Source organism: Microbacterium helvum (genome assembly GCF_014779795.1).
GTDB lineage: Bacteria > Actinomycetota > Actinomycetes > Actinomycetales > Microbacteriaceae > Microbacterium > Microbacterium helvum.
This window is the reverse complement of the sequence record NZ_JACXZS010000012.1, coordinates 57,672-114,835: the sequence shown is the minus strand read 5'-3', so window position 1 is coordinate 114,835 and position 57,164 is coordinate 57,672. Positions and strand designations below refer to the sequence as shown.

The 57,164-nt window shown below is 70.9% G+C and carries 53 protein-coding genes, 1 tRNA gene and 1 riboswitch (2 of these 55 cut by a window edge); of the genes, 20 read left to right on the top strand and 34 right to left on the bottom strand.

Features of this window, described 5'->3' with window-relative positions:
* The 5 genes from atpB to prmC all read right to left on the bottom strand — a co-directional run.
* Positions 1-669: the 5' portion of a F0F1 ATP synthase subunit A gene (atpB, locus tag IF188_RS16870; RefSeq protein WP_318152916.1), read on the bottom strand. 93 nt of this gene lie to the left of the window's left edge; only the first 669 of its 762 coding nucleotides appear in the window; it begins with the start codon at positions 667-669; its stop codon lies beyond the left edge, outside the window.
* A 243-nt stretch (positions 670-912) separates the two neighbouring features.
* Complete coding sequence (locus IF188_RS16865; protein WP_191172968.1) at positions 913-1,398, bottom strand: hypothetical protein; 486 nt, start codon at positions 1,396-1,398, stop codon at positions 913-915.
* Positions 1,395-2,615: an MraY family glycosyltransferase gene (locus IF188_RS16860; protein WP_191172967.1), complete on the bottom strand. Its 1,221-nt coding sequence runs from the start codon at positions 2,613-2,615 to the stop codon at positions 1,395-1,397. The genes IF188_RS16865 and IF188_RS16860 overlap by 4 nt, the downstream gene beginning before the upstream one ends.
* Positions 2,612-3,337, bottom strand: a complete 726-nt coding sequence (locus tag IF188_RS16855; RefSeq protein WP_191172966.1) for an L-threonylcarbamoyladenylate synthase — start codon at positions 3,335-3,337, stop codon at positions 2,612-2,614. The genes IF188_RS16860 and IF188_RS16855 overlap by 4 nt, the downstream gene beginning before the upstream one ends.
* Positions 3,338-3,393: 56 nt before the next feature.
* Positions 3,394-4,272 carry a peptide chain release factor N(5)-glutamine methyltransferase gene (gene prmC, locus IF188_RS16850; protein WP_191172965.1) on the bottom strand — a complete coding sequence of 293 codons (879 nt, stop codon included), beginning with the start codon at positions 4,270-4,272 and terminating at the stop codon, positions 3,394-3,396.
* A gap of 103 nt (positions 4,273-4,375) precedes the next feature.
* On the opposite strand from prmC, the gene cysK (IF188_RS16845) reads away from it, so the two are divergent.
* The 3 genes from cysK (IF188_RS16845) (at position 4,376) to epsC (ending at position 6,956) form a co-directional block, all read left to right on the top strand.
* On the top strand, positions 4,376-5,314 hold the full coding sequence (gene cysK, locus IF188_RS16845; protein ID WP_191172964.1) for a cysteine synthase A: 939 nt from the start codon (positions 4,376-4,378) through the stop codon (positions 5,312-5,314).
* A 107-nt stretch (positions 5,315-5,421) separates the two neighbouring features.
* Positions 5,422-6,375 carry a cysteine synthase A gene (gene cysK, locus IF188_RS16840; protein ID WP_191172963.1) on the top strand — a complete coding sequence of 318 codons (954 nt, stop codon included), beginning with the start codon at positions 5,422-5,424 and terminating at the stop codon, positions 6,373-6,375.
* A complete protein-coding gene (epsC, locus tag IF188_RS16835; RefSeq protein WP_191172962.1) occupies positions 6,372-6,956 on the top strand; it encodes a serine O-acetyltransferase EpsC in 585 nt (194 codons plus the stop codon). The genes cysK (IF188_RS16840) and epsC overlap by 4 nt, the downstream gene beginning before the upstream one ends.
* A gap of 126 nt (positions 6,957-7,082) precedes the next feature.
* Here epsC and IF188_RS16830 read toward each other — a convergent pair whose 3' ends face one another.
* From IF188_RS16830 to IF188_RS16775, 12 genes are all read right to left on the bottom strand, one after another.
* A complete protein-coding gene (locus IF188_RS16830; RefSeq protein WP_191172961.1) occupies positions 7,083-9,902 on the bottom strand; it encodes a helix-turn-helix transcriptional regulator in 2,820 nt (939 codons plus the stop codon).
* A gap of 53 nt (positions 9,903-9,955) precedes the next feature.
* Positions 9,956-10,354, bottom strand: coding sequence for a phage holin family protein (locus tag IF188_RS16825; protein WP_191172960.1), 399 nt, complete (start codon positions 10,352-10,354; stop codon positions 9,956-9,958).
* 215 nt (positions 10,355-10,569) lie between these two features.
* Complete coding sequence (locus tag IF188_RS16820) at positions 10,570-11,523, bottom strand: endonuclease domain-containing protein (protein WP_191172959.1); 954 nt, start codon at positions 11,521-11,523, stop codon at positions 10,570-10,572.
* A gap of 278 nt (positions 11,524-11,801) precedes the next feature.
* The gene (gene prfA, locus IF188_RS16815; RefSeq protein ID WP_191172958.1) at positions 11,802-12,881 is read right to left on the bottom strand and encodes a peptide chain release factor 1; all 1,080 of its coding nucleotides are present in this window, start codon (positions 12,879-12,881) and stop codon (positions 11,802-11,804) included.
* 6 nt (positions 12,882-12,887) lie between these two features.
* Positions 12,888-15,035: a transcription termination factor Rho gene (gene rho / locus IF188_RS16810; protein ID WP_191172957.1), complete on the bottom strand. Its 2,148-nt coding sequence runs from the start codon at positions 15,033-15,035 to the stop codon at positions 12,888-12,890.
* Between the two features lie 193 nt (positions 15,036-15,228).
* Entirely contained in the window at positions 15,229-16,176 is a 948-nt protein-coding gene (thrB, locus tag IF188_RS16805) for a homoserine kinase (protein ID WP_191172956.1), read from the bottom strand.
* Positions 16,173-17,261, bottom strand: coding sequence for a threonine synthase (gene thrC / locus IF188_RS16800; RefSeq protein ID WP_191172955.1), 1,089 nt, complete (start codon positions 17,259-17,261; stop codon positions 16,173-16,175). Before thrC ends, thrB begins: the two co-directional genes overlap by 4 nt.
* 36 nt (positions 17,262-17,297) lie before the next feature.
* A complete protein-coding gene (locus tag IF188_RS16795) occupies positions 17,298-18,611 on the bottom strand; it encodes a homoserine dehydrogenase (RefSeq protein WP_191172954.1) in 1,314 nt (437 codons plus the stop codon).
* Positions 18,608-20,056 carry a diaminopimelate decarboxylase gene (gene lysA, locus IF188_RS16790; RefSeq protein WP_191172953.1) on the bottom strand — a complete coding sequence of 483 codons (1,449 nt, stop codon included), beginning with the start codon at positions 20,054-20,056 and terminating at the stop codon, positions 18,608-18,610. Before lysA ends, IF188_RS16795 begins: the two co-directional genes overlap by 4 nt.
* A 183-nt stretch (positions 20,057-20,239) precedes the next feature.
* Complete coding sequence (locus tag IF188_RS16785; RefSeq protein ID WP_191172952.1) at positions 20,240-21,067, bottom strand: LmeA family phospholipid-binding protein; 828 nt, start codon at positions 21,065-21,067, stop codon at positions 20,240-20,242.
* 2 nt (positions 21,068-21,069) lie between these two features.
* Positions 21,070-22,737, bottom strand: coding sequence for an arginine--tRNA ligase (locus IF188_RS16780; protein WP_191172951.1), 1,668 nt, complete (start codon positions 22,735-22,737; stop codon positions 21,070-21,072).
* A 66-nt stretch (positions 22,738-22,803) separates the two neighbouring features.
* Positions 22,804-23,667, bottom strand: coding sequence for a transglutaminase-like domain-containing protein (locus IF188_RS16775; RefSeq protein WP_191172950.1), 864 nt, complete (start codon positions 23,665-23,667; stop codon positions 22,804-22,806).
* Between the two features lie 161 nt (positions 23,668-23,828).
* On the opposite strand from IF188_RS16775, the gene IF188_RS16770 reads away from it, so the two are divergent.
* Entirely contained in the window at positions 23,829-24,629 is an 801-nt protein-coding gene (locus IF188_RS16770; protein WP_224752034.1) for an SGNH/GDSL hydrolase family protein, read from the top strand.
* 44 nt (positions 24,630-24,673) lie between these two features.
* A tRNA-Arg gene (locus IF188_RS16765) sits at positions 24,674-24,749 on the top strand.
* 58 nt (positions 24,750-24,807) lie between these two features.
* On the opposite strand, the gene IF188_RS16760 is transcribed toward IF188_RS16765, so the two are convergent.
* The 9 genes from IF188_RS16760 to IF188_RS16720 form a co-directional block, all read right to left on the bottom strand.
* A complete protein-coding gene (locus IF188_RS16760) occupies positions 24,808-26,679 on the bottom strand; it encodes an alkyl/aryl-sulfatase (RefSeq protein WP_191172948.1) in 1,872 nt (623 codons plus the stop codon).
* 38 nt (positions 26,680-26,717) lie between these two features.
* On the bottom strand, positions 26,718-28,376 hold the full coding sequence (locus IF188_RS16755) for a SulP family inorganic anion transporter (RefSeq protein ID WP_191172947.1): 1,659 nt from the start codon (positions 28,374-28,376) through the stop codon (positions 26,718-26,720).
* Positions 28,377-28,474: 98 nt separating this feature from the next.
* Entirely contained in the window at positions 28,475-29,311 is an 837-nt protein-coding gene (locus IF188_RS16750; protein ID WP_191172946.1) for a mechanosensitive ion channel family protein, read from the bottom strand.
* Positions 29,312-29,375: 64 nt separating this feature from the next.
* Positions 29,376-30,650: an ion channel protein gene (locus IF188_RS16745; protein WP_191172945.1), complete on the bottom strand. Its 1,275-nt coding sequence runs from the start codon at positions 30,648-30,650 to the stop codon at positions 29,376-29,378.
* 125 nt (positions 30,651-30,775) lie between these two features.
* The gene (locus IF188_RS16740) at positions 30,776-31,096 is read right to left on the bottom strand and encodes a DMT family transporter (RefSeq protein ID WP_191172944.1); all 321 of its coding nucleotides are present in this window, start codon (positions 31,094-31,096) and stop codon (positions 30,776-30,778) included.
* 10 nt (positions 31,097-31,106) lie between these two features.
* Positions 31,107-31,171, bottom strand: a riboswitch (guanidine-III (ykkC-III) riboswitch).
* A 45-nt stretch (positions 31,172-31,216) separates the two neighbouring features.
* Positions 31,217-32,188, bottom strand: coding sequence for a CPBP family intramembrane glutamic endopeptidase (locus tag IF188_RS16735; protein ID WP_318152915.1), 972 nt, complete (start codon positions 32,186-32,188; stop codon positions 31,217-31,219).
* Positions 32,189-32,205: 17 nt separating this feature from the next.
* Positions 32,206-33,567: an MFS transporter gene (locus tag IF188_RS16730; protein ID WP_224752033.1), complete on the bottom strand. Its 1,362-nt coding sequence runs from the start codon at positions 33,565-33,567 to the stop codon at positions 32,206-32,208.
* Positions 33,564-34,310 (bottom strand): tRNA (guanosine(46)-N7)-methyltransferase TrmB, encoded by a 747-nt coding sequence (trmB, locus tag IF188_RS16725; protein WP_191172943.1) that lies wholly within the window; start codon positions 34,308-34,310, stop codon positions 33,564-33,566. Before trmB ends, IF188_RS16730 begins: the two co-directional genes overlap by 4 nt.
* Before the next feature lie 77 nt (positions 34,311-34,387).
* Complete coding sequence (locus tag IF188_RS16720) at positions 34,388-35,230, bottom strand: DUF3097 family protein (RefSeq protein WP_191172942.1); 843 nt, start codon at positions 35,228-35,230, stop codon at positions 34,388-34,390.
* Between the two features lie 269 nt (positions 35,231-35,499).
* Between IF188_RS16720 and IF188_RS20430 the strand changes: the two genes are divergently transcribed.
* From IF188_RS20430 to IF188_RS16700, 4 genes are all read left to right on the top strand, one after another.
* On the top strand, positions 35,500-37,530 hold the full coding sequence (locus tag IF188_RS20430; protein ID WP_191172941.1) for a TPM domain-containing protein: 2,031 nt from the start codon (positions 35,500-35,502) through the stop codon (positions 37,528-37,530).
* Between the two features lie 86 nt (positions 37,531-37,616).
* Positions 37,617-38,357, top strand: coding sequence for a PspA/IM30 family protein (locus tag IF188_RS16710; protein WP_191172940.1), 741 nt, complete (start codon positions 37,617-37,619; stop codon positions 38,355-38,357).
* A gap of 125 nt (positions 38,358-38,482) precedes the next feature.
* On the top strand, positions 38,483-39,319 hold the full coding sequence (locus IF188_RS16705) for an arginase family protein (RefSeq protein ID WP_191172939.1): 837 nt from the start codon (positions 38,483-38,485) through the stop codon (positions 39,317-39,319).
* A 31-nt stretch (positions 39,320-39,350) separates the two neighbouring features.
* Positions 39,351-39,809, top strand: coding sequence for a Fe-S oxidoreductase (locus tag IF188_RS16700; protein WP_191172938.1), 459 nt, complete (start codon positions 39,351-39,353; stop codon positions 39,807-39,809).
* Position 39,810: 1 nt separating this feature from the next.
* On the opposite strand, the gene IF188_RS16695 is transcribed toward IF188_RS16700, so the two are convergent.
* The 4 genes from IF188_RS16695 to IF188_RS16680 all read right to left on the bottom strand — a co-directional run bounded on the left by IF188_RS16695 (position 39,811) and on the right by IF188_RS16680 (position 42,314).
* Positions 39,811-40,365 carry a hypothetical protein gene (locus tag IF188_RS16695; RefSeq protein WP_191172937.1) on the bottom strand — a complete coding sequence of 185 codons (555 nt, stop codon included), beginning with the start codon at positions 40,363-40,365 and terminating at the stop codon, positions 39,811-39,813.
* 150 nt (positions 40,366-40,515) lie between these two features.
* On the bottom strand, positions 40,516-40,992 hold the full coding sequence (locus IF188_RS16690) for an SIP domain-containing protein (protein WP_191172936.1): 477 nt from the start codon (positions 40,990-40,992) through the stop codon (positions 40,516-40,518).
* 78 nt (positions 40,993-41,070) lie between these two features.
* Complete coding sequence (locus IF188_RS16685) at positions 41,071-41,808, bottom strand: tyrosine-protein phosphatase (protein ID WP_191172935.1); 738 nt, start codon at positions 41,806-41,808, stop codon at positions 41,071-41,073.
* Positions 41,805-42,314, bottom strand: a complete 510-nt coding sequence (locus IF188_RS16680) for a carboxymuconolactone decarboxylase family protein (RefSeq protein ID WP_191172934.1) — start codon at positions 42,312-42,314, stop codon at positions 41,805-41,807. The genes IF188_RS16685 and IF188_RS16680 overlap by 4 nt, the downstream gene beginning before the upstream one ends.
* Before the next feature lie 67 nt (positions 42,315-42,381).
* On the opposite strand from IF188_RS16680, the gene IF188_RS16675 reads away from it, so the two are divergent.
* The 8 genes from IF188_RS16675 to IF188_RS16640 all read left to right on the top strand — a co-directional run bounded on the left by IF188_RS16675 (position 42,382) and on the right by IF188_RS16640 (position 50,066).
* Positions 42,382-43,341 (top strand): alpha/beta fold hydrolase, encoded by a 960-nt coding sequence (locus IF188_RS16675; RefSeq protein WP_318152914.1) that lies wholly within the window; start codon positions 42,382-42,384, stop codon positions 43,339-43,341.
* Positions 43,342-43,493: 152 nt separating this feature from the next.
* Positions 43,494-45,044: an ABC transporter substrate-binding protein gene (locus IF188_RS16670; protein ID WP_191172932.1), complete on the top strand. Its 1,551-nt coding sequence runs from the start codon at positions 43,494-43,496 to the stop codon at positions 45,042-45,044.
* Positions 45,041-45,991, top strand: a complete 951-nt coding sequence (locus IF188_RS16665) for an ABC transporter permease (RefSeq protein WP_191172931.1) — start codon at positions 45,041-45,043, stop codon at positions 45,989-45,991. Before IF188_RS16670 ends, IF188_RS16665 begins: the two co-directional genes overlap by 4 nt.
* Positions 45,992-46,023: 32 nt before the next feature.
* A complete protein-coding gene (locus IF188_RS16660) occupies positions 46,024-46,950 on the top strand; it encodes an ABC transporter permease (protein WP_191173010.1) in 927 nt (308 codons plus the stop codon).
* Positions 46,947-47,735 (top strand): ATP-binding cassette domain-containing protein, encoded by a 789-nt coding sequence (locus IF188_RS16655; RefSeq protein WP_191172930.1) that lies wholly within the window; start codon positions 46,947-46,949, stop codon positions 47,733-47,735. Before IF188_RS16660 ends, IF188_RS16655 begins: the two co-directional genes overlap by 4 nt.
* Positions 47,732-48,535, top strand: coding sequence for an ATP-binding cassette domain-containing protein (locus IF188_RS16650; RefSeq protein ID WP_191172929.1), 804 nt, complete (start codon positions 47,732-47,734; stop codon positions 48,533-48,535). The genes IF188_RS16655 and IF188_RS16650 overlap by 4 nt, the downstream gene beginning before the upstream one ends.
* 54 nt (positions 48,536-48,589) lie before the next feature.
* Positions 48,590-49,660, top strand: a complete 1,071-nt coding sequence (locus tag IF188_RS16645) for a M4 family metallopeptidase (RefSeq protein WP_191173009.1) — start codon at positions 48,590-48,592, stop codon at positions 49,658-49,660.
* Positions 49,638-50,066: a hypothetical protein gene (locus tag IF188_RS16640; protein WP_191172928.1), complete on the top strand. Its 429-nt coding sequence runs from the start codon at positions 49,638-49,640 to the stop codon at positions 50,064-50,066. Before IF188_RS16645 ends, IF188_RS16640 begins: the two co-directional genes overlap by 23 nt.
* A gap of 14 nt (positions 50,067-50,080) precedes the next feature.
* Here IF188_RS16640 and IF188_RS16635 read toward each other — a convergent pair whose 3' ends face one another.
* From IF188_RS16635 to IF188_RS16625, 3 genes are read right to left on the bottom strand one after another with little or no spacing between them, the layout of a single operon-like run.
* Positions 50,081-50,704 (bottom strand): GNAT family N-acetyltransferase, encoded by a 624-nt coding sequence (locus IF188_RS16635; RefSeq protein WP_191172927.1) that lies wholly within the window; start codon positions 50,702-50,704, stop codon positions 50,081-50,083.
* A 16-nt stretch (positions 50,705-50,720) separates the two neighbouring features.
* Positions 50,721-51,437 (bottom strand): uracil-DNA glycosylase, encoded by a 717-nt coding sequence (locus IF188_RS16630; RefSeq protein ID WP_191172926.1) that lies wholly within the window; start codon positions 51,435-51,437, stop codon positions 50,721-50,723.
* Between the two features lie 3 nt (positions 51,438-51,440).
* Entirely contained in the window at positions 51,441-52,226 is a 786-nt protein-coding gene (locus tag IF188_RS16625; protein ID WP_191172925.1) for an SDR family oxidoreductase, read from the bottom strand.
* A 163-nt stretch (positions 52,227-52,389) separates the two neighbouring features.
* Here IF188_RS16625 and IF188_RS16620 point away from each other — a divergent pair, with 163 nt between their 5' ends.
* From IF188_RS16620 to IF188_RS16610, 3 genes are all read left to right on the top strand, one after another.
* Positions 52,390-53,712, top strand: coding sequence for a bifunctional o-acetylhomoserine/o-acetylserine sulfhydrylase (locus IF188_RS16620; protein ID WP_191172924.1), 1,323 nt, complete (start codon positions 52,390-52,392; stop codon positions 53,710-53,712).
* Positions 53,713-53,835: 123 nt separating this feature from the next.
* Positions 53,836-55,041, top strand: coding sequence for a homoserine O-acetyltransferase MetX (gene metX, locus IF188_RS16615; protein WP_191172923.1), 1,206 nt, complete (start codon positions 53,836-53,838; stop codon positions 55,039-55,041).
* Positions 55,042-55,101: 60 nt separating this feature from the next.
* Entirely contained in the window at positions 55,102-56,799 is a 1,698-nt protein-coding gene (locus tag IF188_RS16610) for a peroxidase family protein (RefSeq protein ID WP_191172922.1), read from the top strand.
* Here the strand turns inward: IF188_RS16610 and IF188_RS16605 are convergent.
* A protein-coding gene (locus IF188_RS16605; protein WP_224752032.1) for an NUDIX hydrolase crosses the window boundary here: on the bottom strand, positions 56,786-57,164 show its final stretch. Its footprint extends 431 nt past the window's final position; 379 of the gene's 810 nt are visible here — the last part of the coding sequence; its start codon lies off the right edge, out of view; it ends in the stop codon at positions 56,786-56,788. The two genes, IF188_RS16610 and IF188_RS16605, sit on opposite strands and share 14 nt — an antisense overlap.

Here is a 57,164-nt window from a genome sequence, read left to right as displayed (position 1 = left end):
GGTGAAGGCGAGGCCGAAGGCCAGGCTGCCGGCGGCGAGCACCGACCACCAGCCGCCCATCGTGATGAGGAAGAACTGCGTCGCCGAGAAGAACAGGACGAGCATGAGGTGCCCGACCATCATGTTCATCAGGAGTCGCAGGGTCAGCGTGATCGGCCGGATGATGAAGGTCGAGATGAACTCGAGCGGCGTCACGATGATGTAGAGGAACGGCGGGACCCCCGAGGGGAACAGCGAGTTCTTGAAGAAGTTCTTCGGGCTCTTCTTGACGCCCGCGTAGATGAACGTCACGTAGCTGACCACCGCGAGCAGCAGCGGGACCGCGATGATCGCGGTGCCGGCGAGGTTCAGGAACGGGATGATGCCCGTCAGGTTCATGAACAGGATCATGAAGAACATCGTCGTGAGGATCGGCAGGAAGCGGGCGCCGTCCTTCTTGCCCAGCAGGTCCTCGGCGATGTTGACCCGCACGAAGTCGAGGCCCATCTCGGTGAGGCTCTGGAAGCGGCCCGGCACGACCTTCATCCGGCGCGTGCCGATCCAGAACACCAGGACGACGGCGATCACCGCGACGAACTGGATCAGGTGCACGCGGGTGACCGGGATGACCCCGAACGCGTCGAACAGGACCGGAGGGAAGAACTCGTCGATCGACGGGCCGTGGAACACGGGCGGTTCATCCGTGGCAAAGGGGGCGATCAGGGTCGCAGCATGAATAGACAGCGCTGGCTCCAGCTTCGGGGCACCGGTGAGAACCGTTGCGACGATGGTCGGTGAGCGTCACTCCGCCGCCACCACTCGCCATCCGTTTCAGGCAGGAGAGGGGCACGCGGGCGGGCGCGTGTTCAGCCTATCAAACTTGAGAGCTCGCTGAATCCGTTCCGCCCCTTTTACGCCTGCATCCGTCAGACGTCAAGCACCCGCGCCGGAATCGTCGGTGCGCTCCCCCGCATCCGGGTCGCTCGGGAGCTCCACATCGACCACCGGCACCCGCATCCGCACCAGCGCGATCACGTCGATCGCCAGCGAGGCCAGCACGCTCACGACGAGCGCGACGAAGAAGACCGGCGGTTCGATCCAGGGCTGACCGCGCAGCACGAACAGCGCGATCAGGAACACCACGAACTTGAGGATCCAGCCCCCGAGCACGATCCCGAAGAAGATCGGGACGTACAGCGCGTCGCCGAACCACCGGTTGGCGATGAGGATGCTGGCGGCCGTGATGCCGAGGAACAGCGCCGCGATGAGCACGCCGGCCAGGGCGCTCCACAACCCGTCGACGCCGGCGACCAGGAAGCCGACGACGGCGCCGACGACCGCCAGGATCGCGGTGACCGAACCCGACCACACCAGGACGGTGCGCAGGATCGGGGTGCTGGAGACGGGACTGGCGTTCATCGGGCGGCCTCCTCGGTCGCGGGAACGGGCGGGATCGGGTGGTCGGGCGTCGCGTCGGGGGCGGGTCCGGGATCGGATGCCGCGGCCACCGGCCGCCGGCGCGACGGCGTGAAGGTCACCACGAGGCAGGCGGCGATGCCGAGCACGCCGTAGAGGACGCCGAAGAGGTAGTCGCCGGGCCATTCGAGGGTGGTGCCGATGTACATCAGCAGGACCGACAGGCTCACCAGCGCCGTCCACGCGTAGAAGATCAGCACGGCGTCGCGGTCGGAGTGCCCCATGTCGAGCATGCGATGGTGCAGGTGCTTGCGATCCGGCGAGAACGGCGACTTGCCCTTGCTCATGCGCCGCACGACGGCGAGCCCGAAGTCCAGCAGCGGCAGCAGCACGACGACCACCGGCAGCAGGATCGGGATGAAGGCACCCAGCAGCTGCGAGCGTCCGAACTCGTCGTTGTCGCCCACCATGGCGGGCGTGAAGTTCCCTGTCAGGGCGATGGCGGAGCAGGCCATGAGCAGCCCGAGCATGAGAGCCCCGGCATCCCCCATGAACAGCTTCGCGGGACTCCAGTTCAGCGGCAGGAAGCCGATGCACGCACCCACCAGCACGGCGGCGATGAACGACGCGAGGTTGAAGAACGTGCTGGCGCCGGTGTCGCGCACGACCATGTACGAATACGCGAAGAACACGCCGTTGGCGATCAGGCAGACGCCCGCGACCAGCCCGTCCAGGCCGTCGATGAAGTTGACGGCGTTCATCACCACGACGATCGAGAACACCGTGAGCGTGAAGCTCACCCAGCTCGACCCGATGGCCAGTCCCCCGATGGGCAGCGAGTAGATCTGCAGCTGGCCGAACCACGCGATGACTCCGGCGGCGAGGAACTGCGCGCCGAGCTTGATCATCCAGTCCAGGTCCCACAGGTCGTCGGCGACGCCCACGATCACGATCAGCGCCGTCGCGCCCAGCAGCGCGTAGATCTGCTGCGGCTGCGCCCACACGATGGCGAAGAAGGGATGCTGCGACGACACCGCGAAGGCAGCCAGGACACCCAGGAACATGGCGATGCCGCCCAGGCGCGGCGTCGGGGTCTTGTGGACGTCGCGCTCGCGGATGCCGGGATAGAGCTTGTACTTGAGGCTGAGCCGCCACACGGCCCACGACAGGATGAAGGTGACGGCGGCCGTCAGGATGATCGTGAAGACGTACTGTTTCACGAGCCGTCGGGCTCCGGCTGCGCGTCGGGGTCGGCCTCGAGCAGGTCGCCCAGCACGCCGCGCAGCTGGGCGCGGCTGACCGCGCCTTCCCGCAGCACGGTGACGCGCGGTCCGGCGCCCGCCTGCGCGTCGTCGGCCGCCGCAGCCGAGCCGACGAGGCGAGTGGCGTCGATGATCGTCGAGGGGATGCCGTCCTTGGACGGCCCGTCGCCGAGATACACCGCGACGGCGTCCTTCAGCATGTCGCGGGAGTCCTCTGCCGTGATGCCGGCGGCCATGCCGGTCAGGTTCGCGCTGGAAACCGCGAGCGGGCCGGTCTCTTCGAGCAGCTCGAGGGCGATCCGGTGCGCCGGCATCCGCACCGCGACGGTGCCGCGCGTCTCACCCAGGTCCCACGACAGCGACGGCTGCGCCGGCAGCACGATCGTGAGGCCGCCCGGCCAGAACTCCTCGACGAGACGCTCGATGGGCTCGGGCACCTCGGCGACGAGCGCACGCAGCGTCGCTACGCCGGCGACGAGCACCGGCGGCGGTGACTGGCGTCCGCGCCCCTTCGCCGCGAGCAGTCGCGCGACCGCCTGATGGTCGAAGGCGTCGGCGGCGACGCCGTAGACGGTGTCGGTGGGGATGACGACGAGCTCGCCGCGGCCGATGGCCTGGCGGGCCTGGCGCATGCCCGAAAGCAGCTGCGCCTCATCACGGCAGTCGAAGATGGGGGACATATCGCCGGATAGTTTAGCCGCGCGAGGTCAGGAACCCCTCGCAACGACGTCGGCCCTCACGGATGCAGTGCCGTGGTGGCGCGGTCGCGCATCGTGAGGTCGGGATGGGTCGCCGCGGCCCACCATCCATCGGCCTCGAGGATGCCGCGGACGGCCTCCCCCTGCCACTCGCCGTGCTCGATGACGATCACGCCGCCCGGATGCGCGAGCCGAAGGCCCACGCCGCTCAGCACGCGCACGACGTCGAGCCCGTCCTCGCCGCCGTACAGCGCGGCGGCCGGGTCGAAGAACCGCACTTCGGGATCGCGCGGAATGGCGGCGTCCGGGACGTAGGGCGGGTTGGACGCCACGACCGAGACGGTGCCGTCCAGCTCCGGGAAGGCGTGCGCCAGATCGATGAACGCGAGGTGTGCGTTGTCGGCGCCCACGGCCGCGAAGTTCTGCGTGGTCCAGACGAACGCGTCGACGGAGTTCTCGGCCGCGTACACCTCCGCGTGCGGCACTTCGGTGGCCATCGCGAGGGCGATCGCGCCGGATCCGGTGCCGAGATCCACCGCGATCGGAGAGGGGGATGCCGCCGCCCGCAGTGCATCGATCGCCAGCTGTGCGACGACCTCGGTCTCCGGCCGGGGCACGAACACGCCCGGCCCCACCTGCAGCTCGAGATGGCGGAAGGGCGCCACGCCGGTCAGGTGCTGCAGCGGCTCACGCGTCGCGCGGCGCGTGACGAGCTCGTCGAGCCGCTCGATATCGGCGGGCGGGAGCATGTCGCCGCGGATCGCGGCCGCCTGCACTCCCCCGCGCCCGGTGCCGAGCACGAACGCGACGAGCAGCTCGGCGTCGACGGCCGGATCGGGCACCCCGGCGGCAGCGAGACGGTCGACGGCACGGCGGACGGCCTCAGCGAGAGGCGTGGCGGGGGTGGCGGAAGTCATGACCGATCCACTCTATTTCGCACACCCGTCATACAAGGACTCACATCCGACGCCTGGTCCTAGGCTGGGTCCGATCTGCCGTGAACCCTGCGAAAGGCCCGACATGCCCGGCATCCACTCCGATATCACCGCTGCTTTCGGCAACACCCCGCTGGTCCGCCTCAACCGCGTGACCGACGGCGCCGGCGCCGAGGTCTACGCGAAGCTCGAGTACTACAACCCGGGCTCGAGCGTGAAGGACCGCCTCGGCATCGCCATCGTCGACGCCGCCGAGGCGTCCGGCGCACTGCAGCCGGGCGGCACCATCGTCGAAGGCACCAGCGGCAACACCGGCATCGCCCTCGCCCTGGTCGGCGCCGCGCGCGGCTACAAGGTCATCCTGACGATGCCGTCCTCGATGTCGGTCGAGCGTCGGCAGCTGCTCAAGCGCTTCGGCGCGGAACTCGTGCTGACCGACCCGGCCGGCGGCATGAAGCTCGCTGTCGCCGAGGCCGAGCGGATCGCCGCCGAGACGCCGGGCGCGATCCTCGCCAAGCAGTTCGAGAACGAGGCGAACCGCGAGATCCACCGCAAGACCACCGCCGAGGAGATCTGGCGCGACACCGACGGCGAGGTCGACATCTTCGTCGCCGGCGTCGGCACCGGCGGCACGATCACCGGCGTCGGCCAGGTGCTCAAGGAGCGCAAGCCCGAGGTCAAGGTCGTGGCGGTCGAGCCCACGGCGTCGCCGCTGCTGTCGACCGGCACGCCCGGCCCCGCCAAGATCCAGGGCATCGGCCCGAACTTCGTGCCGCCGATCCTCGACACCGCGGTGTTCGACGAGGTCGTCACCGTCGAGTTCGACGACGCCATCTCGACCTCGCGCGACCTCGCGGCGAAGGAGGGCATCCTCGCCGGGATCTCCAGCGGCGCCGCCGTGTGGGCGGCGATCCAGGTCGCTCAGCGCCCGGAGAACGCCGGCAAGAAGATCGTCGTGGTCACCCCTGACACCGGCGAGCGCTACCTGTCGACCGCGCTCTTCGAGGATCTGCGCGAAGATTGACCCGTCACGACGACGGCGCGACAGCGTGACCGGCCTCGGCCGCGCACCGTCGCGCCGTCGTCGCCTTTTCATCTGAGCTGCGCTCACCTCGAGAACTGGGAGCACCCGTGCCCGGCATCCATTCCGACATCACGTCAGCGTTCGGCGACACGCCGCTGGTGCGTCTGAACGCTCTCACCGAGGGCCTCGATGCCGAGGTGCTGGTCAAGCTCGAGTTCTACAACCCGGGTTCGTCGGTGAAGGACCGCCTGGGCTACGCGCTCATCGAGGCGGCCGAGCAGTCGGGCGAGCTGCGGCCGGGCGGCACGATCGTCGAGTCGACGAGCGGCAACACCGGTATCGCCCTCGCCCTGATCGGCGCGGCGCGCGGCTACAAGGTCGTGCTGACGATGCCCGCGTCGATGTCGAAGGAGCGTCGCACGCTGCTGAAGGCGTACGGCGCTGAACTCGTCCTCACCGACCCGTACAAGGGCATGACCGAGGCCGTCGAGACGGCGCAGCGCATCGCGGCAGAACGCCCCGGCGCCGTGCTCGCGCGCCAGTTCGAGCACGAGGCGAACGCCGCCATCCACCGCAGAACGACCGCCGAGGAGATCTGGCGCGACACCGACGGACACGTCGACGTGTTCGTGGCCGGCTCGGGCACCGGCGGCACCGTCACCGGTGTCGGACAGGTGCTCAAGCAGCGCAACCCGGACGTCAAGATCGTGCTCGTCGAGCCCAAGGACTCCCCCGTGCTCACCGAAGGCCGCGCGGGCGGTCACCGCATCCAGGGCATCGGCCCCAACTTCGTGCCCGACGTGCTGGACCGCTCGGTGGTCGACGAGGTGTTCGACGCCGAGTTCGACGACGCCATCCGCGTCGCCCGCGACCTCGCCACCCGCGAGGGCATCCTCGCCGGGATGTCAGCCGGTGCCGCCGTCGCGGCGGCGCTGCAGATCGCCGCACGGCCGGAGTCGGCCGGCAAGCGGTTCGTCGTGATCGTGCCGGATTCGGGCGAGCGCTATCTGTCGACCGCGCTGTACGACCACCTGCGCGATCCTGAGGCGGGTGCGAAGTGACCCAGGTCCGTCTCGGATTCTTCGCGCGCGTTCGCGAAGACGTCGCCGCGGCCAAGCTCCGCGACCCCGCCGCCCGCTCCGGCGTCGAGATCGCCGTCCTCTACCCCGGGCTCCACGCCATCTGGGCGCATCGCGTGTGGCACGCGCTGTGGGTGCGCGACCTCCGGTTCGTCGCGCGCGCCGGTTCGCAGGTGACACGCTGGCTGACCGGCATCGAGATCCACCCCGGCGCGACGATCGGTCGCCGCTTCTTCATCGACCACGGCATGGGCGTCGTGATCGGCGAGACCGCCGAGGTCGGCGACGACGTCATGCTGTACCACGGCGTCACTCTCGGCGGCCGTCAGCGTGAGGGCGGCAAGCGCCACCCCACGATCGAGGACGGCGTGGCCATCGGCGCCGGCGCGAAAGTGCTGGGCCCGATCACCATCGGAGAGGGCTCCGTGATCGGCGCCAACGCGGTCGTGACGAAGGACGCCCCGGCCGACAGTGTGCTGGTGGGGGTGCCAGCCAAGCCCCGCGCGCGCCGCATCGGCGATGACACGCGAGCCCTGCTGACGACCCCCGAGTACTTCATCTGACCTGACGCGCGGTGGTCAATGCGACGAAGGAGCGTTGACGCGAACCGGGTCAAGGTTGAGCGAGCGAAGCGAGTCGAAACCCACCCTCGCCGACTCGTCGGCTGAGGGCGGACGAGGGATGCCGCGTCACGCCGCCCCGCGGCGGTACGCCGCGGCGGCGGCCGTGCGCGACGGCACGTCGAGCTTGCGCAGCACCGCAGAGACGTGCACCGAAACGGTCTTGGCGCTGATGTAGAGGCGTGCGGCGATCTCGCCGTTGCTGAGGCCCTCCGCGACCAGCTCGAGCACCTGTTCTTCTCGGGAGGTCAGCACGGAGGCGGACGGAGTGCCGCTGAGCCCGGCATCCGTCATCCGCTCCCGTGCTCGCTCGGCGAGTCCTTCCGCGCCCAGTTCGTCCGCGTACACGGCGGCGCCGGCGAACGCGTCGCGAGCCGCCGCGCGGTCACCCGCCGCAAGCAGCTCTTCGGCGTAGCGCACCCGCGCGTAGGCACGGACGTACGCCGGGCCGACGCCGGAGGTCGCCGCACCCCAGGAGCCCTCGCCGAGCTCGGCGGCGAACACCGCCGCCCACAGCGGCGTGATCTCCCATCCGCGCCAGCGTTCCACGAGCTCGCGGTACGGCTCGATGTCGACGTCGTCACCGCGCTCGCGCAGCACCGCAGCCGCGCGGGCCGCGATCGCCGCCAGCGGCAGGGCGAGCGCCGCCGAGCCGGCGGTCTTCAGCGCTGCCGACGCGTGCTCGAGAGCACGGTGCGGGTCGCCGTGCTCCAGTGCGAGCAGCCCGAGGTCGTACGCCATGCCGAGGCGGGTCTGGAACTCGTACGCGCCGAATGCGCCGAGCTCCTCGCGCGCGCCGCTCAGGGCCTCTTCGGCCTCGTCGAGCCGACCGCACCACAGAGCCAGGCACAGCAGGCGCTCACGCAGGAACGCGGAGTACAGGCTGGCTTCGATGAGCGGCAGCAGACCCGCGCCACGCTCGGCGGCGGCCGTCAGGCGCCCCGCGTACATGAGCGCCTCGATCGCATTCGCCTCGACCATCACCTGCGCCCCGCGGTCGGACCGGTGGGTCCGCGCGTAGTCCATGCCCTCGCGCGCGACGGCCACGGCGTCGTCGTAGCGGCCGACCAGCATGAGCGAGTTGGAGTAGTTGATGAAGTAGCGCATCATCGCGCGCACGAAGCCCTCGGCGTACGGACGTGCCTTCTCGAAGTCCTCGACAGCGCGGGGATCGCCGCCGCTCGTGCCGCAGGTGGCCGCGATGAGCATGGCGTGCGCGACGAGCTCGGCCGCGACCGGATCGCCGTCCGCGGCGGCGGACTCGGCGGTCGCCAGGGCAACGAGGGCGATCTCTCGCCCCACGCGCTGATCGCCGCTCATCATCTGCACCCGCGCGGACGTCACCAGCAGGCCTGCGCGCTGCACGTCGTGCCGCGGATCGTCGCCCAGCAGGTCCAGCGCCCTCGCGATGCTGGACATGCCGTCCGACGCGCCCGACTGGAACTCGGTCGTCGCCAGCTCGCCCAGCATCGCCGCCTTGCCGATCGGATCGTCGGCGGGCCACATGTCGACGGCGTCGCGCGCGAACTCGACGGCACGCTCCAGACGGTTCGCCGACACCAGCGCCGCGGCCGTGCGGCGCAGCACCTCGGCCCGCGGCACCCCGCTCACCTGCTCGGGATCGGGAACGACATCCCACAGCTCCAGCGCGCGCTCCCCCGTCTCGGCGGCGGTCGTCCACGCCGACGCGCCGCTCGCCGCAGCCTGCGCGGCGACGGCCGCGGCCAGGGCACGACCCGGCACATGCGCGGCGCGCCAGTGATGCGCGATGTCTGCGAGCACGCGGGGTGTCGGAGGCAGGGCCTCGAGCGCCACCGCGTAGGCGGTGTGCAGACGCGTGCGCTCCGTCGGCAGCAGCTCGTCGTACACCGCCTCTTGCATGAGCGCGTGCCGGAATGCGTAGGCGTCGTCGCGGATCACCACGATCTGCGCGTCCACCGCGGCGCGCACCGCCGACTCGAGGGAGTCCTCATCGCCGTCGAACACCGCGCGCAGCACGGGATGGGCGACCTCGACCCCGCCCGTGGCGAGGATGCGGGTGAAACGGCGGGTGGCAGCATCCATCCGCTCGTATCGCAGCAGCAGCACGTCGCGCAGCGACGTCGGCAGTCTCTCGTCCGAGAAGCTCGCGAGCTCTTCGACATAGAACGGGATGCCGTCGCTGCGCGCCGCGATATCGTGCAGCACCCCTGCGGCCAGCGTCTCACCGGAGACGGCGTTGGCCAGCGCGCCCACCTCGACCGGGCTGAGGCGGGCGAGCGGTCGGTGCGCGAGCAGCCGCGACCGCTCGAGCTCCGCGAGCACGGGACGAAGCGGATGCCGTCGTCCGACGTCGTCGGTGCGATAGGTGAGCAGCACGAACAGGGGCAGTGCGGCCGTGCGGCGCACGAGTCTCGACACGATCTCGCACGTGGTGCCGTCGGCCCAGTGCAGGTCTTCGACGATGATGACGAGCTGCCGCGTGCGCGCGAGCTCCGAGAAGAGCTCGACGACCACGTCGGCGAGCCGCTCGCTGTCGGCCGTGCCGTCGGCGAGAGTCGGCACGAGCACGCCCAGCGCGTCCGCGCCCGGCCCGGCGGCCGCGCGCACGGCATCGGCACCGATGGCATCGACGAGCCCGCGAACGAGATCCGTGACGGCCGTCAGCGGCGCGGGACCCGATCCGGAGTCCACGCACGCGCCGCGCAGCACGACGGGAGCCCGCGGCGAATCACGCGCCTGCAGCTCGGCGGCGAAGTCGCGCAGCAGCCGCGTCTTGCCCATGCCGGCGTCGCCGGACACGACCACGGCACGACCCGTCTCGGCGACGGCGGCGACCTCTCCTCGCAGGGCGTCGAGGTCCGCCTGACGACCGACGAGCGGAACCCTGCCGACCTGCATACGATCCATCATTCCATCCGGTTCCGACACCGGCGCGCGGTGCCGAGCCGGTACGACGCGGGTCAGCTGCGGCGCTTCTGCGCCTGGTCCTTGATGAACAGCGGCGGCAGCAGCCATGTGGCCAGCGCGGTGACGAGCCACACGATCAGCGTGCCGATGATCCAGGCGACGGCCCCGTCGATTCCGATGCCCGCGGCCGGGATCAGCACGGCGATCAGCAAGGCCACGAACGTCGAGAGCAGGCCGACGCCGCCGATCAGGGCGTTCGCGTGACGGCGCGTGATCTTCAGCAGCCAGGGCGCCAGGATGCTCTGGAGCACCGCGAAGATCACGACGGCCAGCAGGATCCCCCACCAGTCGTTCCAGTGCAAGTAGAAGCCCGGAAGGATCAGGTCGGCCGCGATGAGGCCGAGCGCCGCCGACACGAGGAAGATCAGGGCGCGGATGAGGAACGTGAGCACGCTCGAAGCCTAGTGCCGAGGCATCCCCCGCCCACCGCATGAGGCGCCGTGTGTCCGCCCCCGCCGCCGCCCCCGCCGCCGCCGCCGCGTCGCGCGCCGTGAATCGGTTCACTTGCGCTGTTCGTACGCCTCAGGGCGAATCTGGCGTACATACAGCGCAAGTGAACAGCGTTGAACAGACGTGCGGGCGTGCGGCGGAGAGGTGAGGCGAGGTGTCAGGACCGGGTACGGAGCGCTTCGCGCACGCGTCCGATGAGAACACCGGGGTGGTTGAACACCTCGTCCTTGGTCACTCGGACGACCCGCCACCCGAGCGCAGCCAACTGGTCGTGCTTCTCGATATCGCGGCGCCACTGCGCTGCGCTCACGCGATGGTGGTCGCCTTCGTACTCGATCGCGATCTTCTGCGCGACGTAGGCGAGATCCACGCAGCCGACGAAGTCGCCGTGCTCGTCGTACACCTCGACGTCGAGAAGAGGCTCGGGCAGTCCCGCATCGACGATCGTCAGGCGCGTCCACGTCTCGCCACGCGATACGGCTCCCGGACGCGTTCGCCGCTGCGCCTCCTCGAGCGCACGGATCCCGACCCGCCTCCCCCGCCGCAGCTCGGCGGCGAGTTCTTCGACGGTGGCATGGGCCTCGCGCAGGACTCGTCCACGCGGGCCGGGGATGCGGGGCCGGAGGACGATCGCGTCCGCAATCGCCACGAGATCGTATGGATGCCGCACCACGCCGCCCAGCTGAGCCCAGGTCGAGGCCGGCGATGTGATCTCGAACCCCTCATCGTGGGCGACGGTGCTGACCTGCTTGGTCGCCAGCTGATGGCCGCGCACGCCGCGTCCGGACGGGGCACGGTGCGGAGCGCGCACCGACACATCGATGCGGTCCAGATCGACGGAGGGCAGCGGAAGCTGCCATAGCAGCGCGGCCGTCACGTGCGAGAAGAACTCGTGCGCATGCATATGCACGACGAACTGTCGTGCTGCGCGGCAATGCGCGTCACGCTCCCGCTCCAGGGGATGCCGGTCGTCATCGGCGCTGTCGGCCACGCGCTCCGCGCGGAGGCCGGTGAACGGACGATCCAGATCCGCACTGTCGACCGCACGCCGTGGCGTTCCCGCACGCAGCGCATCGGCGACGCGGAAGGCGGGCTTGTCGTCGAGAGGCACGCGGGCACTCTGCCATGTTCGGCGGCGGCGCCGTTGAAACTATCCACAGCTGCCCCTGCGCCCCGTGCTTTCAGATGGTCGAGAGAACGTTTCACTTGCGCTGTTCGTACGCCAGAACAGCGTTCTCGCGTACGAACAGCGCAAGTGAAACGATCCAAAAGGCGGGCGGGGCGCGGTGGCGCGGGCGCGAGGCGAGGCGTGGCGGCGGGGGCGCGGGGCGTGGTGGCGCGGTGGCGCGGGCGAGCGTAGGCGGGCGGGAGTGCGGGGAGGGCGAGCTGTCAGGACTCGGTGCCGAGGGCGGCCAGGCGCGCCTCTTCGTCGGCCTGGATCGCCGATTCGATGATCGGATCCAGAGCGCCGTCCATGACCTGGTCGAGGTTGTACGCCTTGTAGCCGGTGCGGTGGTCGGCGATGCGGTTCTCGGGGAAGTTGTAGGTGCGGATGCGCTCGGAGCGGTCCATGCCGCGGATCTGCGACCGACGGGCGTCGGAGGCCGCGGCATCCAGCTCCTCCTGCTGCTTCGCGAGCAGGCGCGCACGCAGCACGCGCATGCCGGCCTCGCGGTTCTGCAGCTGGGACTTCTCGTTCTGCATCGACACCACGATCCCTGTCGGAACGTGCGTGATACGCACCGCGGAGTCGGTCGTGTTGACCGACTGCCCGCCGGGACCCGACGAGCGGAAGACGTCGATCTTCAGGTCGTTCGGGTCGATGTGGATCTCCTCGGGCTCGTCGACCTCGGGGAACACCAGCACACCGGTCGTCGAGGTATGGATGCGCCCCTGCGACTCGGTCGCCGGCACGCGCTGCACGCGGTGCACACCGCCCTCGTACTTGAGGTGCGCCCACACGCCCTGCGCCGGATCCGACGAAGAGCCCTTGATCGCGACCTGGACGTCCTTGTAGCCGCCGAGGTCGGACTCGTTGCGCTCGAGCAGCTCGGTCTTCCACCCCTTCGACGCGGCGTACTGCAGGTACATCCGCAGCAGGTCGGCGGCGAACAGCGCCGACTCGGCGCCGCCCTCGCCCTGCTTGATCTCCATGATCACGTCGCGCGCGTCGTCGGGGTCGCGCGGGATCAGCAGACGCCGCAGCTTCTCCTGCGCCTCCGAGAGCCCGGCCTCGAGGGCCGGGATCTCGGCGGCGAATGCGTCGTCCTCGCGTGCGAGCTCGCGAGCGGCGTCGAGATCATCGGATGCCGCCACCCAGTCCTCGTGGGCCTTCACGATCCGCGAGAGCTCGGCGTAGCGCCGGTTCACCCGCTTGGCGCGTGCCGCGTCGGCGTGCACCGCGGGGTCGGAGAGCTCCTCCTGGACCGCGCGGTGCTCGTCGATCAGCCCCTTGACTGACTCGAACATCGAGGGTCAGCGGATGCTGTTGTCGTGCGCGTGGCTGTGACCGCCGCCGTGGCTGTCACGGGCCGGCGCCGGGATCGACTTCTGCATCTGCACCAGGAACTCGACGTTCGAGCTGGTCTCCTTGAGCTTGCCGAGCACGACCTCGAGGGCCTGCTGGGGCTCGAGGCCGGCGAGCGCGCGGCGGAGCTTCCAGGTGATCTTGACCTCGTCGGGCGACAGCAGCATCTCTTCGCGGCGCGTGGACGACGCGTTGACGTCGACCGCCGGGAAGATGCGCTTGTCGGCGAGCTGGCGGTTCAGGCGCAGTTCGCTGTTGCCGGTGCCCTTGAACTCCTCGAAGATGACGTCGTCCATCTTGGAGCCGGTCTCGACGAGAGCCGTCGCGAGGATCGTGAGCGATCCGCCGTTCTCGATGTTGCGCGCGGCGCCGAAGAAGCGCTTGGGCGGGTACAGCGCGGACGCGTCGACGCCGCCGGTGAGCACGCGGCCCGAGGTGGGGGCCGAGATGTTGTAGGCACGGCCGAGGCGCGTGATCGAGTCGAGCAGCACGACGACGTCGCGGCCGAGCTCGACCAGGCGCTTGGCACGCTCGATGGCGAGCTCGGCGACCGTGGTGTGGTCCTCGGCGGGGCGGTCGAAGGTCGAGGCGATGACCTCGCCCTTCACGGTGCGCTGCATGTCGGTGACCTCTTCGGGGCGCTCGTCGACGAGCACGACCATGAGGTGCACCTCGGGGTTGTTGATCGCGATCGCGTTGGCAATCTGCTGCAGCACGATCGTCTTGCCCGCCTTCGGGGGCGCGACGATGAGACCGCGCTGACCCTTGCCGATCGGGGCGACGAGGTCGATGATGCGCTGCGTCAGCTTCTCGGGCGCGGTCTCCAGGCGCAGGCGCTCCTGCGGGTACAGCGGCGTCAGCTTGCCGAACTCGACACGCGTCGCGGCGTCCTCGACCGACAGGCCGTTGATCGCGTCGACCTTGACCAGCGCGTTGTACTTCTGACGGCTGGACTGCTCGCCCTCGCGCGGCTGCTTGATGGCGCCGACGACGGCGTCGCCCTTGCGCAGGTTGTACTTCTTGACCTGGCCGAGCGAGACGTAGACGTCGCTCGTGCCGGGCAGGTAGCCCGAGGTGCGCACGAACGCGTAGTTGTCGAGAACGTCGAGGATGCCTGCGATCGGGATGAGGACGTCGTCCTCGCCGATCTCGGTCTCGAACTCGTCGCCGACCGCCTGCGTGCCGCGGCGCTTGTTGCGCTGACGGCCGCGGCCGTTGCCCTGGCCCTGCTGCTCGTCCGCGGCGTCGGTCTTGGAAGGCTCCGTCTTGGCAGGCTCGGCTGCAGGCGCCTCAGCGGCCGCGTTCTGGGCCTGGTTGTTCTGGGCCTGGCCGTTCTGCGCGTTCTGGTTGCGGTTGCGGCTGCGGCTGCGGCTGCGGCTCCGGCTGCGCGACGGCGTCTCGCTCTCGCCCTCGGCGGGCGCGACGGCGCCTGCGGCCTCGGCGGCTTCACCTTCGGCGGGCGCGTCGGTGACGGCTGCGTCGGCGGCGGGTGCGTCGGTGGATGCCTCATCCGCGACCTCGACGGCTGCAGCGGCGTCGTCGGCAGCCGGCGCCGACTCCTCGGCGGGTGCGACTGCCTCATCGGCGGGCGCAGCCTCGGCGGGAGCAGCGTCGGCGGTGGGGGCCTCTGCGGCAGGTGCCTCCTCAGCCGGCGCCGCCTCGGCGGCGGTGCTCTTGGCGCGACGGGGCGCACGCTTGCGCGGCGCCTTGACCGGCGGCGCGGGCTCGACCGGGGCTTCGGCCGGCGCCTCGGCGACGGCCTCTTCGGCCACGACGGCCTCTTCGGCCACAGTCTCGGCCACGACGGCCTCGACGACCGCCTCTTCGGCCACAGCCTCGGCCACGACGGCCTCGACGACGGCCTCTTCTGCCGCCTCTTCCGCCTGCGCGGTGGGGTCGGCCTCAGCCTCGGCGACGGCCTCTTCGGCCACGACCTCGGCGACCTCGGCCTCGACGACAGCCGCCTCGGCGACGACGTCAGCTGCCTCCGCCTGGGCGACGAGGTCGCCGGCGGTGTCGACGTTCTCGACGCCTTCGGGCGCCTCGGCGCGCTCGTCGGCCGGAACGTCGGTGTGGATCTCGGAGATGGACTCCACGAGTTCTCCCTTGTGAAAAACGAACGGTTGTGCACGATCGCACGGCGCTGCATAGGGCAGCTGTCCAGCCATTCGGCAGGACTCAGTCCCGGCCGACGGGGTGAGGAACCGCGAGGGGTCTCAGCGGACGTCGGCAGGTCAGAATGCCGTGCGGTGGTTTCGCAGATTTGCGACGGAGGCCAGATTCACGGGTTTACGTGGAACCCTCCGCGTACTCCCTCACTGTACCACCCTTGAAGTCGACGGCGAGCATAAGCGACTCCCACGGGGTGTCGGTCGCCGCCGTCGCCAGCGCCGCCGCCTCGAGGCGACGCCCCGGCCCGTCGGCGAGCACGAGCACGCTCGGTCCCGCCCCCGACACCACGGCGGCGAACCCCGCGCTGCGCAGCGCGCGCACCAGCTTGTCGGTCTCGGGCATGGCACTGGCCCGGTAACTCTGGTGCAGCTTGTCTTCCGTCGCCGCTTGCAGCAGCTCGGGGCTCTGCGTGAGCGCCGCGATGAGCAGCGCCGACCGCGACACGTTGAAGACGGCGTCCTCGCGCGGCACCTGCGTGGGCTGCAGACTGCGCGCGAGCGCGGTCGACATCGTGAACTCCGGCACGAAGACCAGCGGCGACACGCCGCGATGCACCAGCAGCTTCTTGTGCTGAGGTCCGTCCTCGTCGACCCACGCGATCGTCAGCCCGCCGAACAGCGCGGGAGCGACATTGTCGGGATGCCCCTCCAGCTCGGTCGCGAGGCGCAGCAGCGCATCGGGGCCGAACTCCACATCGCCCTCGAGGAGCCCCTTCGCGGCGAGCAGTCCCGATACCACCGCAGCGCCCGACGAGCCGAGGCCGCGCCCGTGCGGGATCACGTTCTTCGCGACGAGCCTGAGGCCCGGCATCCGTCGTCCCACCGATTCGTACGCGTACGCGATCGAGCGCACCACGAGGTGCGACGCGTCGCGCGGCACGTCGGCCGCGCCGGCGCCCTCGACCTCGATCTCGAGCTCGCCCTCGGGCAGCGCCGTGACGTCGAGCTCGTCGTACACGCTCAGCGCGAGGCCGAGCGTGTCGAAGCCGGGCCCGAGGTTCGCGCTCGTCGCCGGAACCCGGACCAGGACGCGGCGCCCCGGTGCCGGGACGACGGGTGCGTTCACGCGGAGGCCGCCGCGGGAGCGAGCTCGAGGACGGATGCCACTTCGGACGTGGTCGCGTCGACCACCGTGGGCTCGACCTGCGAGCCGTCGGCGTTGCGCAGCGCCCAGTGCGGGTCCTTGAGTCCGTGACCGGTGACCGTCAGCACGACGCGCGCGCCCTGCGGCACGACACCGGCCTCGACGCGGTCGAGCAGGCCGGCGACGCTGATCGCCGACGCCGGCTCGACGAAGATGCCGACCTCGCTCGACAGCAGCTTCTGCGCCGCGAGGATGCGGTCGTCGTCGATGGCGCCGAAGTAGCCGTCGGTCGCTGCGCGCGCGTCGATCGCGAGGTCCCACGAGGCGGGGTTGCCGATGCGGATCGCGCTGGCGACCGTGTCGGGGTTCTTCACGACCTCGCCGCGCACGAGCGGCGCCGACCCCTCGGCCTGGAAGCCGAACATGCGCGGGACGCGGGTCGAGACGCCCGCCTGCGCCTCTTCGGTGTAGCCGCGGGTGTACGCGGTGTAGTTGCCCGCGTTGCCGACCGGGATGAAGTGGAAGTCCGGGGCGTCGCCCAGCTGCTCGACGATCTCGTACGCCGCGGTCTTCTGACCGTCGATGCGGTCGGGATTGACCGAGTTGACGAGGTGCACCGGGTAGTTGTCGGCGAGCTCGCGCGCGATCTCGAGGCAGTCGTCGAAGTTGCCGCGGATCTGGATGAGGCGACCGTTGTGCGCGACCGCCTGGCTGAGCTTGCCCATCGCGATCTTGCCCTCGGGCACGAGCACGGCGGCGGTGATGCCGGCGTGCGCGGCGTACGCGGCGGCCGAGGCCGAGGTGTTGCCGGTGGAGGCGCAGATGACCGCCTTCGCGCCGTGCTCGATCGCTCGCGAGACGGCGACGGTCATGCCGCGGTCCTTGAACGACCCGGTCGGGTTCATGCCCTCGAACTTCACCCACACGTCGGTGCCGGTGCGGCGCGACAGCGCCGGCGCCGGCAGCAGCGGGGTGCCGCCCTCGCCGAGCGTGACCACGGTCGAGGTGTCGGTGACACCCAGTCGATCTGCGTACTCGCGGAGGACTCCGCGCCAAACATGAGCCATGTCGCTCTCCTTCACACCCTCATCTGCCAGAGAAGTTCAATCGCCTTCGACCCGGAGCACCGAGACGACGCGTTCCACGACGCCGCTGGCGGCAAGGCGCGCCACGGTGTCGCTGAGATCCTGTTCGACCGCCTTGTGCGTGCCGATGACGAGCCGGGCCACGCCCGGCTCGCCGTTCCCGTCCGAGACGACGGTCTGCTCGACGGTCGCGATCGAGACGCGGCCGTCGCTCAGGGTGCCCGCGACCGTCGCGAGCACGCCGGGCTGGTCGTCGACCTCGAGCGTGATCTGGTAGCGGGTCGTGACGCGGCCGATCGGGACGATGGGCAGGTTCGCGAGCGTCGACTCGCCCACGCCCACGCCGCCGGCGATGTGGCGGCGCGCGGCCGACACGACATCGCCCAGCACGGCCGACGCCGTCTGCACGCCGCCGGCGCCCGCGCCGTAGAACATCAGGTTGCCGGCGGCCTCGGCCTGGACGAACACGGCGTTGTTGGCGCCGTGGACGCTCGCGAGCGGATGCTTGCGATCCACGAGCGCCGGGTAGACCCGCACCGAGATGGACTCGCCGGATGCCTCGACCAGACGCTCGCACACCGCCAGCAGCTTGATGACGTAGCCCGCGTGGCGTGCGGCATCCATCATCGACTTGTCGATCGAGGTGATGCCCTCGCGGTGGACGGCGTCCAGCGGCACCGTGGTGTGGAATGCGAGGCTCGCGAGGATCGCGGCCTTCTGCGCGGCGTCGTAGCCTTCGACGTCGGCCGTCGGGTCGGCTTCGGCGTACCCCAGGCGCTGCGCGTCGGCGAGCACGTCGGCGAACTCGGCGCCCTCGGTGTCCATACGGTCGAGGATGTAGTTCGTCGTGCCGTTGACGATGCCCATGATGCGCTGCACGCGGTCGCCGGCGAGCGAGTCGCGCAGCGGGCGGATGATGGGGATCGCGCCGGCGGCGGCGGCCTCATAGTAGACCTCCGCGCCGACCTGGTCGGCGGCGTCGAAGATCTCGGGGCCGTGCGTGGCCAGCAGCGCCTTGTTGGCGGTCACGATGTCGGCGCCGGAGTTGATCGCGTGCAGCAGGTAGGCCCGTGCCGGCTCGATGCCGCCCATGAGCTCGATCACGATGTCCGAGCCCACGATGAGCGACTCGGCATCGGTCGTGAACAGCTCGCGCGGAAGGTCGACGTCGCGCTTGGCGCCGACGTCGCGCACCGCGATGCCGGCCAGCTCCAGCCGTGCGCCCGCCCGGTCGGCGAGCTCGTCGGCGTGCCGGAGCAGCAGCGAGGCCACCTGGGAGCCCACGGCTCCGGCTCCCAGCAGTGCGACGCGGAGGCGGCGGTAGTCGGTCATGCAGTCCCTTCCGTCGGTGCGGCGGCGAACTCGCGCCCTTCGCGCACGGTGGCGAGGCCCGCATCGCGGGCGAGCAGATCGTCGATCGTCTCGCCGCGCACGATGACACGCGCCTCTCCCCCGCGCAGCGCCACGACCGGCGGGCGGGGGACGTAGTTGTAGTTGCTCGAGAGCGAGAAGCAGTAGGCGCCGGTCGCCGGCACGGCGAGCAGGTCACCGGGCGCGACATCGCCGGGGAGGTACTCCGCGTCCACGACGATGTCGCCGGACTCGCAGTGCTTGCCGACCACGCGTGCGAGCGCGGGGTCGGCGTCGCTCGTGCGCGAGGCGATGCGGGCCGAGAACTCCGCACCGTACAGGGCGGGACGCGCGTTGTCGCTCATGCCGCCGTCGACGCTCACGTACAGGCGCGTGTCGCCGCTGTCGAGCTCCACGGGCTTGATCGTGCCCACCTCGTACAGCGTCACGCCGGCGCGGCCGACGATGGCGCGCCCGGGTTCGAACGCCAGGTTCGGCATCGGGATGCCGCGCACCTCGCACTGCCGCGCCACGGCATCGGCGATGCCGAGCGCGAGCGCCTCGATGGGCGTCGGATCGTCGACCGACGTGTAGGCGATGCCGAAACCGCCGCCGAGGTTCAGAACCGGCAGCTCACCGCCTTCGCGCAGCTCGGCGTGGAGCTCGACGAGACGGGCGGCCGACTCCTCGAAGCCCGCGGTGCCGAAGATCTGCGAGCCGATGTGGCAGTGTAGCCCGACGAACTCCAGTCCGGGCAGCTCGCGGATCCGCGCCACGGCAGCCGGGGCATCCTGCAGCGTGAAGCCGAACTTCTGGTCCTCGTGCGCCGTCGCGAGGAAGTCGTGCGTCTCGGCGTGCACGCCGCTGTTGACGCGCAGCAGCACCGCCTGCGTCACGCCGCGTCGCTCCACGATGGCCGCGAGCCGCTCGATCTCGATCAGGCTGTCGATGACGATCGAGCCGATCCCCACCTCGACGGCCCGTTCGAGCTCGGCGACGGACTTGTTGTTGCCGTGGAAGCCCAGGCGCGCGGGGTCGGCACCGGCGGCGAGAGCGACCGCCAGCTCTCCCCCGCTGCACACGTCGACGGCGAGCCCCTCTTCGGTCACCCAGCGCACGATCTCGGTGCTGAGGAACGCCTTGCCGGCGTAGTAGACGCGCGCCTGCGCGCCGTGCAGAGCGGCCGCCGCACGGAACGCCTCGAGCGTGCGACGGGCGGTGCGGCGCACCTCGTCCTCGTCGACCACGTACAGCGGCGTTCCGAACCGCGCACGCAGCGCGGTGGCAGGGATGCCGCCGAGCTCGACCACTCCGTCCGCGTCGCGCCGCGCCGTCTCAGGCCAGACGGCCGGGGCGAGCCCGTTCGCCTCGGCGGGTCGCTGCAGCCATGCCGGAGCGAGGGAACGGGAATGCGGGTCGGCGGACACGGTGGACCAATCAGTGGGAGCTTCGACGCTTGCAGATCCGACGCTTCGGTCGGGCGAGGGGTGTCTGCGTGTGCTGCGGCCGGACGTTCACGAGTGTGCGGTGACATCGGCCCCGGGCAGTGCTAGAAGTCTAGGGCACGCGGCATCCCGCCCCCGCGCCGTGTGACGTCGGGCGGCACGCGCTCAGGTGCACGTGCCGTTCTGCTGCAGCGCGCGGTCCGTCACGATGGCGCCGTCGACGGCGAAGTCCGCGACGAGGCGGCTGCCGTCCACCGCGACGTCGGTGAGCGTGGCACCCGCGGGCAGCTGGTCGGCGATGCAGATGTCCCAGTCGCGCGTCACGGCGTCGGCGAGGCTGCCGAACCGCTTCTGCAGGGCGTCGGCGGTGACGACGGCCGAGCCGAGGGTGAGGGATGCCGGCGTCAGTACGATGTCGCCGTTCGAGGCCGACGGTGTCAGGGCGACGCCGATCGGCACCTTCGCGCCGAAGAAGGTCAGTTCGGTCGACATCGTCAGATCGGGGGCGGCCAGACCCACGGTGTCGGCCGGGAACCCGTCGACGGACGAGAGCAGCGTCCTCAGCTCGGCCTCGTCCAGCGACACCGTCGCCGTCGCTCCCCCCAGCCCCGCTTCGCCGCGGACCGGGATGTCGGTCGCGACGACGGACACGTCGCCGGACACACCGCTGTCGCCCAGCGGCACGTCATCGGACGCGACTGTCAGCTGTCCGATCGTGCCGCCGATGAGCTGCGGCAGCACGGATCCCGCCACCTCGACGTCGATCGGGTGGTCGTCCGGCAGCGACAGCTGCGTGCGGACCTCGTCCTGGACGACGCCGCTGATCACCTGGCGGGCGATCGCCTCGGCCGTGAACCACGCCGCGACGGCGAGCACCGCGACGATCGCGAAGCCGACGATCCACGGCCACACCCGACGGCGGGCCGGCTCGGGCGCAACCGGCACCGTGTCGTCCGGAAGGGGCAGCGTCGGCTGCGTGTCGGCGCTGCTCATGACTACATCCGTTCCGGCGCGGCGACGCCCAGCAGATCGAGGCCGTTGCGCAGCACCTGGCCGGTGGCGTCGTTGAGCCACAGACGCGTGCGGTGCACCGACTCGACAGGCTCGTCGCCCAGCGGGATCACGCGGCAGTTGTCGTACCAGCGGTGATACAGGCCGGCGAGCTCCTCGAGGTAGCGCGCGACACGATGCGGCTCGCGCACCTCGGCGGCGAAGGCCACGATCCGCGGGAACTCCTGCAGCGCTCCCAGGAGCGCCGACTCGGTCTCGTGCGTCAGCAGCTCGGGGGCGAACTCGGAGCGGTCCACGCCCGAGGCGGCCGCGTTGCGCGCGACGTTGTGGGTGCGCGCGTGCGCGTACTGCACGTAGAACACCGGGTTGTCGTTGGTGCGCTTGCGCAGGATCTCGGGGTCGAGCGTCAGCGGCGAGTCGGCGGGGTACCGCGCCAGCGAATAGCGCAGCGCGTCGGTGCCGAGCCACTCGCGCAGGTCGTCGAGCTCGATGATGTTGCCCGCGCGCTTGGACAGCCGCGCGCCGTTGACCGACACCAGCTGCCCGATGAGCACCTCGATGTCCTTCTCCGGGTCGTCGCCGGCGGCCCCCGCGAGCGCCTTCAGCCGGTGCACGTAGCCGTGGTGGTCGGCACCGAGCAGATAGACCTTGTGCGCGAAGCCGCGATCGCCCTTGTTGAGGTAGTAGGCCGCATCCGCGGCGAAGTAGGTGTATTCGCCGTTCGAGCGCCGGATCACCCGGTCTTTGTCGTCGCCGAAGTCGGTGGTGCGTACCCACACCGCGCCCTCGTCGTCGAACACGTGACCCTGCTGGCGCAGGCGGTCGACGGCCTCGTCGACGAGGCTCGGCTCGCCGTTCGAGCCCTTGGCGTGCAGCGTGCGCTCGCTGAAGAAGACGTCGAAATGGACGTTGAACTTCTCCAGCGAGGCCTGCAGGTCGCCGAGCTGGAACGCGTACGCCCGGTCGCGCGCGACGACGATCTGCTCGTCGGCCGGCAACGACAGCAGATCCGGCTGTACCGCCAGCACGCGCTGCGCGAGGTCGTCGATGTACGAACCCGGGTAGCCGTCTTCGGGAGTCGGTTCGCCCTTGGCCGCCGCGAGCACCGAGCGTCCGAAGCGCTCCATCTGCGCGCCGGCGTCGTTGACGTAGAACTCGCGCACGAGCGTCGCGCCGCTGGCGAGCAGCAGGCGCGCCATCGAGTCGCCGAGGGCCGCCCAGCGGGTGTGGCCGATGTGCATCGGCCCGGTCGGGTTGGCGCTGACGAACTCCAGGTTGATCGTGTTGCCGCGCTGCGACTCGTTCGTGCCGAACGCGGCGCCGGCCTCGACGATCGTCCGGGCGAGAGCGCCGGCGGCGGCGGCGTCCAGCCGGATGTTGATGAACCCGGGCCCCGCGACCTCGACGTCGGCGATACCGTCTACCTGCGACAGGCCCGCGGCGATCTCGGCGGCGAACTCCCGCGGGTTCGCCCCGACCGCCTTCGCGAGCTTCAGCGCGGCGTTGGACGCCCAGTCGCCGTGGTCGCGGTTCTTCGGCCGGTCGAGCACGAAGTCGGAGGCGGAGAGTCCCTCGGCCGCACCGGGTCGTCGCGCCTCGGCGAGCGGGGCGACGACGGCGAGCAGAGCGGCGGAGAGGGCTTCAGGATTCATAGACGCACCAGTCTAGTTCGCAGGCCTCTGCGTTTCGTCTCGCTTCGCTCGCTCGACGACCGGTGCTCAGGCGATCTGGACGAGGGCGCCGAAGTCGTCGAGCGACGCGTCCGCAGCCGGCGACAGCGCATCCTCCGTCAGCCCGGGCAGCATCTCCAGGCCCTCCGTGACGGCATCCGGCACCACCCACGCGTCCACGCGCAGGCGCTTCAGGCCGACATAGCCGCCGTAGTAGCTGAGGAAGGCGCAGTCGGCGGCATCCCTCCCCGTCGCGATGCGCACGAGGCCGCTGCGGTTTGCCAGGCGCGTGGCGTCGATGACGTACCAGGCGCCGTCGAGGTACGCCTCGGCCACCGCGTGGAAGTCCATCGGGTTGAGGCCGGGCGCATAGCACGCGGCGTAGCGCGCGGGCATGTCCATCGCGCGCAGCAGGGCGATCACGACGTGCGCGTAGTCGCGGCACACGCCCTGTCCGGTCATCAGCGTCGTCACGGCACTGTCGGTGCCGTGGCTGAGTCCTGGGGTGTAGGTCGTGCTGGTCGAGACGAACTCGGACACCGCCGCGATGAGGTCGTGGCCGGACAGCCCCTTGAACTGGCGGCGCGCCTGCTGGAACACCTCGTCGGACTGCGCGTAGCGGCTCGGACGCAGATAGGTGATCGCTTCGAGGTCGCTGGTGCGGCCCGTCGCAGCCCGCCCGTCGACGGTCGCCTCGTAGCGGATCTCGAGGCGGCCGGGCTCGCCGGTGAGGCGGTGCAGACGGCTCCCCTGCTGGTCGACGATCTCGGTCGGCGTGTACACGCGATCGCCCTGTGTGAACGTCAGCGACTCGTGCGAGACGGGCACTCCCTGAGCCGCCGCCAGCTGCAGGATGAGGTCGACGGAAGCCCCTAGTTCGAGGTCCATCTGAGCGGTCACGACGCGTTGCACCGAAGTATCCTCGCATGCCGCCGAGGTGCCTCCGTGCGGGGCCGCCGGAGGTCCGCCGTGAGTCTCCCGCACGGCACGCGGAGCGTCCGCGCCGACCAGGTCTTTTCTGCGGTTCACGAGCCGATGCGAACGTTCGCGGAGTCTTGACGTACCCTCTGTGCATGCACGCGCCCGATCGCTCCCGAGCCCGACGACTGTGGCTGCCCCTCGCGGGCGCCGCGCTGGCCGTCGCCGCGGTGTGCACGGTGGCGCTCGTGCGTCCGTGGGGCATGGCCGAACCGGCGGCTCCGGCGACCGCGGCCGACGACCACACGGCGGTGGCGGCATCCATTCCTCCCACGCCTCTGGCGATCGAGGACGGCGCCCGTGTGCTCGTGTTCGGGGACTCGTGGGTGTACGGATCGGCGGCGAGCGACCCGAGCCTGGGATTCGCCTATCTGCTGGCCGACGAGCTCGGCGTCGAGACCGTGGTCGACGGCGTCCGCGGCAGCGGCTACCTCAAGCCCGGCATCGACGGCCCCGCGTACGGCGAACGCATCGCAGCCCTCGATCCGGCGCTCGACCCCGACGTCATCATCGTCGAAGGGTCCATCAACGACCGCAATCTCTATCCGAGCGGATACCGGGATGCCGTCACGTCGGCGTGGGACGCCCTGCAGACGCGCTACCCCGACGCTGCGATCGTGATCCTCGGACCGGCGCCTCAGGTGCTGCCGGTGCAGAAGCCGACCGCGGCCATCGACGCGGATCTGGCGGAGCTCGCCGCCGCCCGCGGCTGGTGGTACGTGTCGCCGATCGCCGAGGGGTGGATCACCGAGGCGAACTATCTCGACGCCATCGACACGGGGCCGGTAGGCCGGAACCACCCGTCGACCGCTGGTCACGCCTACCTCGCCGGTCGCCTCGCCGACGACCTCGAGCGACTGGAGCAGCAGCCCGCCGTCGCCGCCGACGCCCCCTGACCTGGCGGGAGCGACCGCGCCGGGATGGTAACCTCGATCGGCACGCCTCCGTAGCTCAGGGGATAGAGCGTTGGTTTCCGGTACCAAAGGTCGCAGGTTCGATTCCTGTCGGGGGCACCAGACGCGAGAAGGCCGTCCGCAAGGACCGGCCTTCTCTGATGTGTGCGGCTGATCAGACCTACGGGGTGACGATGTTGAAGTTCGGATCGCCCGGGTCGAGAACCGACAGTAGCTGCTTCAGCACCGCGATGTCGCCCCGGACCTCGATGCCCTCGGACTCGGTGTCACCGCCGGCCAGCCGGATGAGGCGCGGCTTGGTCAGGGTCAGGGCGAGCGGTGTGGACTCGTCGGGCTCGCGCTCGACGTAGACCAGCACGCCGTTGCCGAGCGACACGTGGAAGCTGCGGCCGAGATCCGACAGCGTGACGTCGATCGCGAGCGACAGGTCCCACGCCTTCGGGCCGTCGACCTGGATCGCCACCGCGTCGAACAGCTGCTCGGGCGTCAGCTGAGCAAGGATCAGCGGGGCGTTCGTCGTGGTCGGCGTGCCGAAGCTGCCCTCGCGCAGCTCGGTCGCGCCCGACAGGAAGAAGTTGCGCCACGTGCCGTTCTCGGCGCCGTAGGCGAGCTGCTCCAGGGTGTCGGCGTAGAGCGCACGGGCGGCGGCGTGGTCCTCGTCGGCGAACACCGCATGGTCGAGCAGCGTGGCCGCCCACCGGTAGTCGCCGCCGTCGAAGGCCTCCTGTGCGAGTTCGACGACCCGGTCGACACCGCCGATCGCGGCGACGTACCTCTCGGCGAGGGGCTTCGGCGGGTGCGGCCACAGCCGGGCCGGGTTACCGTCGAACCAGCCCATGTAGCGTTGATAGATCGCCTTGACGTTGTGGCTGACCGAACCGTAATAGCCGTGCGTGCTCCACGACGCCTCCAGCGCCGGCGGCATCTGGATCATCTCGGCGATCTCGGCGCCGGTGTACCCCTTGTTCAGCAGACGCAGCGTCTGGTCATGCAGGTACCCGTACAGATCGCGCTGGATCCCCAGGAACTTCCGGATCTCGGCGTTGCCCCACGTCGGCCAGTGATGCGAGGTGAAGACGACCTCGGCCTCGCCGCCGAAGCGCTCCAGTGCCTCGGTGAGATAGTGCGACCACACATGCGGGTCTCGCACGACCGCACCGCGCAGGGTGAGCAGGTTGTGCAGCGTGTGCGTGGCGTTCTCGGCCATGCACAGCGCCCGGTAGCGCGGAATGTAGAAGTGCATCTCGGACGGCGCCTCGGTGCCCGGCGCCATCTGGAACTCGAACTCGACGCCGTCGACCGTGTGCTTCTCGCCGGTGGTGGTGATCTCGCGCGACGGCGGCAGGATCGTCGCCTCGCCCGTCGACGTGGTCTGACCGAGACCCGCGCCCACCGCGCCCTGCGGCCCTCGGGCGAGCGCTGCGCCGTACATGTAGCCTGCGCGACGGCCCATCGCGACGCCCGCGTAGACGTTCTCGGCCACCGAGTGCTCCAGGAACCCCTCCGGCGCGAGGATCTGCACGCGGCCCGACGTCACGTCGTCGGCGCTCACCAGGCCCAGCACCCCGCCGAAGTGGTCGATGTGGCTGTGGGTGAAGATCACGGCGACGACGGGGCGATCGCCGCGATGCTTGCGATAGAGGGCCAACGCCGCCGCTCCGGTCTCTTTCGAGATCAGCGGGTCGATGACGATGATGCCCGTGTCGCCCTCGACGATCGACATGACCGCCAGGTCGAGCCCTCGCACCTGGTACAGGCCTTCGACGACCTCGAACAGGCCGTGCTTGGCCACGAGCTTCGACTGCCGCCACAGGCTGGGGTTGACCGAGTCGGGCGCATCGCCCCGGATGAAGTCGTAGGTCGAGGCATCCCACACCACCTCTCCGTCGGCACCCAGGATCTTCGGGTCGTCGAGCGTCCCGATGAATCCTCGGTCCGCGGCGGCGAAATCGTCGACATCGTCGAACGGCAGCGACGCCAGGAGCTTGGCCTGCGCCTCCCGGATCGATGCCTCGGGTTCACGCTGCTGCATGTCGGTCTTCCTTTCGTGGCGGGACGCGATCGCGTCCGTCAGTCATCCGTCGCCGGGGCCGGCCCGGTGAGCGCGGTCACGGCCGCGCGGTTGGTGTCGAAGAATCTCTGGTCCGTGACGAGCCCGAGCTTCTGCAGGCGCGCCCTCGTGCGGGGGCGCGCGCGGCTGAACGCCAGGCTCACTCCCTCGCCCGCCAGCCATTCCTCCAGCGACGCGAACGCCTCGGCCCCCGTCACGTCCACGTCGGTGACCGCCTCGAGGTCGATCACGACGTGGTGGACGGGATCGGATGCCTCGGTCACAGCTTTCTTGACCGCCGAGGCGAACACGGCGCCATTGGCGAAGAAGAGCGGGGCGGCGAGGCGCACGACCACGACGCCCGGTGCCGTGCTCTCGCCGGTCGTCGCCTCTTCCAGGAGCGACTGCTTCGGGTCGCCGTCGGACTCCAGCACGTCGATGGCCGGGTTGGCGGCCCGCTTCGCGAGGTTGATGAGCGCGAGGACGAACGCGACGAGGATGCCGGGGATCGCACCCACGAACAGTGTGACGAGGAAGCACACGGCGCCGACGGCGAACTCGAAGCGGTCCTGCTTCCAGAGCTCGCGGAACTCCTTGATCCCCAGCAGCGGCAGGACGGCCACGCCGACGACCGCCCCGATCGCGGGCGAAGGGATGTCGGCGAGGAGCGCCGTCCCGAACAGCAGGAGCAGCAGCGTGCCGACGGCGAGCACGATCGACGGCAGCTGCGTCCGCGAGCCGGCGGAGTCCATGGCCGCCGTGCGCGACGTCGACGAGCCCATCGCGAAGCTCCCCTGCACGCCCGCGGCGATGTTGCCCAGACCGAAGGCGAACAGATCACGGTTGGCGTGGAACGGGTACCGGTGCTTCTCGCCGTACGAACGCGAAACGAGCAGGCCCTCGGCAGTTGTCACGAGGGTGAGCGCCATCGCGGACGGGATCAGCGCGAGCCACATCGACCAGTCGATGATCGGCCACGTCAGCGCAGGCGCCCCGGCGGGCACCTCTCCGAGGACGTCGACGCCCTGCTCGTCGAGCGCGGTCAGCACGACCACGACGGTCGAGATGATGAGCACGATGAGCGCCCACGGCACGGCCTTCAGGAGGCGTGCGCCGACCATGAGTACCGCGACGGATCCCGCCGAGATCAGCAGCGACCAGCCGTTGAGCGTCCCGATCCCGCTCACCAGGTCGCCGACCTTCTCGACGAACTCGCCGCCGGAGTTGATCTTGACCCCGAGCATCTTCGCGATCTGACTGACGAGGATGTCGAGCGCGAGGCCGCCGACGAAGCCGACCAGGATGGGCTTGGAGAGGAAGTTCGCGAGGAAGCCGAGCTTGAACACCGACATCAGCAGGAACATCACGCCGCAGATGATCGCCTGCGCGAGGGCCAGCGTGGAGTAGTCGGCGCTGCCGGCCGTCGCCAGACCGCCGAGCGACGACCCGACGAGCGCGGCGGCCGCGGCATCCGGAGACACCACCAGCTGGCGCGACGACACGACCAGCGCGTACACGAGCGTCGGCACGATGAGCGCGTAGAGCCCTGCCGTCGCGGGCAGCCCGGCGATCTGCGCGTAGCCGATGTTGAGCGGGATCGCGATCGCGAGGAGCGTGACGCCCGCGGTCAGCTCCCGGACGAGGTTCTTCGCGGTCAGACCCGCAAGCGGTCGCTGCATTCCGGCTCCTGTGATGACGACGTGCGGATTCGCGAGACGGCGAATCTCCTCCACCCTGGCACGGGTGCCGACCGGCGCGCACGCAGGCGCGGCGCGTGTCAGACCGGGTCGGCCGGCGTCAGCGGCGCCGCGGGGACGTCGCTCGAGACCACCGAGGCGCCGTGCCGCTCGGCGAGCACATCGGCGACGGCGCGCACGACCGCCGAGGTGACCGTGACGCCCTCGGCCGGCGAGTGCCAGAACTGCACGCTCGCGACGATGCGCTCGGGTGAGACGCCGGTCACCACGACGCCGACCACGGGGATCTCGTGGACGCCGTCGACGGCGGTGGCGGCATCCACCAACGTCTTCGCGACCTCGTCGACACTCGCGCCGGCACGCTGCACCCGCACCTGCACCACGCTGCGCCGCGCGCCGTGGCGCGAGTCGTTGACGAGCGTGTCGCCCAGCAGCTTCGCGTTCGGAACATGGACGGTGCGCCCGTCCGCGGTGAGCAGCACGACGCTGCGCGAGTTCAGCTCGCTCACCGTGCCCGAGAGAAGCTCGCCGTCAGGGCCCTCGACGGTGATCAGCTCGCCGACGACGATCGGCCGTCGCGTGGCGATGAGCACGCTGGCGGCGAAGTTGTCGGCGACGCCGCGCAGCACGAGGAAGCCCACGATCGCGACGATGATCACCACCGCCAGCAGCGGCTGGATGTTCGCACCGAGGAAGGCGAGCCCCACGCCGATGCCGAACAGCAGCAGCGTGTACTGCGCGAACCGCGCCGCGAACCGCGTCATCGCCGGTGTGGCGTTGGGCACCCGTGCCATGATCGCGGCCACGCCCCTCTTGGCGTAGCGCGATGAGATCCAGCCGGCGACGACCGCGATCACCGCGAGCAGCAGCTCCCACCACGTGATCGACGACGTGCTCAGGAACTGGCTGAAATCCACGGCGCCAGACTACGAGGGGATGCCGCCGCAAGGCCGCGCCTCGCCGGTCCGAGGCCGACGCGCCTCAGGGTGCGGCGGCCGCAGCGGCCGGCTTCTTGACGACGAGCTCAGGCGCCTTCGTGACGATCAGCCACACCGGCAGCACGATGATGCACAGCATCGGCAGCACGATCGGGTCGCCGACCAGGGCAGCGCCGACGAACATCGCCATCCAGCCGTCCCGGGTCGCGACGAGCACGATGCCCAGGGCTCCGCACGCGACGGCGAGCGAGACCGGGATGCCGGGCAGCAGCGCGTGCGCGAGCAGCCCGATCGCCACGCCCACGAAGACGGCGGGAAAGATCCGTCCGCCGCGGAATCCCGCCGCAGCGGCGATCACGAGGGCGAGGACCTTGACGCCCGCCCACAGCGCGAGCTGCCCGGCCGTGTAGTCCTCGGGGTTGTTGATCAGCTCTCCGGTCTGCTCCAGGCCCTTGAAGAGGGTCATCGGGCCGCCCAGCATGCCCAGCAGGCCCAGCACGACACCGCCCGCGAGGCTGATGAGCAGCGGGTTGCGCAGACTGTGGAACAGCCGGTGCGCGTGCGGCAGCGCCCAGGCCGCGAAGATCCCGGCGGCGGCCGAGACGGCGGCCACGAGCAGCCCCTCCAGCAGCATCAGCCCGTCGGCCTGGCCGATGGGCGTCATGTGGAAGGCGAGCGAGCTGCCCCCCAGGAGGTGCATGGTCACCGCGCCGGCGCCGGCGGCCGCGACCGGCAGGTAGAGCTTGTCCCACAGCGCTCCCCCGCCCTTCACCGCCGCGACGGCCCCCGTGAAAAGGAGCGCGGCGGCCACCGGGGTCCCGAACAGAGCGCCGATCGTCGCCGACGTCGCGAGCGTCATCACCGCCGTCGGCGGCACCGCCTTGGCGAACCGGGCCATCGCGGCGACGGCGATCGCGCCGTTCACCGCGATGATCGGGTTCTCGGGGCCGAGGCTCACCCCGCCGGCCAGGCCGATGACGACGGCGAGCAGGATGCTCGGCAGGGCGCCGAGCGGCGGCGGGGTCTCCGCCAGCTCCGTCGTGGCGGAGTCCGGCCCGCCGTGCCCGGGCACGAGCCACACGACGAGGCCGACCATCGCACCGGTGAGCGTCAGCACCGTGAAGATCCACCACGGCGTCGCCTCGGTCGCGCCGAACCAGCCGGGCATGGTCGTCCACAGCAGGTCCTGCAGCAGACCTGACGCCTCGTCGAGCAGCCACAGCACGATGGCCGACACGGCGCCGATCAGCAGCGCCGGCACCGACATGATGAGAAGGCTCTTCACGCTGGGCGACGGCGCGGCGCTGGTCTCAGGCATCCCGGTTCCTCTCTCAGGGCGCTCCCATCATGGCGCACCGCCGCACGCGAGGACGCTTGCGGCGCGCAGGCGCGGCCCGCCACCGGCGCGGGAGGGATGCCGCACGCCCGCGCGCGGCGGCGGCCTCACTCGTGGCCGACGAGCTTGAGGCCGACGACGCAGCCGACGAGGCCCAGGATCAGCAGCAGCTTGACGATCGAGAACGGCTCGGCGCCCGTGATCATCGCGTACGCGACGGTCAGCGCCGCCCCGATGCCGACCCACACCGCGTAGGCGGTGCCGGTGGAGATGTCGCGCATCGCCCACGCGAGACCGCCCATGCTCGCCACGAGCGCGACGCCGAAGACGACGCTCGGCCAGAGCTTCGTGAAGCCCTCGGACTTGCCCAGCGCGGTCGCCCACACGGCTTCGAGGACGCCCGAGAGGATGAGGATGACCCACGACATGACTGTGCCTCCTGGCCAGTCTTGTCGCTCACCGGGTACTGATCCGTCGTCCGGGGATCCTGTCGGGGATCCGCGTGCCAGCCTAGCCGACGGGCCTGGGCAGGGCCTGGGCAGTCCCGCTCACACGAGGAACAGCCGGTCGAGCAGACCGGGGTTGTGCGCGTGCACGAGCACCAGGAACACCACCGCGTCGAACAGCAGGTGCACCGTCACGACGTAGGCGAGCGAGCGCGTCTTCATGAAGATGAACCCCTGCAGCAGCGCGAACGGGATCGTGAGCAGCGGACCCCACGCCTGGTAGCCGAGCTCCCACAGGAACGACACGAACACGACCGCCTGCAGCACGTTGGCCTGCCAGAACGGGAAGTGCCGCCGCAGCAGCGCGAAGCACGTGCAGATGAAGAACAGCTCGTCCCAGATGCCGACCGCCCCGACGCCCACGAACAGCCGCGCGATCAGCTCGGGCGTGTCGACGACGGGCCAGTTGAGGTACACGCCGGAGGTGATGAAGTAGAACGGCAGGATCAGCCAGCCGAGCACCAGCACCGCCGCCAGCCACACCCACTGGAAGGTCGTCCACCGGCCGCCGCCGCGCCAGGGGAACCGGATCGCGCGGTCTCGGTACACCCACCGCGTCAGCACGTACGGCACGGCCACCGCGCCCCCGAGGGCGAGCGCGAAGCGAACCATCGCGAGATCGTCGAGCTCGGCCTTCAGCGAGATCGCGCTCACCACGAGGAGTCCCGCCGCGATCAGCGACAGGTCGCGGGTGAGGGAGGGCGATCGGATGCCGGCGGCCGGGCCGGTCGCGATCCCCGGGTCGAGACCGCGCGACAGCACCGAGGAACGGACGCGGGCGGTGCTGTCGTGCGGTGTCGCAGGCGCTGCCGACGGGAGCGGGTGGCCGGCGGCATCCCCTCGCTCCATCAGCCAGGCGATGACGAGGCCGACGGCCAGCAGCGACCAGCCGAGCCACGGCAGGCGCGCCACGAAGAACGCCGGGGCGGCCAGGCACACCACGAGAGCCGGGGCCAGGCGCCACGACCACGCCGTCGGGGCGGCGACGGATGCGGCGTCAGGGTGTGCGGGCACGTGCGGCTCCTGCGGCGTCAGTGGTCGAGGGGGTGGGCGAGTTCGTCCTGGTGCATGCGCGCCACGAGGTACGCGATCGTGCCGAGGATCAGCGGGATGACGCCCGCCGCGACGAAGATCGCCTCGACCGGCACGACGGCCGCCAGCGGCCCCGCGAGCGCCATCGACAGCGGCATCAGTGCCAGCGATACGAAGAAGTCGAGGCTCGAGATGCGCCCGAGCATGTGGCGCGGCACGCGGCGCTGCAGCAGCGTGCCCCAGATGACGTTGCCGTAGCTGAAGGCGAAGCCGACGAGGAACAGGCACACGGCCATCAGCCAGTACTCGTGCGTGATCCCCACGACCGCGAACGGCAGCGTGCCCACGCCCCAGACGCCCATCATCACCGTGAGGTACCGGCGCGGCAGCTTCAGCGACGACACCACGATCGAGCCCAGCACGCCGCCGACGCCGTAGATCGCGAGCAGGAAGCCGAACAGGCGCGGATCCTCGCCGACGCGCTCGCGGGTCACGAACGGCAGCAGGACCTCTTCGGGTCCGAGGAACACCAGCACCCAACCGGTCGCGAACAGCAGCGTCCACAGCAGCCAGGGCGTGCGGACCGTGAACCCGACCGCCTCGCGCAGGTCGTGCAGCACACCACGCACGCCCTCCGGCGCCTCGCGCGCCTCACCGGGGTCCGCGGCCGGCTCCGGCCGCACGAACAGCAGCAGCACGAGGGCGAGCGCGTGCGCGGCGACGACACCCCACGCTGCATGGGCCGGCGCGAGCACCGCAGCGACCACGACACCCGCCGCGGCGGGCCCGGCCGCCTGCTGGAGCGCGGGACGGATCGCACCTTCGAGGCCGTTGGCGGCCAGCAGCTGCGCGGGCGGCAGGATGCGCGGCAGGATCGCGCTGTACGCGGGAAAGAAGAAGCCCGCGCCCGCGCCCAGCACGAATGCCACGATCGTCAGGTGCGGGACGGTCACCGCGCCGAACACGCCGGCGACGGCGACCGAGGTGATGGCGAGCAGGTTCAGCAGCTCGACGACGCGCAGGATGAGTCGGCGCGGGATGCGGTCGGCCGCGATGCCGCCGGGGATGGCGCACGCGAGCAGCCCCACAGCGTTCGCCGCGGCGACGACGGACAGTTCGATCGGCCCGCCGCCCGCGCCGATCACGGTGTAGACCATGACGACCGCCCACATGCCGGCGCCGAAGATCGACAGCACGACCGCTCCGAACAGCATGCGGAAGTCGCGGTGCGACAGCGGACGCACGAAGCGCCACGGGTCGCGCCGGTGCGACGCCTGGTCCGGCCCGGTCTGCGACTGCGATCCTGCCCCGGGCTGCGGCAGCGGAACCGGTCCCGTCACCGGTCCGGGCGCGCCGGTCATGTCCGTGCGCGGCGACGGTACGAGAGGTCGCGGATGTCGCGGCCCTTCGCCGCGCCCTTGCGCTCGAACGCCGTGAGCACGCGCCCGTCGAACCGCGGCGCCCACTCCCCCTCGAACGTCGCCGAGAAGTCTGGCGCAGCCGACATGACCTCGCGCATCTGCAGGGCGTAGTCCTCCCAGTCGGTCGCGAGCCGCAGCACGCCGTCGTCCTTGAGTGCGGCGGCCGCGAGCGCCGCGAACTCGGGGGTCACCAGCCGGCGCTTGTTGTGCTTGGTCTTGTGCCACGGGTCAGGGAAGAAGACCCACAGTTCGTCGATGGATGCCGCCGGCAGCAGGTGCTGGAGCACCTCGGGCGCGTTCGCCTCGACCAGGCGCAGGTTGCGCGCCCCGGCACGGTCGGCGTCGAGCATCGTGCGGGCGAGCCCCGCCCGGAACACCTCGATGGCCAGGAAGTCGGTGTCCGGACGCGAGGTCGCGGCGTGCACGATGGCGTGACCCTGGCCCGAGCCGATCTCGACGATCAGGGGCGCCGCGCGCCCCCACACCTCGGCGGGTTCGATGGCCGAGCCCGGACGGATGCTGGTGGACGCCCGGTCGCGCGGCGATTCGATCACGTACTGCGGCGCCAGCTCGCTCCAGGCGCGCTCCTGCGCCTCCGACATGCGGCCGCTGCGGCGCACGAACGACACCGGCTTGTCGCGGAAGGTGCGGGGTTCAGGAGAGGGCGTGGCGGCTTCGGTCACCCCTCCAGGCTACCCAGCCCGCCCCTGCTCGTTGAGCCGTGCCCGTCGCCGGTCCCAGACCGCCGGCATCCCTCACCTCACGCCGGGGCGGTGACGAAGTCGATCAGCTCTTCCACGCGGCCGAGGAATGCGGGCTCGAGGTCGCGATAGGTCGTCACACGCGACAGGATGCGCTGCCACGCGCGGGCGAGGTCGGCCTGGTCGCGCGCCGGCCAGCCCAGGGCGCGGCACACGCCGACCTTGAACTCGATGCCGCGCGGGACATCGGGCCAGCGCTCGATGCCCATCGCGCGGGGCGTCACGCACTGCCAGACGTCGATCCAGGGGTGTCCGACGATCAGCAGGTGGGCGCCGTGGCGGCCTCGCCTGATGGTGTCCGCGATGCGGGTCTCTTTGGATCCCGGTACGAGGTGGTCCACGAGCACGCCGTAGCGTCGGGTCGCGGACGGCGGCTCCTCGTCGAGTGCGGCATCGAGCAGATCGATGCCCTGCAGGTACTCCACGACGACGCCCTCGGCGCGCAGGTCGTCGCCCCACACCTTCTCGACGAGCTCGGCATCATGCCTGCCCTCGACGAAGATGCGGCTCGCACGCGCCGTGCGGGCACGCGCGTCCGCTGCGGCGTACGAGCCCGAGGCGGTGCGCTGCGGTCCCTTCGCGACCGGTGCCGCGGCGGGCGGCCCGAGCACGACGTCGCGACCGTCGATGAGGAACCCCGCGCCCAGCGGGAACATCCGGCGCCGGCCGAGGCGGTCCTCCAACTCGACCATGCCGCCGGTGACGTCGACCACGGCGCCGCAGAAGCCGTCGTCGGCGACCTCCACGACCAGATCGCGGGATGCCGCCACCCGAGGCAGCTCGCGCACCCCGTGGCCCTTCCACCCCTTGGCCAGCACGTCGGCGCCGTAGCGATCGTCCATCGTCGTCCTCCGAAGCCGAAACGCTACCCGGTCCCGCCCGCTCCGGCCGGGAGCGACCCGGCCCCTTCGCCCACCCGACCTCGTCTACCGGCATCGACGACGCGGGTTCTCGCCGAACGACCCCGTCGTCTGCGCGGATACCGTGGTCGCTCGCCGAGAACGTACGTTCTCGGCGAACACACACGTGGGGACGGGGCTCTCGGCTACCGTCACGTCGGCGCGGCTGAATAGACTCGCCGCAAGGGGACGGCGTCCCGAAGGGGGTTTCGATGCGTCTGCGATGGACTGCAGCGCTCGTGTCAGCTGCGGTCATCGCGGTCACGGCGATCGGCGGAGCAGCGGCGGCCACGGCCCCGGTCACTCTCGGCAACACCTATGTGCTCGATGACGCCGATGTGCTCTCGTCGTCCGAAGAGGCCGAGGCGGAGAGCCGCCTCGAACAGCTCAAGAGCGAGACCGGACTCGACATGTGGGTGGTCTTCGTCGACGAGTTCACCGACCCTTCGAGCTCGGCGGACTGGGCCAATCAGACCGCGAAAGACAACGGGCTCGGTCCGACCCAGTACCTGCTCGCCGTCGCGACCGAGGGCCGGCAGTTCTACCTCTCCGGCGATTCCGCGGGGCCCATCACCGAAGAGCAGCTCGGCACCATCGAGCAGTCGCAGATCCAGCCCGCCCTGCGCGACGACGACTGGGTGGGAGCGGTGGATGCTGCCGCCGACGGTCTCACCGACGCCAAGGCCGGCGGGTCCGGCGCCGGTTCGGGCGAGGCGAGCGGCGGAGCCTCCTGGTTCACGTGGCTGCTCGTCATCGTCGTCGTGGGCGTCGCGATCCTGCTGCTGGTGATGTTCCTGCGGCGCCGCAAGAAGGGCGCTGTCACGGGCGCCAACGGCGGCCCCGCCGGCGCCCCGCAGGTGAGCATCGAAGAACTCCAGCGGCACGCCTCGTCGCTGCTCGTGCAGACCGACGACGCCCTCAAGACCAGTGCGCAGGAGCTCGGGTTCGCCAAGGCGCAGTTCGGGGATGCCGCCACCACCGAGTTCGAGGCAGCCATCGCCAGCTCGCAGCAGGGTCTGGACGAGGCGTTCGGCCTCAAGCAGAAGCTCGATGACGAGATCCCCGACTCGCCGGAAGAGACGCGCGCCTGGAACGAGCGCATCATCGCGCTGTGCGAGGCCGCCAACGCCCTGCTCGACGAGAAGGCCGCCGCGTTCGACGAGCTGCGCAAGCTGGAGCAGAACGCCCCCGAGGCGCTGCGACGCGTGCAGGACGAGCGGTCGACGGCCGCGGCATCCCTCGATCAGGCCACCGCACGCCTGCGCGAGCTGCAGAGCTCGTACGCGCCCGAGGCTCTCGCGACCATCGCCGACAACCCGGCCCAGGCGCAGCAGCGCCTCGCCTTCGCGGACGAGCAGCTGACCGCCGCGCAGGCGGCGATCGGCGCGGGCGACGGCGGCGAGGCCGCGGTCGGCATCCGCGCGGCGGAAGAGGCCGTCGCGCAGGCGACACTGCTCGAGAACGCGATCGACAAGCTCGCCGACGACCTCGCGGCCGGCGAGCGCAACGCCGCCGCCCTGGTCACCGAGCTCGAGGCCGACATCGCCGCAGCCTCGGCGCTGCCGGACGCCGACGGCCGCGTCGCCGGCGTGGTCGCCTCGACGAAGCAGCAGCTCGAGACCGCCCGCACCCAGCTCGTCGGCACCGCCAAGCGGCCCCTCGTCGCGCTGCAGACCCTCGAGGCGGCGAACGAGCAGATCGACGCGCTCATGAAGGGCGTGCGGGATGCCGCGGCCCAGGCCGAGCGCGCACGCCAGATGGTCGGCCAGGTCATGATGCAGGCCCAGGCGCAGGTCTCGGCAGCCGAGGACTACATCACCGCCCGACGCGGCGCGGTCGGCGCCGACGCGCGCACCCGGCTCGCCGAGGCCGGCGCCTCGCTCGCCCGGGCGCAGGCGCTGCAGGCGTCCGACCCGCAGCAGGCGATGCAGCAGGCGCAGCGCGCCGACCAGCTCGCCGCGCAGGCGATCCAGCTCGCGCAGAACGACGTCGGCTCGTTCGGCGGCATGGGCGGCATGGGTGGCGGACAGTCCGGCGGCGGCAACGGCATGCTGGGAGCGGTGCTCGGCGGCATCGTCATCAACTCGCTGCTCAGCGGCGGGGGCGGCGGACGCTCCTCCGGCGGGATGGGCGGCATGGGCGGGATGTTCGGCGGCGGCTCCCGCGGCGGTGGCGGCGGCATGCGCCCCGGCAGCTTCGGCGGCGGAGGCACCCGCGCACGACGAGGGGGTGGGCGCTTCTGACCCGCACGCTCGACCTGCCGGCGGCAGAGGCCGCGGCATCCCTGATCCTCACTGACCTGACCTGAAGTCCGATGAAAGGAAAACCGATGGCGAAGCAGTCCATCTTCGGTCGCATCTCGACCCTCATGAAGGCGAACATCAACGCGCTCCTCGACTCCGCCGAGGACCCGCAGAAGATGCTCGACCAGCTGGTCCGCGACTACACCAACTCGATCGCCGACGCCGAGTCGGCCATCGCCGAGACGATCGGCAACCTGCGCCTTCTCGAGCGCGACCACCAGGAGGACGTGCAGGCGGCCGCCGAGTGGGGCAACAAGGCTCTCGCGGCCAGCCGCAAGGCCGACGAGCTGCGCACGGCCGGCAACACGACCGACGCCGACAAGTTCGACAACCTCGCCAAGATCGCGCTGCAGCGCCAGATCTCGGAAGAGAACGAGGCGAAGGCGATCGCGCCGACCATCGCGACGCAGAACGAGGTCGTCGACAAGCTGAAGGAGGGCCTCAATGGCATGAAGCAGAAGCTGGAGCAGCTGAAGGCCAAGCGCTCCGAGCTTCTCGCCCGTACCAAGACGGCCGAGGCCCAGAACAAGGTCCACGACGCGGTCAAGTCGATCGACGTGCTCGACCCGACCAGCGAGCTGGGCCGCTTCGAAGACAAGGTCCGCCGCCAGGAGGCCCTCGCCGCCGGCAAGCAGGAGCTCGCGGCATCCACCCTCGACGCACAGTTCAACGCCCTCGAGGACGTCGGCGAGCTCACCGAGGTCGAGGCGCGCCTGGCCGCGCTGAAGACCGGCGGCTCGTCGTCGCAGGCCGCCATCGGCCAGTGATCCTGCCGTGACGCGAGAGGGCGCCGGGTCCGTCTGGGCCCGGCGCCCTTCCGCGTCTCGCGCGTTCGCCGTCGGCGTGGCGGGATTCGGATGCCGGCGGCCGTGGTCTGCGGGAAGATGAGGGGATGACGCGATACCTCGTGGTCCCGCAGTGGCAGGGCAGTCCCTCGTCGCGGGCGATGCAGTTGATCGACGGCGCACAGGCCATCGCCGGCGACCTGCCGCGAGCGGCCACCACGGTGCTCGAGGTGCCGATGGAGGCCGGAGAGTCGCTGGGAAGCGGCATCCATCGGCTCAGCGCCCTGCAGCGGGTGCACGGGCTCGTGGCCGAAGCGCTGGACGCGCACCACGCCGCCGCCCCCGACGAGGCCGTGCTGACGATCGGCGGCGACTGCGGCATCGCACTCGCGCCGATCGCCCACGCCGCACGACGCGCCCCGGGGCTCGCGGTCGTGTGGATCGACGCCCACCCCGACCTCAACTCGCCCGACTCTTCGCCCTCCGGCGCGTTCGCGGGCATGGTGCTGCGCGCCGTCATCGGCGACGGCGAGCCCGGCCTCTCGCTGCCGGAGGGCACCGTGGCCCCCGGGCGCGTGGTCGTCGGCGGCGCGCGCTCGTTCGACGACCCCGAGCTCGACGTCGTGACCGAGCGCGGCATCTCGGCGCTCACCGTCGAGGCGCTGCGCGACGCGGAGGCCCTCGCCGACGCGGTGCTCGCCACCGGCGCCGACGCCGTCTACGTCCACGTCGACATCGATGCGCTCGACCCGGCCGAGATCGCCGGCAACGCCCACCCCGAGCCGTTCGGAGTGACGGTCGCAGAGCTCACCGCCGCGGTGTCGGCGCTGCGGGCACGCGTGCCGCTGGTCGGAGCCTCGCTCGCCGGGTACTCCCCTGCGTCGGCGTCCGCCGCGAACGACGACCTCGGCGCGATCCTGCGCGTCATCTCGGTGTTGGCATGAACGGGGTCACGAGCGTGATCGGGGTGACCGCGTGAGCCCGATCCCGACGCCGCCCGTCGGCTGGCGCGCCGCAGCCGAACGCGCGGTGATCCGAGGGCGGCGGATCGACCGGCTCATCCCGTCGTTCCTGCTCGACTCGCCGATCAGCCGCGTCGGCTACTGGTACGGCTGCACCGTCGGCTGGGTCTGGGGATCGCTGTGGAGCGTCGGGCGCGTCGATCAGCGCGAGGGGCTCTGGGTGTTCCGCGGGATGCCCGCCTGGACGTTCCCCCGTGGCGGATCGTGCGTGGGCGGATGCTTCCTCACCGGCGACAACACGCTCACCCCGGCGCTGCTGCGGCACGAGGCCGTGCACAAGCGCCAGTGGCAGCGGTACGGCTTCTTGATGCCGCTGCTGTACCTGTTCGCCGGACGCGACCCGCTGCGCAACCGGTTCGAGATCGAGGCCGGGCTCGAAGACGGCAACTACGTGCCGCGCGGCGCGGTCTGAGTCACGCCGCCGGCGCCACCGCCGCTCGGCCCACGCGGTAGACCTGGCGCCCGAGCACGATCACGACCGCGAGCGGGAACACGATCCAGAACAGGTTCGGCAGCACCGCGACCATGAGGAAGCCGACGAGATCACCGCGCTCGAGCGACTGTCGCGTCATCTCCAATCCGCTGGAGGCCTCGACGAGGAAGTAGATGACCGTCTTCCAGAACGTCGCGACCGTCACGATCAGGCCGACGACGACGCCCGACCATTTCTTGGCGTGGAACAGCGCCCACACGATGAAGACGACCTCGATGAGGTTCGCCCAGCTCTGCGCGCTGCCGAACGCGTCGAACTGGCCGTAGCGGTGATCGAACGTGCCGTAGAACACGTGACCAGGCCAGAATCCCGCGAGCGGTCCCCCGGCGTGCGAGAGGGGCCCGAGCAGCACGTAGCAGGCGTCGTAGGTCTGGATCACGGCCGAGATCGTGAGCCACACGACGACCCACACCGGCATGCGCAGATCGCGCGGGTCGACGGTCGAGGCGGCGGGCACGGCGGCGGTCTGCGTCATGCGCACGACTGTACCGAGCGCACTGCCCCCATGGTTCATCCGTCACAGATGTACGCCGTTTCGCTGCTTCCGCGTGCATCTGTGACGGATGAACGAGGAAAAGGTGGGAGCGATGCGGGAGGGGTGAGGGACGGGCGTGCGGCCGGACGGTCAGCGGGCGGTCGTCAGGCCGTACTGCTCGGGGGCGTGGATCGACTCGGGCCGGATGCCGAGACCCACGAGGTGGTCGACGATGTCTGCGGTGCCGAGGTAGCCGCCCAGCAGGTGGATGCGGGTCTGGTCGTCCGCTGCGCACAGCATCTCGTCGGCCCAGGCGGTGACGGCGCGCGTGAGCGCCTCGCCCGACGCGCAGCTGCGGCCCGTGCCCGGAGCGCCGGAGCGCTGCGAGCGGTCCAGCCACGTCACGACCATGCGGCTCGGGGCGACGATGTCGGCCCGCCACGAGGCATCCGGGATCTCGATGAAGACGCGACCCGTCGAGCAGATCGGCAGCGTCGCCAGCACGGCCTCGAGCTCGGCCAGCGACGATTCGTCGGCCGTGATCAGGTGCTGCACGCGCGTGTGACGGGACGCACGGCACGCCGATGCGTTGTGCACGGCCGGCTGCGACGGGGAGATGTGGGGCATGACCCCTTCAGGATACCCCATAGCAAGGGTTGCCTTACCTCACCGCGAAACACGGTGACACCAAGGGATGCCGCGTCCTCAGGATCTCCGCAGCAGCACCCGCCGCAGCTCGTCGAGCTCGTCGCCGGTCATGCCGTGCGCGCGCAGGTACTCGGCGGCAGAGCCGTAGCGACGGGTCACGTCGTCGAGGAGCGCGCGCATCACGGGCGCGGGCGACCGCGTCGCGAGGTCTTCGAGGTGCCGCGCCTCGGGATGCATCGCCCGCAGCATCTCGACCACGCGCCGGTTGCGGTACTCGGGAAGCAGCCCCTCGGTGCGGGCGTAATCGGACACCACGGCATCGGTGTCGACACCGGCCGCCGCGAGGGTCAGCGCCACCGTCACGCCGGTGCGATCCTTGCCGACAGTGCAGTGCACCAGCACCGGCTGATCAGCGAGGATGCCGCGCACGACGTCGACGACTCCCCCGGACGAGTCGTCGACCAGGTGCCGGTACATCTCGTCGAGGCTCAGATCGTCACGGAAGAACGACTCGACCGAGCCGAGGAACAGCGGCACACGCTGCGTGACCGCCTCGACGCCGTCGAGGCGGCTCGGCTCGCGGAGCACCTCGTCGTCGGCGCGCAGATCGATGATGCGGCGCAGCCGCAACTCGGCGAGGGCTCTGGTGCCCCCGGGGTCGAGCCGTGCGAGATTGCCCGACCGGAACAGCACGCCGTGCCGCGTGACGGCTGCGCCCGCGGGCAGGCCGCCGACGTCGCGCAGGTTGACGGCCCCGGGGACGACCGGGTCGGGCCCGGGCGCCGGTGACGTCACCAGGCCTTGCCTCGCGCGGCGTCCTTGTCTTCGCCGGCGAGGTCGTCGCGGGGCGGGACGCCGTAGCGGCCCGCGATCGCGATGCGGTTGAACGCATTGATCGAGACGAGGATCCAGCTGAGCGCGACGTACTCCTTCTCGCTCAGCACGCTGCCGACGCGGTCGTACACCTCGTCGGGCACGCCTTCGTCGTGGATGAACACGTACGCCTCGGCCAGTTCGAGCGCGGCCCTCTCCCGGTCGGTGAACACGCCGGAATCGCGCCACACCGCGAGCTGGGCGATGACATCCGCCGAGACATCGGCGGCCACCGCCCGCTCCACGTGCACCCGCACGCAGTACGCGCACCCGTTGAGCTGCGACGCATGGATCTGCACGAGCTCTTTGAGGCGGTCGTCGATGCCGTTCTCTGCCGCGATGTCGCCCACGGTCTTCGAGAAGGCCGCGAGCGACTGGTAGGCGGGCCGGGCCGCTCGCGAGAGGTGCACGCGGTGTTCTGCCGTCATGACGCCAGACTACCGACGGCCACCGTCCGCGCGACCTGCAGCACGGGCGGTGCGGCATGATGAGCGGGTGAGCGACCCCATCGACGAGTTCTCTTTCCTTCCGGAGCAGGCCGAAGAGGCCGGGCTCGACATCGCCGCCGTCCCCCGCGGCGAGCGCCTCACGCTCACGCTCGACGACGGCCGCGCGCTGAGCGCACTGCGCTACGCCCCGGCGGATGCGCCGGACACGGCGCCGGTCGTGACCTTCCTCCACGGGGCCGGCCTCAACGCCCACACCTGGGACACGACGATCCTCGCGCTCGGTCTTCCGGCGCTCGCGATCGACCTGCCCGGCCACGGCGACTCCTCCTGGCGCGACGACGTCGCGTACGTGGCCCGGGTGATGGCGCCAGATGTCGCCGCGGGCATCGACGCATGGACCGAGAGCCCGCAGGTGCTGGTGGGGCAGTCGCTCGGCGGTCTCACCGCGGCGGCGGTGGCGGCATCCCGTCCGGATCTCGTCCGCGAGCTCGTCGTGATCGACATCACGCCCGGCCTGGACCCCGACGGCGGCGCCAGCCAGATCCGCCGGTTCTTCGCGGGTCCCGTCGACTGGGCGTCGCGCGACGAACTGGTCGACCGGGCGATCTCGTTCGGCCTCGGCGGCGGCACACGACGCAAGGCTGCGCGGGGCGTGTTCTTCAACTCGCGCATCCGCCCCGACGGGCGCGTCGAGTGGAAGCACCACTTCGCCCACCTCGCCAACGCGCTGTCGAGCGATCCCGTGGCGGCCGCCGCTGCGGGCAGGCAGCAGGACGCCGTCGCCGCGGTGCTCGGCGAGTCCGGCTGGCAGGATCTCGCGGGGATCACCGCCCCGACGACGCTGATCCGGGGCTCGCGCGGCTATCTGACCGACGAGGATGCCGCCGAGTTCGCCCGTCGGGTGCCCGCTGCCGCCCTCGTCGAGGTCGATTCGGGACACAACGTGCAGGAGGACGTCCCGCTCGACCTCGGCGCACGGCTGCGCACGATCGCGACCGCGGGATGACCGAACGGGAAGCCTTCACGGTTCTGTTGCGTTCCGGGTAGTGGGTTGTCGCGAGGCACCGCGATATCCCTAGGCTGTAACCCGCGACGGCCGAGCCCACTTCACGGCCGACGCCCTGCACCCCACTCGGGACCCCGCCCGAAAGGACCCCCATGCTCCGCCGTACCGCTCTCGCCGCAGCAGCCCTCATCGCCGCCGGCGCCCTCGCCCTCACCGCCTGCACCGCGGGCGGCGGCGGCGACTCGACCCCCACCGCGACCGGCAAGCCCGATCCCGATGCGTCGGTGGCGATCCGCCTCGTCCTCGAGCCCGGAAACCTCGACATCCGTCAGACGGCGGGCTCGGCACTGGATCAGATCCTGGTCGACAACATCTACCAGGGCATCGTGGCGCGCACGCCCGAGCAGGACATCGTCGCCTCGCTCGCGAGCGACTGGACCGTCTCGCCCGACGGCCTCACCTACACCTTCACGGTGCGCGAGGGCGTCACGTTCCACGACGGCCAGCCGCTGACGCCGCAGGACGTCGTGTGGTCGCTCACCGCGCACAAGAGCACGCCGGGCTGGGTCGACGCCGACGTGACCGATCCGACCACGGGCGAGATCATCGGCGGTGCCCTCTCGCACGTGTCGACCATCGCCGCCGACGGCCAGAACGTCACCCTGACGCTCTCGGAGCCGGATTCGAGCCTGCTGTGGAACCTCACCGGCCGTGCCGGGATCATCCTCAAAGAGAGCGACACCGTCGACTACAAGACGAAGGCGAACGGCACCGGTCCGTTCGTGCTGAAGAACTGGTCGCAGGGCGACAGCATCACCTTCGCCCGCAACGACGCGTACTGGGGCGACAAGGCGCAGGTCGGCGAGGTCGTGTTCGACTACATCCCCGACAACCAGGCCGCCCTCAACGCCGTGCTCGCGAACGAGGTCGACGTCGTGACCGGCTTCGACGCGAATCTCAAGGACCAGGTCGAGAAGAGCGGCGATTTCTCGCTCGTGCTCGGCAAGTCGACCGACAAGGGCACCCTCGCCTTCAACCAGACCACCGGCCCGCTGGCCGACAAGCGCGTGCGGCAGGCGATCCGCCAGGCGATCGACCACGACGCCTTCATCGAGGCGATGGCGTCGGGCGAGACACTCTACGGGCCCATCCCGTCGCTCGACCCCGGCTACCGCGACCTGTCGGAGGTCGCGCCCTACGACCCCGATGCCGCCAAGAAGCTCCTGAAGGAGGCCGGCGAAGAGGACCTCGAGCTGACGCTCACGATCCCCAACTTCTACTCGACGACGATCCCGCAGATCCTGGTGTCGGACCTCAACGAGGTGGGGATCACGCTCGAGGTCAACTCGGTCGACTTCTCGACATGGCTCACGGACGTGTACACGAACCACGACTACGAGCTCAGCTTCGTGCTGCACACCGAGGCCCGCGACTTCGAGAACTGGGCGGACCCGGACTACTACTTCACCTACGACAACCCCGAGGTGCAGTCACTGTACGAGAAGTCGCTGGCGGCGACGGACGAGGCCAAGGCGGCCGACCTGCTCTCGCAGGCGGCACGCATCGTGTCCGAGGACGCCGGCGCCGACTGGCTGTACAACGGCGCATCCGTCGTCGCGGTCGGCACTAACATCACCGGTATGCCCTCGATCAACGTGAACGAGCGCCTCGACCTCGCCGACATCGCCAAGAGCAACGGGTGATCCGGTACACGCTGACCCGCTTCGCCCTGCTTCTGCTCGGGCTGCTCGTGGCCAGCGTGCTCATCTTCCTCACCCTGCGGGTGCTGCCCGGCGACGTCGCGCAGCTGATCGGCGGCGTCAACAGCAGCCCTGACCAGATCGCCGCGATCCGCGAGAATCTCGGACTGGATCGTCCGCTGCCGGTGCAGTACCTGGAGTGGCTCGGCGGCGTGCTGCGCGGCGATCTCGGCACGTCGCTGCTGACGGGCACCCCCGTCATCGACGAACTGGCGCAGAAGGCGCAGGTGACGGTGCCCCTGGGCGTCATGTCGCTGATCGTCGCGATCGTCATCAGCGTGCCGCTCGGCGTGCTGTCGGCGATGCGTCGCGGGCACGCCGACGGGACGGCGCTGAGCGTCGGCTCGCAGACCCTCGCCGCGGTCCCGGTGGTGTGGGCGGGCATGATGCTCGTCGTGGTGTTCGCGGTGTGGCTCGGGTGGCTTCCCGCGCAGGGCTTCCCCCGCGCCGGGTGGAGCGACCCCGCGACGGCGTTCCAGTCGCTCATCCTGCCGGCCCTCACGATCGGCATCGTCGAGGGCGCCATGCTCCTGCGCTTCGTGCGCAGTGCGACGCTGCAGGCGGTCGGCCAGGATTTCGTGCGCACCGCCGCGGCGAAGGGCCTCACTCGTGACGCGGCACTCATCCGCCACGGCCTTCCGGTCGTCGGGCTGTCGGTCATCACCGTCCTGGGCCTGCAGGTCGCCGGGATCATCGTGGGCGCCGTCGTCATCGAGCAGCTGTTCTCGCTCCCCGGCATCGGGCGCATGCTCGTCGCCGACGTCGCCGCGCGCGACCTGCCGAAGGTGCAGGGCGAGCTGCTCGCACTCACGGGGTTCGTGCTGATCGTCGGCTTCGTGGTCGACCTCGTCCACCGCCTCATCGATCCCCGGCAGCGGGAGGCCGCATGAGCCCCTCGACGACCCCCGCGACCAAGACGGCGATGGATGCTGTGCGCGCGGCATCCACGTCGTCCCGACGTCGTTCACGCTGGGCCTGGCTGGCCCGGCTGTGGGCCCTGTCGACGGGGCGTTTCGGCCTCATCGTGGTGATCGTGGTGGCGCTGACCGCCCTCGTGGCGCGGTTCTGGACGCCGTTCGACCCGCAGCAGGTCGACATCGCGAACCGGTGGGCGCCCCCTGGCTGGCCGCACCTGCTGGGCACCGACGCGACGGGACGCGACATCCTCTCGCTGCTCATGGCGGGGGCGCGCACGACGGTGTTCGTCGCGGTCGGCGCCGGGGTCGTCGCGACGGTGATCGGGATCGCGCTGGCGGCGCTGGGCGCGCTGACCGTGCGGTGGGTGCGCGAGTCGGTGGCGGTGCTCGTCGACATCCTGATCGCGTTCCCGGTGCTGCTCATCGCCATGATGATCTCGGCCGTCTGGGGCGGCTCGCTGTGGGTGGTCATCTGGGCGGTCGGCATCGGGTTCGGCGTCAACATCGCGCGCGTGACCCGACCCGAGCTGCGACGGGTCCTGCACAGCGACTTCGTGCTCGCGGGGCGCGCGTCCGGACTCACCCCCGCGCAGAACCTGTGGCGGCACCTGCTGCCCAACGTGGCGCCGGTGTTCATCGTGCAGCTGTCGTGGGGCATGGCGGTCGCCGTGCTCGCTGAGGCGGGGCTGTCGTATCTCGGGTTCGGCGCCCCCGTGACCGAGCCGTCATGGGGTCTGCTGCTGGCGCAGCTGCAGCAGTTCATCCAGCTGCATCCGCTGTCGGTGGTGTGGCCTGGCCTGGCCATCACGTTCACCGTGCTCGGCCTGAACCTGCTCGGCGACGCGCTGCGCGAGGCGACCGACCCGACGCTCTCGCGCAGCCCCTTCGCCACTCGTCGTGCGCGGCTGCACGTGCCGGAGGTCGTCGCATGAGCCTCGAAGTGCAGGAGCTGACGGTCGACATCGACGGCCGTCGCGTCGTCGACGGGGTGACGTTCGCGGTGCCCGACGGCGCACGGGTGGGACTCATCGGCGAGTCCGGCTCGGGCAAGTCGCTCACCGCGCTGGCGATCCTCGGGCTCCTGCCCGACGGCGCCGAGGCCCAGGGCAGCGTCCGCTGGAACGGGCGCGAGATCCTGGGGCTGCCCGATCGCGAGCTCGCCGAGCTGCGGGGCGACGAGATCGGCATCGTGTTCCAGGAGCCGCGCACCGCGCTCAACCCCATCCGTACCGTCGGCCGGCAGATCGCCGAGTCGGTGCGGATCCACGAGGGACTGTCGAAGCGGGATGCCGCGGCGCGCGCGGTCGCGGAGGCGGCACGGGTGGCGCTGCCCGACCCCGACCGCATCGTGGGCCGCTACCCGCACCAGCTCTCGGGCGGCCAGCGGCAGCGCGTCGCCATCGCGATGGCGCTCGCCTGCCGGCCGCGCCTGCTCATCGCCGACGAGCCCACCACGGCCCTCGATGTGACGATCCAGGCCGAGATCCTCGACCTGCTGCGCGGACTCGTGCGCGACGACGGCATGTCGCTCGTGTTCATCACGCACGACCTGGCCGTGCTGTCGCAGATCGCGACGCACGGCGTCGTGCTCGAGCACGGGCGCGTGGTCGAGGCGGCGCCGGTCTCACAGCTGCTCACGGCGCCGGCATCCCCCGTCACGCAGGGACTGCTGCGCGACGCGACCGCCACACTCTGGCGACCCGGAGGCCGGCCATGACGCTGATCCAGGCGCGCGGACTGACTCGCCGCTACCCCGTGCCCAGAACCCATCTCTTCGAGAAGAAGAGCTTCACGACGGGGCTGGAGGACGCCGACCTCGACGTGCGCGAGGGCACGTCGGTCGGGATCATCGGCGAGTCCGGCTCGGGCAAGTCCACGCTCGTGCGGCTGCTGCTGGGGCTGGACGCCCCGACGTCGGGGACCGTCGAGTTCGACGGCCGGCCGGTCGACGCGCGCGCCTCGGCGCGTGCGCTGCACTGGCTGCGCCGCGAGACGGGCATCGTGTTCCAGGACCCCTACGCCTCGCTCGACCCGCGCATGAGCGTCGGCCGCCTCGTGGGCGAGCCGCTGTGGGCGCTCGGGATCGACGGCGACCGCCGCGCGCGGGTGCGCGACGTGCTGGTGGACGTCGGTCTCGACGCCGACATGGCGGACCGCTTCCCGCACGAGTTCTCGGGCGGGCAGCGCCAGCGCATCGCCCTCGCCCGCGCCATCGTCCACCGGCCGCGTGTGCTCGTGGGCGACGAGCCGCTGTCGGCCCTCGACGTCACGGTGCGCGCGCAGATCCTCGAGCTGCTCGGCGAACTGCGCGTCCGCGACGGCCTCACATTCGTCATGGTGTCGCATGACATCGGCGTCGTGCAGAGCCTGTGCGACGAGGTCGTCGTCATGAAGGACGGCCGCATCGTCGAAGAGGGTCCGACCGAGAAGGTCCTGCTGCAGCCCCAGGTCTCGTACACGCGCCGGCTGCTCGCATCCATCCCGGTCATCGACGCGACCGGCGCGACGGGCGACTGAGCATCGGCGCGGGTCGGCGCCGACGTCGGCGGCCGGGGCTAGGTTCAGAGCATGATGAGCCCCGGAATCGTGCCGCCGTACCTGCTCGCCCGCATCGCGGCCGTTCAAGAGGGCAGTTGGGCGCGCGCGGCAGACGCGGCGCAGCGCACCCTCGCGGCGCCGCGGGAGTACACCCCTGTGCGCTCGCGGCTGCGACTGTCGATCGAAGAGCCGGGGGTGCTGGTCGCCGAGACGACGCCTGCGCCCGACCGCGAGATCTCGGACGCGCAGCATCGCGAGGTCGTGCCCGGCGTGCGGGTGCGGGGCGAAGGCGACCCTGCCGGCGGCGACTCCGCCGTCGACGAGGCATACGACGGGCTCGGCGCGACCTTCGACTTCTGGTGGGACGCCTACCAGCGCGACAGCATCGACGGCACGGGCGGGTCGCTCCTGGCCACCGTGCACTACGGCCGTGACTATGACAACGCCTTCTGGAACGGCGAGCGCATGGTGTTCGGCGACGGCGACGACGACGTCTTCTCGGGGTTCACCGGGTCGCTGAGCGTCATCGCGCACGAGCTCGCGCACGGTGTCGTCGAGGATTCGGGCGGGCTCGTGTACCGCGACCAGTCCGGTGCGCTCAACGAGTCGATCGCCGACGTCTTCGGCGCCCTCGCCGAGCAGCATCAGGCCGGTCACACCGCCGCGCAGGCGTCGTGGCTCATCGGCGAGGGGATCTTCACCGACGCCGTCCAAGGTTCCGCGCTGCGCTCGATGGCGGCGCCCGGCACCGCGTACGACGACGACGTGCTCGGCAAGGACCCGCAGCCGGCGCACATGAGCGGCTTCGTGAAGACCCGGGACGACAACGGCGGCGTGCACATCAACTCCGGCATCCCCAACCACGCGTTCTACCTCGTCGCCATGACTCTGGGCGGGCATGCCTGGGAACGCGCCGGACTGATCTGGTACCGGACGCTCACCGCAGGCACGCTGTCGCATACCGCCGACTTCGCCGCGTTCGCCCGCGCCACCCTGACCGCCGCAGCCGCGGAGTACGGTGAGAAGTCGGAGGAGGTCGACGCCGTCCGCGCCGGGTGGGCGGGCGTCGGCGTGATCCCGGATGACGCACAGTCCCCTGCCTGAACCCGCCGCGCAGCCCGCGGTCGAGGTCGATGTCGCCCGCTCGGGCGGCATCGCCGGCATCACTCGTCGCTGGTCGGCTCAGCCGGACGAGACCGAGGCGTCGGAGTGGATCTCGCTCATCGACCGCTGCCCGTGGGCCGACGCCGGCGCCGGCGCATCGGTCGCCGACGAGGACAGGGATGCCGCACCGCCTGCTCCGCCGGCGCACCCGGACGACCGCACGCCGGTCGCGGACGGGTTCACGTGGTGGATCCGGGCGACCTGGACCGGCGCCGACGCCCGTGAAGCGGAGCTCGTGGACGACGAGCTGGTCGGCGCGTGGCGCGAGCTCGTCGATGCCGTGCGCGACTGGAACCGCCGCGGCGACGGCAGCGCGTCCCGCGGCAGCGGGCTCGGCGGGCGCTGACCGGCCCCGCCGAATCAGCGGCCGAACAGTCCCTTCTTCGCGCCACCCTTCTTCACCGGCGTGAGTGCTTTCTGCAGGTAGATCACACCCAGCCAGCGTCCGAACTTGAAGCCGACACGGCCCATGCGCCCGACCTCGACGAAGCCGAGCCGCTCGTGCAGGGCGACCGATCCCTCCGCGCCCTTGTCGCTGATCACCGCGACCATCTGGCGGATGCCGGCCGCCTCGCTCGCGGCGATGAGCGCCTCGAGCAGCGCCCGGCCGAGCCCCTTGCCGGTGGCCGCCTGGCCGAGGTAGATCGAGTTCTCGACGGAGTAGCGGTACGCGGACTTGCTCGACATCGGCTGCACGAGCGCGTAGCCGAGCACCTGCCCGCCGGGCGACTCGGCGACGAGGAACGGCAGGCCGAGCTTCGCGAGGTGATCGCGCTTGGCGCGCCACTGCTTGACCGACCAGATGTCCTCGTCGAAGGTCACGACGGAGTTGGTGACGTAGTGGTTGTAGATCTCGCGGATGTCGGGCAGATCCCGGTCCTCGACGGGCCGGATCGTGTACGCGAACGGACGCTCAGGCTCCGGCCGGCGGCGCAGATGCTGCGGCAGAACCCGCTTGTCCTTGTCGTATTCCTCTTCGAGCATGCGGTCCTCCGACCGATCAGGCCGGCAGCTCCGTTGTCGTCATCGCCGGCAGCGCCCAGGCCACCGGCGCGGCGCCCTGCCGCGCGAGCAGCTCGTTCGTGCGCGAGAACGGCTTCGAGCCGAAGAACCCCCGGCTGGCCGACAGCGGCGACGGATGCGCCGACTCGATGATCGGCGTCCGGCCGAGCAGCGGACGCAGGTTCGCGGCATCCCTCCCCCACAGGATCGCGACCAGCGGACGGTCGCGCGCGACGAGGGTGCGGATCGCGTGCTCGGTGACCTTCTCCCACCCCCAGCCGCGATGGGATGCCGGGGCCCCGGGCGCGACCGTCAGCACGCGGTTCAGCAGCATGACGCCCTGATCGCTCCACGCCGTCAGGTCGCCGTGCGGTGCGCGGGGGATGCCGAGGTCGGCCTCGAGCTCCTGGTAGATGTTCGACAGGCTGCGCGGCAGCGGACGCACGTGCGCGTCCACCGCGAACGACAGTCCGATCGGGTGCCCGGGCGTCGGATAGGGGTCCTGCCCGACGATCAGCACTTTGACGTCGCTCAGCGGCCGTTGGAAGGCGCGCAGGACGCGGTCCCCTGCCGGAAGGTAGTGCCGGCCCGCGGCGACCTCGCCGCGCAGCCGTTCGCCGAGTGCCGCGATGTCGGGCCCGACGGGCTCGAGCGCGGTCGACCACCCCGGATCCATGAGGCCGGCCTCGGCCAGCTCGGCCAGCGTCATCGCCATCGATCAGTCCTCGTCGAGTCGGGGGCGCAGCTCGCCGCGCGCGAGCAGGAAGTGCGCGGACTGCGCGACGGGTCGCATCGTGATGAGGTCGAGGTTCACGTGCCCCGGGGCGTTGAGGGCGTACGCGATGACGTCGGCCACATCCTCGCCGGTCAGCGGGTTCTCGACGCCCTCGTACACGCGGCTCGCGGCCGCGCTGTCGCCGCCGAGGCGGTTGAGCGCGAACTCGGGCGTGTACACCATGCCCGGGGCGACCTCGATCACGCGGATCGGCTCGCCGTTGAGCTCCAGCCGCAGCGCGTGGGCGAGCATCGACTCCCCCGCCTTCGCGGCGTTGTAGCCAGCGCCGCCCGCGTACGCGGCCTGTGCGGCCGTGGAGGTGACGAACAGCGTGTCGGCGTGACCGTCGGCAGCGGCCGCCCGCCGCAGCTGCGGCAGAAGTGCAGCGACGAGGCGCTGCGCCGAGAGCACGTTGGCCTCGAACATCCAGCGCCAGTCCTCGACGCGGCCGTCCTCGACCCTGTCGGTGCCGCGCGCGCCGCCGGCGACGTGGACGAGGGCGTGGACGGCGCCCGATCCCGCCAGGAACTCGGCGAGCGCCGCGATGTCGGCGTCCGCGGTGAGGTCGGCCGCGAACGCGACGGCGCCGGTCTCGGCCTCGAGCGCGGCGAGCCGGTCGGCGCGCCGCGCCACTGCCACCACGTCCCAGCCGCTCGCGCGCAACGCGCGCGCTGCCGCCTCGCCGATCCCCGAGCTCGCCCCGGTCACCACTGCACGTCTGGTCGTCATGCCCTCCACGCTAGCCGCGCGAGGGCCGGCGAGTGTGACGTCACATTTCCCCCGCGTTGTTGACAAGCGGGGGCGATCCGTACTCTCGAACGCGTCGGGAGGATGTGCACCCGGCATCCACCACCGGGAATCCGACCCGGCACACGACCCGCAGGAGACAGCCATGGCCGCTTCCGAGAACTGGCGTTTCGAGACCAAGCAGATCCATTCGGGCGCGCAGCCCGACCCGGTCACCAAGGCTCGGGCCACGCCGATCTACCAGACCACGTCGTACGTGTTCGACAACGCCGACCATGCCGCGAACCTGTTCGCGCTGGCCGAGTTCGGCAACATCTACACGCGCATCCAGAACCCGACCCAGGCGGTCGTCGAGGAGCGCCTCGCCGCGCTCGAGGGCGGCACCGGGGCGCTGCTGCTGGCCAGCGGCCAGGCTGCGTCGACGTTCGCGATCCTCAACATCGCCGAGGCGGGCGACCACTTCGTCGCGTCGAGCTCGATCTACGGCGGCACGTACAACCTGTTCAAGTACACGCTCGCCAAGCTCGGCATCGAGGTCACCTTCGTCGAGAACCAGGACGACGCCGAGGAGTGGCGCCGCGCGGTGCGCCCGAACACGAAGCTCTTCTTCGCCGAGACGATCGGCAACCCGAAGATCAACGTGCTCGACATCCGCACCGTCGCCGACATCGCCCACGAGAGCGGCGTGCCGCTCATCGTCGACAACACGATCGCGACCCCGTATCTCATCCGTCCGTTCGAGCACGGCGCCGACATCGTGATCCACTCGGCCACGAAGTTCCTCGGCGGTCACGGCACCACGATCGGCGGCGTGATCGTCGACGGCGGCAGCTTCGAGTGGTCGAAGAACGTCGACAAGTTCCCCGGCCTGACCGTTCCGGACCCCTCGTACCACGGCGCGTCCTACACGGCGGCCGTCGGCGACGGTCTCGCGTACATCATCAAGGCCCGCGTGCAGCTGCTGCGCGACCTCGGCGCCGCGATCGCCCCGAACAGCGCCTGGCTGCTCATCCAGGGCATCGAGACCCTGTCGCTGCGCGTCGAGCGTCACGTGCAGAACGCGCAGGAGATCGCCGAGTGGCTGGAGAACCACGCCGACGTCGCGTCGGTGAACTACTCGGGCCTGCCCACGTCGCCCTGGTACGCCGCAGCCAACCAGTACGCGCCGAAGGGCGTCGGCGCCGTGCTGTCGTTCGAGCTCAAGGGCGGTGTCGAGGCGGGCCGCGAGTTCGTGAACTCGCTGGAGCTCTTCAGCCACCTCGCCAACATCGGCGATGTGCGCTCGCTCGTCATCCACCCGGCATCGACGACCCACTCGCAGCTCACCCCCGAGCAGCAGCTCACGACGGGCGTCACGCCCGGCCTCGTGCGCCTGTCGGTGGGTCTCGAGAACATCGACGACCTCAAGGCCGACCTCGAGCAGGCGCTCGCCGCGGCACGCCGCGTGTCGGAGGCCGCTCGCGCCTAAGACCCCTCCTCAGGGACCGGATGCCTCGGCCCGACGTGCGACGTCGGGCCGAGGCATCCCTCATTCCGGCCGAAGGTCCGTAACGCGCGAGGCGTCCCGCGCAACTCACGAGAGAATGGACGAATGGACTGGCAGACCTCCGAAGACACGGTGCCGAGCGCACCGGTGACGGAGGCCGACGCCCGGCAGCTGCTGGGGCGTCCGCCGGCGACGGGCGCGTGGCGCGACGGCGACCCGCTCGGCGACCGCAGGTTCGCGGCGTTCGGGTCGTTCCGCACCGAGCAGGGGCGCGAGCTGCCCGCGTACCGGCTGGCCTACGAGACGTGGGGCGAGCTCAACGCCGCGCGCGACAACGCCGTGCTGGTGCTGCACGCCCTCACCGGCGACAGCCACGTGCGCGGACCGGCCGGTGCCGGACACGCGACGTCCGGCTGGTGGGACGACATCGTCGGCCCCGGCGCCGCCATCGACACCGACCGATGGTTCGTCATCGCGCCGAACATGCTGGGCGGGTGCCAGGGCTCGACCGGGCCCGCGTCCATCGGTCCCGACGGATACGAATGGGCCTCGCGGTTCCCGTATCTGACGATCCGCGACCAGGTCGCCGCGCAGGTGCGGCTGGCCGACGCGCTCGGCATCGACGTGTGGGCCGCCGTCATCGGCGGTTCGATGGGCGGCATGCACGCGCTGGAGTGGGCGGTGGGTCTGCCCGACCGGGTCGCACGCGTCGGCATCCTGTCGTCGCCGCCGGTCAACACCGCCGATCAGATCGCCCTGAACTCGGTGCAGCTCGAAGCCATCCGCATCGACCCGCGCTTCCAGGGCGGCGAGTACTACGACGCGGGCGACGGCGACGGGCCGACGCGCGGCCTCGCGCTGGCCCGCCGCATGGCACTGCTGAACTACCGGTCCCCCACCGAGCTGAACCAGCGGTTCCAGCGCTCGTGGCAGTCCGGCGTCAGTCCGCTCGGCCACGGCGGACGCTTCGCCGTCGAGTCGTACCTCGACTTCCACGGCAACAAGTTCACGCGCCGCTTCGACGCCAACTCGTACATCACGCTCGTCGAGGCGATGAACTCGCACGACGTCGGCCGCGATCGCGGCGGCGTCGAGGACGCGCTGTCGCTCGTCACGGCCACGGCGCTCGTGCTGGGCATCGACAGCGACCGTCTCTTCCCCATCGACGGACAGCACCGCATCGCCCGCGGCATCCCGAACACCCTCGACGGCGATCGCGCCGTGGTGCTCGCGAGCGACTTCGGGCACGACGGGTTCCTGATCGAGACGTCGGCCGTCGGAGCCCACCTGCGCCGGCTGCTCGAATCCTGACGCGTATCACTCCGGCGGCACCGCCCCTCCCTACCGGCAACCGATCGGAAGGGGTCTGCCATGACCACGGAAAAGAAGTCGGATGCCGGGGCACTCGACGCGTTCCGCGCACAGCCGTTCCTGCGCGCACAGCTCCACCTCAACGGCAACGGGCAGGCGGACCGCAAGAGGCCGGGGCCGGGGCTGGTCGGCGAGGCTGAAGCCGACGCCACGCGCGCGGGCATCGCCGAGCGAGATCTGCCGGTCGACATCCGCGGCTCGCTCGCGCACCTGCAGGGCCCGGTGGCGCGCTTCCACGGCGCGAAGTTCTCGTTGCTGTACTTCCCCTGGCCGGCGGTGGCGGCCCCGCACGGCGACCGGTTCGGGTACCTCACGGCGCCCTCCACGCGCGCCGCGAGCCGATTGCCGGTGGATGCGGCGACCCGGGCGCTGCTCGAAGAGCTCGGACACCTCATGGGGAACGCCGACGCGGTGCCGGGCGACTCGGCGACGCCATCGGGGTACACCTACGTCGGGCAGTTCGTCGACCACGACATCACCCTCGATGTCTCGTCCGCGATCGATTCGCCGACGGTGATCGACGCCACGACGATCAACAACATGCGCTCGCCCGTGCTCGACCTCGACAGCGTCTACGGTCGCGGTCCCGCGCTGGACACGTTCCTGTACGAGCCGCCCCGGCCGGGCGAGCCGGCGTCGGCCTTCCGGATGCTGCTGGGCACGAACCAGCCGTTCGGCAAAGGCGGCTCCGGCGGCACTGCCGGCGAGCCGGGGATGACCGAACCCGCCGACTTCGATGTGCCGCGCACGGCGGCGAAGACGGCGATCATCGGCGACCCGCGCAACAACGAGAACCTCATCGTGTCGCAGCTGCACCACACGATGCTGCGGTTCCACAACGCGATCGTCGACAAGCTGATCGCCGACGCGTTCGCGGGTGACGTCTTCGTCGAAGCCAAGCGCCTCGCCACCCTGCACTACCAGTGGGCGGTGCTGCACGACTTCCTCCCGCGCGTGTGCGGACAGGCGGCCGTGGATGCCGCGTCGGCGGCCACGCTGAAGCCCTGGAAGGACATGCCGGTCGAGTTCTCGGTGGCCGCCTACCGCTTCGGGCACAGCATGATCCGGGACGAGTACTGGCTGAACTTCAACCTGAAGTTCCGATCGATGCGCGACGTGTTCGCTTTCGTGGGAGTGGATCGCACGCCGGTGTTCTCGAACTGGGTCGTCGACTTCAACGCGTTCTTCGAGACCGGCATCCCGGTGCCGCCGTTCGTGTTCAACCATGCCCGCAAGATCGACAGCGCGCTCGCGCCGGCGCTGGAGGATCTCGACGGCAACGGCAGCACGAGCGACCTCATGGGAGTCCTCGCGGTGCGCAATCTGCTGCGCGGACTCGTGCTGGGCCTGCCGAGCGGACAGGCGACGGCCACGGCCCTGGGCGTGCCCAAGCTGACCACGGCCGAGCTGACGTCCGGGCTCGGCGCCGACGAGGTGGCGGTGCTGAACAAGAACGGCGGCCTCCTGCGCAAGAAGACGCCGCTGTGGTACTACCTCCTGCGCGAGGCGGCGGTGAAGACCGGCGGCGAGACCCTCGGCCCGCTCGGGGCGAAGATCGTGGCCGAGACGTTCGTCCGGATGCTGCGCCGCGACACGCTCTCCATGCTCAACGTGCCGTTCGCACCGAGCCTGGGCAGCAACCCGGCGACGTTCACCTTCGCCGACCTGGTGAACGTCGCGGGCGTCACCCAGCCGTGAGGCCGGGCCCCGCCGTGCGGGAGTACCGCCACGGCAGGGCGCCGATCTCCAGACGGTGACGGGATCCGGATGCCGCGGCATCCGGATCCCATTCCTCGTCGCCGTCCCACAGCAGGATCGGGCCCTCGGCTCCGCGGCGGGCCACCGTCTCGAACTGCTGCACGCCGGCGATCCGCGCGGCACCCAGCGCGGAGGCGGCATCGGGGTGGGCGCTCAGGCCGTGCAGCGTCACCCACGTCGGCGGGTACAGCGTGAGCGCACCGCGGCCGTGGCGTCCGAGCAGGTCGGCGGGGCGCGCCCATTCGGCCGCGACCGCCTCGTCGGGCTGCAGGTCGATCTCGCCGCCCGGCGCCGGCGCGACGAAG

Excerpts from the sequence above, each read along its gene's own strand:
- IF188_RS16640 (WP_191172928.1), top strand. The coding sequence starts at position 49,638 with ATGACGCACAGTCCCCTGCCTGAACCCGCCGCGCAGCCCGCGGTCGAG.
- IF188_RS16770 (WP_224752034.1), top strand. The coding sequence starts at position 23,829 with ATGCACGCGCCCGATCGCTCCCGAGCCCGACGACTGTGGCTGCCCCTC.
- IF188_RS16865 (WP_191172968.1), bottom strand. The coding sequence starts at position 1,398 with ATGAACGCCAGTCCCGTCTCCAGCACCCCGATCCTGCGCACCGTCCTG.
- IF188_RS16730 (WP_224752033.1), bottom strand. The coding sequence starts at position 33,567 with ATGACCGGCGCGCCCGGACCGGTGACGGGACCGGTTCCGCTGCCGCAG.
- IF188_RS16705 (WP_191172939.1), top strand. The coding sequence starts at position 38,483 with ATGACGCGATACCTCGTGGTCCCGCAGTGGCAGGGCAGTCCCTCGTCG.
- prmC (WP_191172965.1), bottom strand. The coding sequence starts at position 4,272 with ATGACTTCCGCCACCCCCGCCACGCCTCTCGCTGAGGCCGTCCGCCGT.
- prfA (WP_191172958.1), bottom strand. The coding sequence starts at position 12,881 with ATGTTCGAGTCAGTCAAGGGGCTGATCGACGAGCACCGCGCGGTCCAG.
- IF188_RS16710 (WP_191172940.1), top strand. The coding sequence starts at position 37,617 with ATGGCGAAGCAGTCCATCTTCGGTCGCATCTCGACCCTCATGAAGGCG.
- IF188_RS16755 (WP_191172947.1), bottom strand. The coding sequence starts at position 28,376 with ATGCAGCGACCGCTTGCGGGTCTGACCGCGAAGAACCTCGTCCGGGAG.
- IF188_RS16855 (WP_191172966.1), bottom strand. The coding sequence starts at position 3,337 with ATGTCCCCCATCTTCGACTGCCGTGATGAGGCGCAGCTGCTTTCGGGC.
- IF188_RS16785 (WP_191172952.1), bottom strand. The coding sequence starts at position 21,067 with ATGAGCAGCGCCGACACGCAGCCGACGCTGCCCCTTCCGGACGACACG.
- IF188_RS16610 (WP_191172922.1), top strand. The coding sequence starts at position 55,102 with ATGACCACGGAAAAGAAGTCGGATGCCGGGGCACTCGACGCGTTCCGC.
- IF188_RS16830 (WP_191172961.1), bottom strand. The coding sequence starts at position 9,902 with ATGGATCGTATGCAGGTCGGCAGGGTTCCGCTCGTCGGTCGTCAGGCG.
- IF188_RS16625 (WP_191172925.1), bottom strand. The coding sequence starts at position 52,226 with ATGACGACCAGACGTGCAGTGGTGACCGGGGCGAGCTCGGGGATCGGC.
- IF188_RS16745 (WP_191172945.1), bottom strand. The coding sequence starts at position 30,650 with ATGCCTGAGACCAGCGCCGCGCCGTCGCCCAGCGTGAAGAGCCTTCTC.
- IF188_RS16645 (WP_191173009.1), top strand. The coding sequence starts at position 48,590 with ATGAGCCCCGGAATCGTGCCGCCGTACCTGCTCGCCCGCATCGCGGCC.
- IF188_RS16780 (WP_191172951.1), bottom strand. The coding sequence starts at position 22,737 with ATGAATCCTGAAGCCCTCTCCGCCGCTCTGCTCGCCGTCGTCGCCCCG.
- IF188_RS16720 (WP_191172942.1), bottom strand. The coding sequence starts at position 35,230 with ATGGACGATCGCTACGGCGCCGACGTGCTGGCCAAGGGGTGGAAGGGC.
- thrC (WP_191172955.1), bottom strand. The coding sequence starts at position 17,261 with ATGGCTCATGTTTGGCGCGGAGTCCTCCGCGAGTACGCAGATCGACTG.
- IF188_RS16620 (WP_191172924.1), top strand. The coding sequence starts at position 52,390 with ATGGCCGCTTCCGAGAACTGGCGTTTCGAGACCAAGCAGATCCATTCG.
- IF188_RS16630 (WP_191172926.1), bottom strand. The coding sequence starts at position 51,437 with ATGGCGATGACGCTGGCCGAGCTGGCCGAGGCCGGCCTCATGGATCCG.
- IF188_RS16655 (WP_191172930.1), top strand. The coding sequence starts at position 46,947 with ATGAGCCTCGAAGTGCAGGAGCTGACGGTCGACATCGACGGCCGTCGC.
- cysK (WP_191172964.1), top strand. The coding sequence starts at position 4,376 with ATGCCCGGCATCCACTCCGATATCACCGCTGCTTTCGGCAACACCCCG.
- IF188_RS16660 (WP_191173010.1), top strand. The coding sequence starts at position 46,024 with ATGGATGCTGTGCGCGCGGCATCCACGTCGTCCCGACGTCGTTCACGC.
- IF188_RS16680 (WP_191172934.1), bottom strand. The coding sequence starts at position 42,314 with ATGACGGCAGAACACCGCGTGCACCTCTCGCGAGCGGCCCGGCCCGCC.
- metX (WP_191172923.1), top strand. The coding sequence starts at position 53,836 with ATGGACTGGCAGACCTCCGAAGACACGGTGCCGAGCGCACCGGTGACG.
- IF188_RS16635 (WP_191172927.1), bottom strand. The coding sequence starts at position 50,704 with ATGCTCGAAGAGGAATACGACAAGGACAAGCGGGTTCTGCCGCAGCAT.
- IF188_RS16690 (WP_191172936.1), bottom strand. The coding sequence starts at position 40,992 with ATGCCCCACATCTCCCCGTCGCAGCCGGCCGTGCACAACGCATCGGCG.
- IF188_RS16695 (WP_191172937.1), bottom strand. The coding sequence starts at position 40,365 with ATGACGCAGACCGCCGCCGTGCCCGCCGCCTCGACCGTCGACCCGCGC.
- IF188_RS16760 (WP_191172948.1), bottom strand. The coding sequence starts at position 26,679 with ATGCAGCAGCGTGAACCCGAGGCATCGATCCGGGAGGCGCAGGCCAAG.
- IF188_RS20430 (WP_191172941.1), top strand. The coding sequence starts at position 35,500 with ATGCGTCTGCGATGGACTGCAGCGCTCGTGTCAGCTGCGGTCATCGCG.
- IF188_RS16670 (WP_191172932.1), top strand. The coding sequence starts at position 43,494 with ATGCTCCGCCGTACCGCTCTCGCCGCAGCAGCCCTCATCGCCGCCGGC.
- IF188_RS16650 (WP_191172929.1), top strand. The coding sequence starts at position 47,732 with ATGACGCTGATCCAGGCGCGCGGACTGACTCGCCGCTACCCCGTGCCC.
- IF188_RS16740 (WP_191172944.1), bottom strand. The coding sequence starts at position 31,096 with ATGTCGTGGGTCATCCTCATCCTCTCGGGCGTCCTCGAAGCCGTGTGG.
- IF188_RS16795 (WP_191172954.1), bottom strand. The coding sequence starts at position 18,611 with ATGACCGACTACCGCCGCCTCCGCGTCGCACTGCTGGGAGCCGGAGCC.